We start from the raw sequence: 55,843 nt of genomic DNA, 5'->3' as shown, positions 1-55,843 counted from the left end.
TTTCAAATATTCGGGCGAGCCTTGGAAGTAAGGTTCGTCCGTCAACACGGACAAGCAGGCCGCGCCGGCTTTTTCATAGGCGGCGGCAATTTCGGCAGGATGAAAATCAGGGCGGATCAGGCCTTTGCTCGGGCTGGCTTTTTTGACTTCGGCAATAATGGCGGGCAGGTTTTGCGCGTGTTTTGCACGGATCGAGCCGATAAAGCTGCGAACCGGCGCGGCTGCCTGCGCTTGGGCTTTGATGTCTTCCAAGGAAACGGCGGCTTTTTGGGCGGCCACTTCTTCTGCTTTGGTGGCAAGGATTTTGTTGAGAATATCGGTCATGGCGTTTTTCTACTGGGCTGATTTTCGGGTTTGAATCGTGCAACATGCCGTTGCCGATTAGGTTTCAGACGGCCTGAATGCCGTTATTTTAATGGTTTGAAAAAAGGCGGGCAAGAATGCCCGCCTTTGTGCTTGCTTCAATTAGTGGTGGATGCCCAAAACGGACGCGTTGTGGCTGATGATTTCGTCCGCCAAAGTCGGATTGTCGTTCAGCTTGATACCGTAGCCGGGCACCAATTCTTTCAGACGGCCTGACCATGATTCGGCATGATCTGGGAAGCATTGGTTGATCAGCTTAATCATCAAAGGTACGGCGGTTGATGCACCTGGGGACGCGCCCAACAATGCGGCCAGCGAGCCGTCGGCATGGGCGACGATTTCGGTACCGAATTGGAGTACGCCGCCTTTTTTCGGGTCTTTTTTGATGATTTGTACGCGTTGACCGGCGGTAATCAGTTCCCAATCGTCAGGATTGGCTTCCGGATAATACTCTAAGAGCGAAGTGAAGCGTTCTTCTTTGGTTTTACGCAATTCGCCCAAGAGGTATTTGGTCAGCGGCATATTAGCCCAACCGGCGCGGAGCATGGGGTAGAGGTTGTCCATGTGGATGGACATCGGCAAATCCATGAGCGAGCCTTGTTTGAGGAAGTTGGGACGGAAGCCTGCATACGGGCCGAACATCAAATGGCGTTGGCCGTCCACGTTGCGGGTATCCAAATGCGGAACGGACATAGGGGGCGCGCCGACGGAGGCTTGGCCGTACACTTTGGCGTTGTGTTGCGCGGCCGTTTCGGGATTGCTGTTGCGGAAGAAGAGGCCGGAAACCGGAAAGCCGCCGTAGCCTTTGCCTTCGGGGATACCGGATTTTTGCAGCAGGGTCAGTGCGCCGCCGCCTGCGCCGAGGAAGACGAAACGGGTGCGGAGTGTCAACGGGTCGTCATCGTCTTTGGTGCTGCTGGTTTTCAGCACCCATGCGCCGTCCGATTCGCGGTTGAGGTCATCGACATGGCGGTTAAATTTGATTTTTACGCCTTTGTCGCTCAAGTATTTGACCATCTGGCGGGTCAGGCTGCCGAAATCGACGTCTGTGCCTTCGGCGGAGTAGTTGGCGGCGATAGATTGGTTTTCATCGCGGCCGTTGATGACCAGCGGCGCCCATTCGGCGATTTTGGCGCGGTCGGTAGAAAACTCCATTTTTTCGAAGAGTTTTTGGTTTTTGAACACGTCGAAACGTTTTTGCAGATAATCGCAATGATCGGCGTTCATCACCAGCGACATGTGGGGGACGGAATTGATGAAAGAGCGGTCGGCCAGTTTGCCTTCTTCAACCAAAGATGCCCAAAACTGGCGGCTGATATGGAATTGTTCGGCAATATTGAGGGCGCGGGTCGGATCGATCGTGCCGTCGGCAGTCAGGGGCGCATAGTTCAATTCACACAGCGCAGAGTGTCCCGTACCGGCATTGTTCCATGCATTTGATGATTCCAACGCTACATCTTCCAAGCGTTCGATCAGGGTGATTTCCCAAGATGGTTCGAGTTCTTTGAGCAATACGCCCAAAGTGGCGCTCATAATGCCGCCGCCTACTAATACGACATCGGTTGCTTCAGCCATGGTTTTACTCCTACTAAAGTCAGGCATGGTTTGCCTTGTGGTTATCTATCATTATAAACAACTGATTTCATAGGAATTATTTTGTATTTTTGTTGTGTGTGAAACTTTTGTTGCCTGCTGAGTTTCCGAGCGTAAATGGCGGAAGGCAGTTTCGGTTTGGGTTCCAGATTTCAGGTCTTTATAATATGTTATTGAGAATTTAGTAGATTTTACGGAGAAATGCAAAGATTTTCTGTTCGGTTCATATAAAAATAAGAGATTAGGCCGTCTGAAAACGTTTTTTTAACCTTTATCCGCCAACGTTTGCCAAGAAAAAAGAATTTTTCATTTCTTTTTTAATTGACCGTTTTTGTCAGCAATTTCAGCGCTAACAAACGTGAATCAACCGCCAATCTGCTATCATTTCGACTTATCCCACAACAAGGCAAACCGCCATGTATCTGACACAAGAAAAGCCCTACCGCCCCCTATTGGTCGCACTGATATTCCTCACCCTGCCGCTGGCGATGATATTGCACAATATCGTGCAAATCGCCTTTTCAGACGGCCAAGGGCTGCTAGTCACGGTCAAAGACGGCGCGTGGGCATGGCAAAGCGGCTGGCAGGATTCCGTTACATGGTTTGTCTGCGGCATGTTTGCCTTCCTCAACCTGCCGATTGCCGGTGGACTGACCAAGCTGGCGTATAAAAAAATGATGCGCAGGCATTCGCGTTATGCCATCTTCCTTGCCGGTGTCGCAGCGTGTACCTCGGCGGCGGCAGGTTTGATTTTTGAAGCTATCTTAGGCAATGCCGCATTGGCCGGTATGCGCGGACAAGGCGTGTTCTACTACACCCTCTCCGTATGGACCATCGCCATGCTGACCCTGCCCAAACAGCTCACGCGCGCACCGGAACAGCCCATCGTCTTTCACAAGATGAAACGTTGATTCAACAAGCACAAACATTTTCAGACGGCATGCTTTCCGTTACCATTACATCCAACGCGTTTTAACCAATAAGGAATAACAAATGAATCAGGCGCAACAGCTCCGCGACGGCATACAGGCACTGGGTTTGGACATCGACGAAGCCAAACAAGCCAAACTGCTAGACTATGCCGCCCTGCTGCAAAAGTGGAACAAAACCTACAACCTGACCGCCCTGCGCGATCCTGCCCAAACCGTCAGCCATCATCTGCTCGACAGCCTGACCCTCCTGCCCTATATCGAACACGCGCAAACCATGCTCGACGTCGGCTCCGGCGGCGGACAGCCCGGCATACCCACCGCCATCTGCCGTCCCGACCTCGACATCACCCTCCTCGATGCCAACACCAAAAAAACCGCCTTTCTGCAACAAGCCGTCATCGAACTCGGCCTAAAAAACGCCCGCGTCATCAGCGGCCGCGTAGAAGCCGCCGCCGACTGCCGCGCCGACGTCATCACCAGCCGCGCCTTTGCCGAACTCGCCGACTTCGTCAACTGGACCGGGCACCTCCTCAAAGACGGCGGCTATTGGGCGGCCATGAAAGGCGTATATCCACAAGAAGAAATCGACAAACTGCCCGAAAGCGTCGCCGTCGAAAAAGTCGAAGCATTGTACGTCCCCCAACTCAATGCCGAACGCCATATCGTCATCATCCGCAAAAAGGCCGTCTGAAAACAACCCAAGCATACCGAATAACGGTACAATCCAGCCATCCACACTTAACACGACAGCAAAGCACATGAGCGCACAAATCCTCGCCGTCGCCAACCAAAAAGGCGGAGTCGGCAAAACCACCACCACCGTCAACTTAGCCGCCTCCCTAGCCTCCAAAGGCCGCCGCGTCCTCGTCGTCGACCTCGACCCCCAAGGCAACGCCACCACAGGCAGCGGCATCAACAAAGCCACCATCGAAAACGGCGTTTACCAAGTTGTCCTCGGCGAAACCGACATCCCCAACGCCGTCGTCCGCAGCAAAGAAGGCGGCTACGACGTATTGGGCGCCAACCGCACACTGGCCGGCGCAGAAGTCGAACTCGTCCAAGAAATCGCACGCGAAATCCGCCTCAAAAACGCCCTGCAGCTCGTTGCCGACAACTACGACTATGTCCTCATCGACTGCCCCCCTTCCCTAACCCTGCTCACCCTCAACGGCCTGGTCGCCGCCAACGGCGTCATCGTCCCCATGCTTTGCGAATACTACGCCCTCGAAGGCATTTCCGACTTAGTGGCCACCGTCCGCAAAATCCGCCAAGCCATCAACCCCGACCTCGACGTAACCGGCATCGTCCGCACCATGTACGACAGCCGCAGCCGCCTCGTCGTCGAAGTCAGCGAACAGCTCAAACAACACTTCGGCAACCTACTCTTCGACACCGTCATCCCCCGCAACATCCGCCTCGCCGAAGCCCCCAGCCACGGCCTCCCCGCCCTCGCCTACGACGCCCACGCCAAAGGCACACAGGCTTATCTCGACTTGGCCGATGAACTGATTGCACGGTTGGAAAAATAAACAGAAATATGAATATAAAAAGGCCGTCTGAAAGGTGGATAGTACTTTCAGACGGCCTTTGGTTTGATTGGAAAGAACATTTTAAAAAGACCGCGTGCGTGCGTACCGCACACACCCTACAGACGGGTTTTGTGGGATTGCAAGTAGGGTGTGTGCCCAAAGGCACGCACGCGGTTGCAGGCTACGGCTTGCTGCGCCGCCCAACCCGGCACCAAACGCCCTGACGCATTGACCACGCGGTGGCAGGGGTAATCGCCGTAGTCCGCCGCATGGTGCAGTACGCTGCCGACCAAGCGGGCGTTTTTTTATAATGATGTATTTTCAAATTTAGTGCGGGAAATCCCCCAAAAATCTAGCAATAGAAATAACATACTTTTTACATCTATATTTGATGAATGATGAACAAATATCTTACTCATGGCTAATTGCTCAAAAGTTCTTGCTAAATGAAATAAATTTTTACTAACATCTATTCTAGAAAAATAATCAGATAATATTCCAAACTTGTCATCATTGAAACCTGTTTCAAGATGCTCTCTAATTTGATTAGCAATCCCTGCTCCATTTGGAATGCTATCCACCAATTTAATAGACGTTTGAATTATCTTATTTATTCCAGCACTTCCATATGATCCATATCTAAACCCCTCATCTAAATATTTCAATTTTTCAGATCTTTCAGAAAAGGAAACATCTAACATTTTATAATCTATGCCAATTGAGATAAATGAACAAATTAAATATAAACATCTAAGAGAAATCTCTGCATATTGAATATTTGTAATCGATTGTTCCGCAAAAAATCTAGCGGTTTCTAACCAATGATTAATATGATCAAAACTCATACCAAGAGGTATTAATTTTTTTGCAGTACGAATTTTTCCCTTCCAATCCCCATCTAACCTTTGTAATGAATAACTATTGATTAAATTATAAAATTCTTCATCTGTTAATCTATTATTCTTATATTCTGATTCGTATTTATCAATCCTTCTTAAAAAATCTTTATTCAGCACGACAACATTTTGCTCTTTCCCATACTTAACAATCGAAAGACGATTTTCTGTTGTTGCAACAATAGCTTTATCAACACCTAATGCCTGTTGTAAACCTTTTGTCCAAAAAATTCTCTCCAATGCTTGTGGTGTTTTCTTATTTTTTATATCTACAATAATTTTTTCTCTAGAGAAAGCAGAAGTTCGCCCGTATAAAAACAGATCAATATCTGTAATATCAAATCCATCATATTGATATGGAACACCTCTAACAACAAAATATCCTGACTTTAAGAAATAATATCTTAGCAATTCTTCTGCTTTCATGCCCTTAGTAGCCATTACAAGTTTCCTGTTCTCAAACTTAGCAAAATATCGTTAGTAGCTTTGGGAGTATTCTCAATTTGTTTCTTTCTCATTAATACACGATTTGTTTCAGGTGCATCAAATCGTTTAATAGTATTTTGAGTAATAGCCTCGTCTTTTTGAGATAATTTTAGAGAATATTCATTAGCAGACCCCGTAGTCAGAACTTCTAACGCCAGCTCCCCTACCTCCCTTTTTAACAGTCGCATTTTATAAACTTCTTGATTATAATTATTCTTTGTAGGTATTACTTTAATAACTCCTTTAAATTCTAATAATCTATAGTCATTGCCTATCGCCTTAACTGGACCAACTTCTTTCCCTTCAATTAACTTTCTTAATAACGCATCCACTTGAGTAATTTTTCCTCTAGAATAATTACTTTCTCTCATTCCATAAGTCAATGCACTAATAAATGTCTTTGCTAAATCAAATACATCATCAATCATAGGACTAACAAATTTATTAAACGCTGATGGTTTTGTTACAAAGCCAATACGTCCTTTTTCATTTGAAATAAAACTAACATCAATCAAGCCTACAGAAACAATTTTCTCGCATAAATAATCTCCTAAAATTTGCTTCATATCATTAAAAGATATACAGCCAAATTGATCTAATTTCTCATTTAGTTCTTTGAATTTTGTTGCTTCTTCTGAGGTTAAACTTTGTAGTACGGCGGATATTTTTGAAATCTCATTTCTTCTGAATAAATTACCGTTAAAAAATAATGTGTTATCGCCAATTATTTCGGTATCAACAAAACCTATTTGCTTGGAATCAATTAATAAACATTCAACATCATTGGTACTAATCTTATATTCATCAGATAATTTTTCAAAAACATCATTTTCTGTCTTTGGTGAGATAGAAGCTTCCTCTGCAAGTTCCAGGGCAGCTATTTGAATGCTAGAAGGTTGGTTATTATGAAAAATTTCTGAAGTGTGCTGTAAGATACTATGGCTTGATAAGCCTAGAATTCTAAGTTCAGTATTACTGCTATCAATAAGCTGTTGCTTTTTTAAAATCTCAATAATTGGTTCAAACTCTAATTTAGAAATCGAAGCAAGATTAGCTAAAAGTCTTGCGTTTTTAATAGAAATAGTTTGCTCCTCTGTCGCTGAAATAGCAGATAATAACATCCCAGCCTTTCCAGCAGTTTTTATATCTTCATATTCTGGTAGTTCGTTGGAAATTGCATTTAGCTTATGTGTATGATGAATTAGCCATGCACCAGTTTGTTTTTCATCCATATTTTTAATTACTCCTTTAATATTTTTCAAAATATTTTGATAAACGTTTAGTTGATACCGGATACGGTGTTTTCAACTCCTGAGCGAACAATGATACGCGCAGTTCTTCAATCTGCCAACGAAACGCAGCAAGGTCGTCTGAAACGGTTAATCTTTGTTTTACCAGCGCATTCACTTTCTCTGCCCACATATTTTCCAGCTCTTGAATATCGGCTTCGCGGGCTGCGTCGCGGGCGGGGTTGCCGCTGTATTTTTCGAGGCGCAGGGTCATGGCTTTGAGATAGATGGGGAGGCGCGGCCATTGTGCCCACGGGGTGCGGGTGGCGAAGCCGGCGGCGAGCAGGGTTTGCAGGTGTTGTTGCAGGAGGTGGGTGAGCGGGTGTTTGCCGAGTTTGCTGTTGAGTTCGGCGTAGGCGGCGGCGGTTTCCTGCAAGTAGCGGCTGAGGGCTTCTTTGACGGCGGGCAGGCGGCTGCGGGCGCGTTTGATTTGTTCTTTGAAAGCTTTTTCGTTGCGCGGCAGCTCGTCTTCGCCGATAAAGGCGCGGTCACAGACGGCTTGGATGAGGTCGTCGCGCAGGGTGTCGGCGTTGATGTGTTTGAGCAGCATGGCGGCTTGGGTGAAGCCTTGGATGCCTTTATTCAGGTCTTTAACTTGTTCTTTTAGTTGTAGTTTCATGAGTTCGATCACGCCTAATCGGTGGGCTTGTTCGGCAGCGGCAGACGTGTCGAACAGGCGCAGGGCGATGCGGCCGTCTTTTTCTTTTTGCAGGCCGAGGTAGCCGGTAAGCTGTTGTTTGCCACGGGCGAATTTGATGGATTCGGGCAGGGTGCCGATGTCCCATGTGGTAACGTTGTCGCGCTCGAATTCTTGGGTGTTGTCGCGAAAGGTAACGGCGGCGGCTTGGCCGAGCTGTTGTTGCAATTCGTGCAGTTTGCGGCCGCCGGCAAGCTCTTGTCCGCCATCGTCGATAATGCGCAGATTCAGATAGCAGTGTTCGGGCAATTCTTGCGCCGCCCATGCGTCTTGGTCGATTTGCTCGAAAATCCGCATATCGCCGGCGCTTTTGGCGATAAAGTGCGCCAACTGGGGAATGATGGCCGCTTGGCGGTCGGGATTGCTTTCGAGGAATTTGGTGATGAAATCGGGTACGGGCACGCAAATGCGGCGGATTTGCTTCGGCAGGGCTTTAATCAGCAGCTGGATTTTTTCGCGCAACATACCGGGCACCAGCCATTCGAGCGACGGCGCGTGCAGGCGGTTGAGGACGGTCAGCGGCACAGTCATGGTCACGCCGTCGAGCGGATGGTGCGGCTCGAAGCGGTAGGAAAGTTTGAACTTGCCGTCTGCGGTTTGCCAGAATTTGGGGAACTGCTCTTCGGTAATGTGCGCGGCGGCGTGTTGCATCAGATCGTCGCGGCTGAGGAACAGCAGGCGCGGATTGTCGCGCTCGGCGGTTTTGAGCCAGGCTTCAAAGGTACGGATATCGGCAAGAGGCAAAGGTTTCAGACGGCCTTTTTGAGATGCTGGCTGCTTTTTAGGTTTAGGGTCGTCTGAAACATTTTGTCGGGTATGTGAACTCGGTTCACGCTCGCGGTTGTTCTCATCTTTGGAATCTGCGTGCGCGGCTTGCGCCACGCGTCCTGCGTTGCGCCGGTTTGCTTGTCCGTTTTGATCGGCTGTCTTGTCCGACTGGGTTTGTCCGCCCTCTTCGCTTCCCCAAATGCCGCCTTTCGCGTCTTTCCACACCAACTCGGGCAGGCGTTCGTTATAAAACGCAAACAGGGCTTCGTCATCGACCAATACGTCTTGCTTGCGCGATTTGTGTTCGAGTTCGGTAATTTCTTTAATCAGCTTTTTATTGTGGGCAAAAAAGGCCGTCTGAAGATTGCTTTCCTGCGCCACCAATGCGCCGCGGATAAAGATTTCGCGCGCTTCTTCGGGCGCAACTTTGCCGTAAGACACGAGGCGGCGCGGCAATGCGGTCAGGCCGTAAAGCGTAACGCGTTCGCTGGCGACGACTTCGCCGCGTTTTTGCTCCCAGTGCGGCTCGAAATAATGGTAGCGGACGAGGTGCGGCGCTTCCTGCTCTATCCATTCGGGCTGGATAACGGCGACGTCACGCGCGTAAAGGCGCGTGGTTTCAACCAATTCTGCCGCCATCACCCATTTGGGCTTGGCTTTGAACAGGGCTGATGCCGGGAAAAGGTGGAAGCGGCTGCCGCGCGCGCCGGTGTAGTCGTTGCCATCGGGCGATTTCATGCCGACGTTGGCGATAAGGCCGGTCAGCAGGGCGCGGTGGATTTGTTCGTAGCCGGCTTCTTTGGCGGCACGGATTTGGGCGCGGTGTTGTTTCTTGTCCAGTTGTTTTTGTTTGAGCTTTGCCGCCAAATCTTGGTCGCCTTGGCTTTCAGACGGCCTTAATTGCTCTTGGGAAGGAGGTTGTCGAAACGCGGCTTCTTTGGTGGTCAAACCCATTTCAATCGCGGTTTGGGCAAGCTGGTGGTGTAGCTCGCGCCATTCGCGCATACGCAGGTGCGACAGGAAATATTGACGACACCACTGCACCAGCTGCTTGTTGGACAAACCTTTGTCGCGCTCGCGCTGGAAGCTGTCCCAAATATTCAGATAGGCAAGAAAGTCGGATTGCTTGTCGGTAAAGCGTTCATGCGCCTTAGCCGCGGCATCGCGCGCCTCCAGCGGCCGCTCGCGCGGGTCTTGAATCGACAGCGCGGACGCAATCACCAGTATTTCCGCCATGCAGTCGTGTTTCTTCGCCGCCAACAAAATGCGCGCGATTTTCGGGTCGATGGGCAGGCGTGCCATTTGTTCGCCGAGCTTGGTCAGGCGGTAGCGCGTGTTGGCACCGATATGGCCCGAACTGTTTTGCAGGCCGTCTGAAACATTGGCTGGGTTGGATCGGGCATCCATGCCTGATCCGCGTACTTGGTTTTTCATATTTTGCATAGTCTTGTCGGTCGGGCATCTTCCCCGACATCATCTAAATTTGTCTTTATTGGTTTTCACGCCGCTTATTGCGGATAAACATACTCCGCCTTGCCGTCGCGAATGTTCAAGCTGCCTGCATCGCCTGTAATCAGGTTGCCCGTTACCGAGCCTTCACTACAACCTGAAACCGGCATATCGTAGCCCAGCGTGTGAATCAGGAACGTTGAAAGCTGCTGATGGAAGGCAATCTCGCAAGGTGCAAAAGCCTGGTTGGCAGCCTGTTGCACGGCCTTATCCGGGCTGTACAACACCAGCGGCACGAGATAGCTGTCGGGCTGCACCGTGCCTTGATTGTAGGTATCTTGGCGCACATACTGACCATGATCGGAGGTATAGCAAACAGCCAGTTGCCGTCAGGCTGCTTTTGCAGCTGCTCGAATACGGTTTGAATCATTTGGTCGGTTTTGTGGATGGTGTTGTCGTACTTATCCACAATATTGGCCTCGCCGAATACTTTATCTTGAGGCTGCAACAATGCGCCGTATGGGACGTGCGAACCGCGTTGGTGCAACACAATAAAATGCTTGCCCTGCTGCAAATTGATTTTGTCAAACAACGGCAGCAGCTTCTCATCAGGCATATTGTCGCCGTTGCCATAGCCAAGCTGCGTCGGCTGAATCAGATGGTCTATCCATTTCTTACCGATTAAGTTCAAAATCGCCATCTCGTTTTCAGCCTGCGCACTGTAAAAATACGTTTCATAGCCCTGCTCTTTGGCGAGGCGGAACATATTGGTATCGCCGCTGCTGATTTGCTCATAGCCGTTGGCATGCGGTATCGCATTAAAAAAGCTGGGCAGGGACACAGCCGTCATCAAAGCGGCAGAATAGCTTTGTTTCACAATCGGCTTAAAGTCGGCTTGCGAAAGCTGGGTCAAAAACGGCGAAGTCTCACGCCCGTAGCCAAACAGTTTCAAATGCGCCGCGCTTTCGCTTTCGCCCATAATCAGGACGATATTTTGAACACTGCCCTGCCCGATTTTGCTTGGCGCAGACTGTTTGAACACAGGAATCTTGCTTAAATCAAACAACTGATACGGCAACACGCGTCCGATAAAATAGCCAAAGCTGAAATAATTGGCTTTGATGCGGCTGTATGTTGGTTTGGGCGAAATACCGTGTTCCTGCGTCGTACTGAATGAACGTCCAAAAATCAGCAACATCGCCGCAATAAACAAAATATCGGCAGCAAAATGCGTCTTACGGCGGAACTTGGCAAGGCTGCAAAACAGCACGACTTCCAACACGCCCCACAACACAGGCAGCCACAACTTATCCAACATCGACGCGCCCGCGCTGCCAACTTCGGTAACCTCTTTCAGCATCAGCCAATAATTAATGCCCGTTATCCAACTTTGATAAACCGCGTAATGCACATTGTTGGCAATGATGCTGAGCGCAAAAAACAACGCAATCAGCAACCGTGAAGCCTTATAACGCGCAAACAGATACAGCGCAGCAATCACAAATGTCAGCGCAAACGTTTCTGCAATTTTTGCCGCCGGCAGAGTTTCAATTCCGAATACAAAGCGATAGGCAATTTCGCTGGCAGTAAGTAAAGACGAATACAGAACAAGCGTGAGGAAAGATTTTTTCATCATTAATATTTCACAATAAAAAATTTACCGATTGAGTTTTAAAACCCAATATTCCCTTTTCAATAGTTTTTAGTTTCTCAATGATTTAGGCCGTCTGAAAATGAAACATAATCTACCATTTTCTTTTACTTTTCAGATGGCCTCCACCGCACCCAACTCCAGTAATACCTGAAAACCGTCATTGATATACCGCGAATCGGGCATTTCTAAAAATGGGAATGCCGCTACATCGCCCAAGTTCAGCGATGCCATGCGTAGGATGACGGCGGCTAGGTTGCTGCGGACGATTTCGGGGGCGGTAAATTCGGGGCGGCTGTTGAAATCTTCTTCTGAAAACAGTCGGATACACACGCCTGCGGAGACGCGTCCGCAGCGACCGGAGCGTTGGCAGGCGGCAGCTTGGGAGATTTTTTCGACATGAAGCTGCTCCACTTTCGCCCGTGCGGAATAGCGTTTGACGCGCGCGAGGCCGGTGTCGATGACGTATTTAATGCCCGGTACGGTGAGCGAGGTTTCGGCGACGTTGGTTGCCAGCACGATGCGGCGTTTTGCGCCTGATGGGTGGAAGATTTTGTGCTGCTCGGCGTGCGACAGGCGTGCGAATAGGGGCAGGATTTCGTCGTTGCGGCGCAGCGTGGATTTGCGCAGGGCTTCGGCGGCTTCGCGGATTTCGCGCTCGCCCGGCAGGAACACCAAAATATCGCCTTCGCCATAGCGTACCAATTCGTCGGCTGCATCGACAATTGCGTCGGTCAGCTCGACTTCTGCGTCGTCTTCGTCTTTGCTGGTCAGCGGTCGGTAGAGGATTTCGACGGGATACGTCCGTCCGCTCACTTCTAAAACAGGGGCACCGTTGAAGTGTTGGGAGAAGCGTTCTGCATCTATCGTTGCCGAGGTGATGATGACTTTCAAATCAGGGCGGCGCGGCAGCAGCTGTTTCAAATAGCCCAAGAGGAAGTCGATGTTCAGGCTGCGTTCGTGCGCTTCGTCGATGATAATCGTGTCGTATGCGGCGAGATAATGGTCGGTCTGGGTTTCTGCCAGCAGGATGCCGTCGGTCATCAACTTGACGCAGGCATCGCGCGAGGTGTGGTCGGTAAAGCGCACCTTATAGCCCACCGCGCTGCCGATTTCCGATTTCAGCTCTTCGGCAATCCGCTCTGCCACCGAGCGCGCGGCCAAACGGCGCGGCTGGGTATGCCCGATCAGCCCCGCCGCCCCGCGCCCGAGTTCCAAACAAATCTTGGGCAGCTGCGTGGTTTTGCCCGAACCGGTTTCGCCACAAATAATCGTTACCTGATTCTCGGCAATGGCTTTTTTGATTTCGTCAAGTTTTTCGTGAACGGGCAGCGTGTTGTCGAATTCGGGCTTGGGCAGTTTGGACAGGCGTTGCAGATAGAGGTCGTGCGATTTTTTGTATTTTTCTTCAACCTTGGCCAAGCCGCCGTATTTTTTTGGGTTTTTAAAGGCGGATTGCAGGAAATGGCGGTCTTTGGAGAGGGTTTGGGCGAAATCGGGATGCGGCATGATGGTGCAATGAATTAAATAATGTGAAAAGAATGGAATTATAGCAAAAGGCCGTCTGAAACTTGCTTGCTTTCAAGTTTCAGACGGCCTTTGTATGGATAAACCGTTTTAGTCGGCAGCGTGCCAAGGTTTTTGCATACCGGCGTGGAAACTCGGTTTTTCTCCGCCCCACAAGGTGTCGATGTCGTAGAAGTCGCGCACGGCAGGGAGCATGACGTGGACAACGAGGTCGCCTGCGTCGACGAGCGTCCATTCGCCGCTGTCGCCTTCGGTGCTGAGGATTTCGAAACCAGCTTCTTTCAAATCGACGGCAACGTTGTTGGCCAGTGCTTTAACTTGGCGTGTGCTGTCGCCGCTGGCAATAATCATGCGGGCGAACAGGGAGGTTTTGTCTTGGGTTTCCAAAACGGAGATGTCTTTGGCTTTGATGTCTTCGAGGGCGTTTACGGCCACTTCGACCATTTTTTGCAGGTCTTGCAATTCTTGTTCGTTCATTATTTTCCTAGTTGAAATGTTTTCAGACGGCATTATAGCTTATCTGCCTGAATAAACGCTATTTTTCATAGAGTTTGTGTTGGCGGATGTATTGGGCGACGGGTTGCGGCAGGCCGTCTGAATGGTGCGTTTTGGCAAGATTGGCACGGATTTGGGTGGAGCTGGTGTTGTGCAGTGGCGCGTTGAGGATACGGACGCTGCCGTTTTGCAGGGCTTCGCCGAGCCATGCGTGCAATTCGCGCGGGGTTTTGTTGAGGTTGTCGCCTTGTCGCATGGCGATGGCGATATGGGTCTGGCGCACGAGGGTTTGCCATTTTTTCCATGTGTGCAGCTGCATCAGGCTGTCGCTGCCCATCAGCCACCACAGTTGCGCGCTGGGAAACTGCTGGCGGAAGATTTGGACGGTGTCAAACGTATAAGTTGCGCCGTCGCGGACGATATCACAGTCGCTGGCGGCGAATTTCGGCTCGTCGGCGATGGCGAGTTCAACCATATTGAGGCGCTCTTGTGCCGGCGTGCGCGTGCTGTCTTTGTGGTACGGGTCGCCTGCCGGCAGGAAGACGACGAGATCCAAACCGATTTCGTCGGCGAAGGCGCGGGCGATGTGGAGGTGGCCGTTGTGAATGGGGTCAAACGTGCCGCCGAATAATCCGATGTTTTTCATTTCGTGGTGATGTCTGCGTTAGATGTTTTGGCCGTCTGAAGCAGGCAGACTGCCGTCAACAATCAGGTTGAGCTTGCCTGTGGTCGGGTGAATGACTAGGCCATGGATGGCGATGTTGTCGGGCATCAGCGGATGTTTGCGAATCAGCTCGACGGTATGGCGCACGCTGTCTTCGACATCGTCAAAACCGGTCAGCCAGCCGTCCAAATCGATACCGGCATTGCGCAGGGTTTCGATGCGGTCGTCGGGGATATTGCTGTCGTGTACGCGTTGGAGGAACTCTTCGGCGTGCAATCCGCGCATACCGCAATCGTGGTGGGCAATGACCATGATTTCTTTGACTTTAAGTTCAAATACGGCCACCAACAAACTGCGCATCACCGAACCCCAAGGGTGGGTCACCAGCGCGCCGGCGTTTTTGATGAGCTTGGCATCGCCGTTTTTCAAACCCAACGCGTTGGGCAGCAATTCGATAATGCGCGCGTCCATACAGGAGAGGATGGCCAGCTCGCGGCCGGGGTATTTGTTGGTAAAGTATTTTTCGTATTCGCCCGTTTCGACGAAATGTTGGTTATAGGCGAGGATTTCGCTCAATTCGCTCATGATGTGCTCGTTTCGGATGGTTTACTCTATTATAGCGGTTTTCGGGTAGTGCGGTTGTTTTGCAAATTCGCCATAAACGGCTAAAATCGACGTATCTTTAGTTCTTTTGGAGGATGCGCCATGTCTCAGTCTTTCCGTTTTGAACAGGTATTCGCGTCCGATGTCCACGACGCATTGTGGGATTGGGCGCAAACCAGCTATGGCGCATCCGACGATTGGTGCATTCTGTATCTCAACGGCCTGCCTTTAGGCCGTCTGAACCCATTATGGCGCGAACGCCTCGGGCAAGATTGGACAGGCAGGCAGTCAACCCTTTCAGACGGCCTGAATTTGGAAACAGACAGCTGGGCTCAGATGGGCGACAGTTTACAAACGCTGGCGCAACAATGGCGCGAGTGCGGTTGGCTCAAAGGTTGGCGCGGTGAAAAGTTCGACATCTGCGACCAGTCGGGCAAGCCTTTATGCGCACTCGAACGCGCAGCCTTCCGTCCGTTCGGCCTGATGAGTCAGGCAGTGCATTTGAACGGATTGGTCGAAACAGAAGACGGTTTGCGCTTTTGGATAGGCCGCCGCAGTCCGCACAAAGCCGTCGATCCAAACAAACTCGACAATCTGACCGGCGGCGGCATCAGCAGCGGCGAGAGGCCGTCTGAAGCCGTCTGCCGCGAGGGCGAAGAAGAAGCAGGCATTCCCGCTTCATTAACACCTCATATCCGACCGACTGCCCAAATATATAGTTTGCGCCCCGTTAACCGCGGTGTCCACAACGAAATCCTGTATATCTTCGACATCGTCCTGCCCGAAGGCTTCCAACCCGCCAACCAAGACGGCGAAGTCGCCGGTTTTGAACTGATGGACATCCCCACCCTGCTTGATGCCATGTTGGGCGGACACATGATGCACGATGCCCAGTTGGTCACAATCGAAGCCTGCCGTCGATACGGCCTGATCGACCCCAAACATCTGCTGTCCGCATGGCTCGACAGCATCCGTTGCCGACCCCATTTTTAAAGGCCGTCTGAAACCATGTTACAACTCAAAAACATCAACAAACGCTTCGGCAGCAAAACCGTTGCCCAAGACATTAATCTAAACGTCGAAGCAGGCGAAATCCTCGCCGTACTCGGCCGCTCCGGCTGCGGCAAATCCACCCTGCTCAAAACCATCGTCGGCCTGGTGCGTCCCGACAGCGGCGAAGTTTGGCTCAACGGCGACAACATCACCGACATGCCGTCTGAAAAACGCAATATCTCACTGATGTTTCAAGACTACGCCCTTTTGCCGCATTTAACCGCCCTCGACAACGTCGGCTTCGGCCTCAAAATGCGCCGTCTGCCCAAAGCCGAAATCGAAGAACAATCCATGCAGGCCTTGCGCGACATCGGTTTGGAACACGAAGCGCAACGCAAACCCGAAAGCCTCTCCGGCGGCGAACAGCAACGCCTCGCCCTCGCACGCGCCCTCATCACGCGCCCGTCGCTGTTGCTCTTGGACGAAGCCTTCTCCAGCCTCGACACCCACCTGCGCCACCACCTGCGCACCCTGACCGCCGAACGCATCCGCAGTCAAAACATCCCCGCCATCCTCGTGACCCACTCCGCCGAGGAAGCCTGCACCATGGCCGACACCATCGCCATCATGCACGAAGGCCGCATCCTCCAACACGGCACACCGGAAACCCTTATCCGCCGCCCCGTCAATGCCCAAGCCGCACTGCTGCTCGGTTTGGCCAACACCGGCGACACTCGCTACATCCCCCAACATGCCATCCGATTCGACCCAAACGGCACAGCCGTCCGCATCAGCGAAACCATCCCCCTCGCCGAAGGCACACGCCTTACCCTCACCCATCCGCAATACGGCGATTTGATTTGGTATCCCCACGCCGACCACGATACAGACAAACCGCAAACCGGACAGGAAATCCGCATCAGCGTGGATGAAAGTCAGATTGTTTGGTTTAATTGAATTTTAAGGATTAAGAAAAAGAAAAAGGCCGTCTGAAATTTAAGTTTCAGACGGCCTTTTGGTAACTTGGGTTGAAAATCTAACACAAAACAGATGATTTAAGGGTTTTGTTGGGTCTTGACCCAACCTATGCTTGCTATTAGAACCCCACTAGACCACTTGATATTGACGTTCAACATAATTTTGTAAACAACTAATGAAACAAAACTTAAAACAGTAAAACAATCCATCACCATAGGCAATCCCTCCATCAACATATTTAAAATGAAAGCCTTAACCTCGCATCAGTCCGTAGACGAGCATTCATCAGTCAATTTTGGAATATCAAGCGTAGTGGAGCCGAGGAATTCCTTTTTACCATTATTCTGTATTTTTTTCAAGATGTTGGTTATGTAACTTAGCGATGAAAAATTGCGAGTTACCATAATATTCAGATTTTTTAGGTTATTAATTAAGAATTCTTCACCAAACTCTTCTACGAGAACTTTTAGTGAAACTGTTTCTATCCGTTGTTTTTTTAAATGCAAAATAGAAGATTTACGAATGAATTCATTTTTCTTTAGTAACTTAACCTCTTCAATTAATTGTTTACTGAAACAATGTTCTTGAGGGTACTGTTCTAGGATTTCATTAGTAATATTTTCTTTATTATGCAAAATAGCATTTGATAATGATGGGGAATTAAGAATTTTGCAATTCTCAAAATAACAACTCTCTAGTTTGCTGTTTTCAAATAAGGAGGATGATATAATACAATTTTTAAAGATACATTCTTTTAAGTTGCATTTTCTGAATAGTGCTCCCCTTAAGTAACAATTATCAAAAGTAGAGCCAAATAGTGAACTAAATTTAAATTTAGCACCTATAAAAGAGGCATTGATAAATTTGGAGTGGGAAAAGTTAGAGTGGTAGCTAGTGGTTTTATTAAAATTTTTATGAATAAATTTTTTATTTCTAGTATCAATATTGTTATAGCTGTATCTTTTTTTATCATTATTCACCAACATAATTTGTTCCTTATTTCTAATTAAAGCAGCCTGAAAATCACCTTACCGTTTTCAGGCTGCCTTTCTCACAACCAAACAATACTACCCTTTCAACTTCGCCAACTGAGTTTGCACTTTCGCCATTTTGTCTTCCAATTCCGTCAAATCGGCTTTGTCTTTTTCCACCAAATGCGCGGGGGCTTTTTCGGTGTAGCCGGGTTTGGAGAGTTTAGCGTTGAGTTTGTCCAAGGCTTTTTGCAGCTTCTCGGCTTCTTTGCTCAAACGGGCGGTTTCGGCAGCTTTGTCGATTTCGACTTTCAGCATCAGGCGCGCGCCGTTGCAGACGGCGACGGGGGCATCTTCTGCTTCGGGCAGGTTGTCCACCAGCTTAGCTTCGGCCAGTCGGGTCAGCGACGGCAGGTATTTGAGCAGGCCTTCGAGTTCTGCGCTGCCTTCGACGAAGAGTGGCGCTTTGACGTTTGGCGCGATACCCATTTCACCGCGCAGTTTGCGCACTTCTTCCACCAAGTCTTTCAATGCGGCCATTTTGTCGAAGGCCGTCTGAACGATTTTTTCTTTATCGGCTTGCGGATAGGCGGCCAACATGATGCTGTCGGCGGTTTTGGCATTCGCCAGAGGCGCAACGACCTGCCACAGCTCTTCGGTAATGAAAGGCATGATTGGGTGCAGCAGGCGCAGGATGGTTTCGAGTACGCGCACGAGGGTGCGGCGTGTGGTGCGCTGGGTTGTCGGGCAGCCGGTTTGGATTTGCACTTTTGCCAGCTCGATGTACCAGTCGCAATATTCGTTCCACACAAATTCGTACAGCGTTTGCGCGGCAAGGTCGAAGCGGTAGGTTTCAAAGGCTTCGGCAACCGCGGCTTCGGCTTGTTGCAGTTTGCCGATAATCCATTGGTCGGCAAAGGTAAACGCCAACGGTTGCATTTCGTCTTGACCGCAGTCTTTGTCTTCGGTGTTCATCAACACGAAGTTGGTGGCGTTCCACAATTTATTGCAGAAGTTGCGGTAGCCTTCGGCGCGTTTGAAGTCGAAGTTGACACTGCGGCCGAGGCTGGCGTAGCTCGCCATGGTGAAGCGCAATGCGTCCGCACCCATGCTCGGAATGCCTTCGGGGAAGAGTTTTTTGGTGGCTTCTTCCACTTTCGGCGCGGTTTCGGGTTTGCGCAGGCCGGTGGTACGTTTTACCAGCAGTTTTTCCAAGTCGATGCCGTCGATCAAATCCACAGGGTCGATGACGTTGCCTTCGGATTTGGACATTTTTTTGCCTTCGTGGTCGCGCACGATGCCGTGGATGTACACGTCTTTAAACGGTACTTTGCCGGTAAAGTGGGTGGTCATCATAATCATGCGCGCCACCCAGAAGAAGATGATTTCGTAGCCGGTGACCAAGACATTGGAAGGCAGGAAGGCTTTGAGTTCGTCGGTTTCAGACGGCCAGCCGAGCGTGGAGAAGGGCACGAGCGCGGAGGAGAACCATGTATCCAATACGTCTTCTTCGCGGATCAAACCGGTTTTGCCGGCTTGTTTTTCGGCTTCTTCCTGATTGCGGGCAACGTACACATTGCCTTCGTTGTCATACCACGCAGGGATTTGATGGCCCCACCACAGTTGGCGCGAGATACACCAGTCTTGGATGTTGTTCATCCATTGGTTGTAGGTGTTGACCCAGTTTTCGGGGATAAAGCGCACTGCGCCGCTGTCGACAGCTTTTTTGGCTTTGTCGGCAAGGCTTAAGCCTTTGAATTCGCTGTCAGGCTCGCCGCCGTTTGGCGTGGCGGACATGGCGACAAACCATTGGCTGGTCAGCATTGGTTCAATCACTGAGCCGGTGCGATCGCCTTTCGGCGTCATCAGCGTGTGCGGTTTGATTTCGACCAAGAAGCCTTGTTCTTGCAAATCGGCAACCATTTGTTTGCGCGCGGCAAAGCGGTCCAAGCCTGCGTATTTTTCAGGCAGGGCAAAGCCTGGTTGCGCTTCGCCTTTGAAGTTGAACACTTCGGCGTTTGCCAACACTTTAGCTTCCAGGTCGAACACATTAATCAGGCGCGTATCGTGGCGTTTGCCGACTTCGTAGTCATTGAAGTCGTGTGCAGGCGTGATTTTCACGCAACCTGTGCCGAAGTCTTTTTCAACGTATTCGTCGGCAATCACGGGGATGGTGCGGCCGGTCAGCGGCAGGATTAATTCCTTGCCGATTAAGTGGGTGTAACGTTCGTCTTCAGGATTGACGGCAACGGCAACGTCGCCCAGCAGCGTTTCGGGGCGGGTGGTCGCCACGATAACGGCTTCGGCGGGATTGTCTGCCAGCGGATAGCGGATGTGCCACATAGAGCCTTGTTCTTCCACGCTTTCCACTTCCAAATCAGACACTGCCGTACCCAAAACCGGATCCCAGTTCACCAAGCGTTTGCCGCGGTAAATCAAGCCCTGTTCAAACAGGCGCACGAACACTTCGGTCACGGTTTCGGCGCGCACGTCGTCCATTGTGAAATACTCGCGCGTCCAGTCTGCGGAACAGCCCACGCGGCGCATCTGCTGCGTAATCGTGCCGCCGGAAACTTCTTTCCATTCCCACACTTTTTCCAAGAATTTTTCACGACCCAAGTCATGACGGGACACGTTTTGCGCGGCAAGCTGACGCTCGACCACGATTTGCGTGGCGATGCCCGCGTGGTCGGTACCCGGAATCCAGGCGGTGTTGCAGCCTTTCATGCGGTAGTAGCGGGTCAGGCCGTCCATGATGGTTTGGTTGAAGGCATGACCCATGTGCAGCGTGCCGGTTACATTGGGCGGCGGCAATTGGATGGAGAAAGACGGTTTCGTCAAATCCATATCAGGCTGGAAATAGCCCTGCTCTTCCCAGTTTTGATAATGTTTGGATTCGATTTCGGCTGGATTGTATTTGTCTAACATGATGGAACTTTGTGAAATTAAGGTTATTTTTGATGTGCGGATTATAACGCAAAAAGGCCGTCTGAATCATTTCAGACGGCCTTTGGCATACGGGTTTTAAAAATGGAACAATACCAGGCTGACGGCAATCACCGCCATGCCCGTTGTCAGGCCGTAAACGGTTTCATGGCCGTCTGAATAGCGTTTGGCAGCCGGCAATAGCTCGTCCAATGCCAAAAACACCATCACGCCGGCTATCACGCCGAATACCGAACCAAACACGGCAGGCGATAAAAACGGCTGCAAAACCAAATAGCCCAAAGCCGCCCCCAAAGGCTCGGCCAAGCCTGATAGCAGACACGCCCATACCGTTTTCTTACGGCTTCGGGTGGCAAAATAAACCGGCGCGGCAATGGAAATGCCCTCCGGAATATTATGGATGGCAATCGCCAAGGCCAAAGGCATCCCGACCGCCGGATTTTCCAAGGTGGCAAAAAACGTCGCCAAGCCTTCGGGAAAATTGTGCGCCGTAATCGCAAACGCCGCCATCATGCCGACTCGCGCGATATGGCGGCGTTTGCTTTCTTGAAACGACGGGTCTTGCGCATCTAAAGTTTCATGCGGGTTCGGCACCAGGCGGTCAATCAGCGCGATGCCGCCCATCCCGGCCAAAAATGCCATGGTCGCCGCCGCAAACGCGTGGTCTTTATCATAAATTTCAGCGAACGCCTCGCTGGATTTGCTGAAAATCTCCGTCAGGGAAACATACACCATCGCACCGCCGGCAAATGCCAAACCAAACGACAACACGCGCGGATTGGGCGTTTTGGAAAACATCACTAAACCGCTGCCTAATACGGTAAACAAACCGGCAGCCAACGTGATGGAAAAGGCAACGGCCAAATTGGACATCGAAAAATCGGGCATGAGAAAACCTGCACTAAAAGCTGGGACAGGTTCAGACTAACACTTTTTAATGAATATGATAATAGTTATTATTTATTTTATTGATTGGACGCAATACTCATAAAGCTAAGGGCCGTCTGAAAAATATTTTTCAGACGGCCCTTAAGTTTGAAATATCACCAAACCTTATCGCTTTCCAGCTTAAGCCTGATAGCGCGACAGGCTCAAGTCGTCGCTGCGGATTTCGGTGTCTTTGCCGCTCACGATATCGGCGGTCAATTTTGCCGAACCCAGCGACATGGTCCAGCCTAAAGTACCGTGGCCGGTATTTAGGAACAGGTTTTCAAAGCGGGTGCGGCCGATTAACGGCGTGCTGTCGGGCGTCATCGGTCTGAGTCCGCTCCAGAACAATGCCTGATTCAAGTCGCCGCCTTCGGGGAACAAATCGTTGACGACCAAAGCCAAGGTTTCGCGGCGTTTTTCGGGCAGTTTGATTTCGTAGCCCGACAATTCCGCCATACCGCCGACGCGGATTCTGTTGTCGAATCGTGTGATGGCGACTTTGTAGCTTTCGTCCAAAACGGTGGAAACCGGCGCGCCGTCGGAATTTGTGACCGGCAGGGTCAAGGAATAGCCTTTGACGGGATAAATCGGCAGATTGAGGTCCAACTGCGCCAAAACCGTCCTGCTGAAGCAGCCGAGCGCGCAGACGAAGGCATCTGCTTCAAACCGTTCTGTTTCGGTTTCGATTGCGCTGATGCGTAATCCGTTATGGTCGATGCGGCTGATGGTTTGGTTGAAGTGGAACTGTACGCCCTTCTCCAGACACAATTTGTATAGGTTTTCGGTGAAGAGGTGACAGTCGCCGGTCGCATCCGCCGGCAGGTGCAGGCCGCCGGCAATTTTGGCGGTAACGTGCGCCAGCGCAGGCTCGAATTCTGCGCATTCTTCGGGTTTCAGACGGCGGTACGGCACGCCGTAGCGTTCCAAAACGGCAATGTCTTGTTCTGCCGCTTCAACTTCTTTGGCTTGACGGAAAATCTGCAACGTCCCTTTTTTGCGCCCTTCAAAATTCATGCCGGTTTGCGCTTCAAAACGGCGGAACATTTCACGGCTGTATTCGGAAATTCTGACCATGCGCTCTTTATTGATTTGATAGCGCGCTGCCGTGCAGTTTTGCAGCATTTGCCACAGCCATTCGATTTGATACAGGCTGCCGTCAGGGCGAAACAGCAAAGGCGGATGGCTTTTAAACAGCCATTTCAGCGCTTTGGTCGGGATGCCGGGTGCCGCCCAGGGCGTGGTATAGCCGTAAGAGAGCTGGCCTGCATTGGCAAAACTGGTTTCCATCGCCACGCCCTCGGCGCGGTCGATGACCGTTACTTCATGCCCTGCCTCTGCCAGATACCACGCGGAAGATACGCCGGCAACACCAGCACCTAAAACAAGCACTTTCATTTTTCTCCTCCTCTGACTTTTTTCAAAACAAACTTAATATCCATCGGGCCGTCTGAATGTTCAGGTTCAGACGGCCTTGGACATTAATGCGGCAATTCGCCGTTTTTGATTTTTTGTTTGAAGTCACGCGTTTCATTGACGATGACTTTCGCCATCAACAAAAGCGCAATCAGGTTGGGCAATGCCATCAAGCCGTTGAATGTATCCGAAGCCAGCCACACCAAATCAAGGCTCAACACGGTTCCCAGCATAACTGAAGAAACATAACCAACGCGGTACAAACCGGCAAACTTCTCGCCGAAGACGTAAACCGCGCATTTCTCGCCGTAATAACACCAGCCGAGAATGGTTGAGTAGGCAAAGAAAATCAGGCCGATGGTGACAATCCAGCCGCCGATACCGGGCAGCATTTTTTGGAAAGTGACGGTTGTCAGCGCCGCGCCGCTCAATTCAGGTTTGACAAACTCGCCACCTGCGCCGAGCAGACCCATGACCAACACGATACCGGTAATCGAGCAGACAACGATGGTGTCCAAAAAAGTACCGGTCATGGAAACCAAAGCCTGACGAACGGGGTGGTCGGTTTTCGCGGCGGCGGCGGCAATCGGCGCAGAACCCATACCTGCCTCATTGGAGAACACGCCGCGCGCCACGCCGTAGCGGATGACCGTACCGATGGCACCGCCGGCCACAGCTTGCGCGCTGAACGCATCGGAGAAAATCAGTTTGACGGCAGGCATCAGTGCGTCAGAATTCACGACAATAATGGAAATACCGCCCACTACATAAAACACTGCCATGGCAGGTACGATAAAGGACGCGGCTTTGGCAATGCCCTTAATGCCGCCCAAAAGCACGATGGCCGTTAATACGGTCAATATCACGCCGGTATAGGCAGGTTCGACGCCGAAGCTGGTTTGTACTGCCTGCGCGACTGAGTTGGACTGCACCGAGCTGCCGATACCGAAGGAAGCGAATGTGCCGAACAGGGCAAATGCGACGGCCATCCATTTCCAGTTTTTGCCCAAGCCTTTTTCAATGTAATACATCGGGCCGCCGGACATTTCGCCTTTGGAATTGGTGACGCGGTATTTCACCGCCAACACGCCCTCGCCGTATTTGGTGGCCATACCGAAAATGGCGGTCATCCACATCCAAAATACTGCGCCCGGGCCGCCGGTTACCACCGCAGTCGCCACACCGGCGATGTTACCCGTACCGATGGTGGCGGACAGCGCGGTCATCAACGCCGCGAAATGGGAAATATCGCCTTCGTGGTCTTCGCCGTCTTCATGCTTCTTTGACGGCATAAACGCCTGTTTCAGCGCATAACCCAACATGGTGAACTGCAAGCCTTTCAGCAAAACGGTCAGCAAAATGCCCGTACCGACCAGCAGCATCAACATAATAGGTCCCCAGACCCAGCCGCTGATGGTTTCGAAAAAGGCTTTGAGATTGTCTAAAAACAATTGCATGGCTTTCTCCTTTGTCTGTTTTATTTTTTATGCACTACTTTTTGTAGTGTCATGTAATTTCAGCACAGAATATTCAATAAGACAATATCTTTCTTTTTAAAAAGATTTTTGAGGTTTTACCCTAAAAAGATATCTATTTAGACCGATCAGATTGTTTACAATCCGCTAAAAATAAAGGCTGCGGCCGAGATAAAATGCCAAATGAAAGTTAATCAACCATCAATTAAGACTGCAACAATTAAAATGACACAATCGACAAATGGCACATTATTGAAAAATACAAACATGCAAATCTTGTTTTAAAAAGCTTCAGGCCGTCTGAAAGATGGTTTTCAGACGGCCTGAGGCTTGTTAATTATATTGATAAAATCAGGTTGATGAATGTTGCCCAAGCAACTGCGCCAGCACTCGGGCAAAGCGTTCCGTTGCGCCTTCGCTGGTGTGCAAATACAGGGCTGGCTCGATGAGTTCCAACTCATTGAGCAGGAAGGTGTCACCGACCAATGTACCATCCACTCGGGCGTAAACCGGCATTTGCGGCAAAGCGGCCAGTACATCTTGTGCGGCACTGATGGCAAACTCGGGTGGCTCAATACCGAACACCGACACACCATAGGCCGAGTTGGCGCGCCATTCGCCTTGCGGCGGCTGACGGCGCACGGCATGGCTGAATGCGCCGTTGAAAAACACCAGCGATGTTTCGCCTGCTGTTTCGATTTCGCGGATATATGGTTGAACAATCATACCTTGCGGATAATCCGCCATGTTCACGTCCAATGCCTCCGCACAAACTTTAACCACGCCTTTGCCGCTCTGCCCAAATGCCGGCTTGATGACCGCTTCCGTCCAGCCCTGTTGGTTCAGGATGTCGGCCAATTCGGCTTTTTGCGGCGGAACGAACACACTGGGAATCACTTGCGCTCCGCGCGCCGCCAAATCGCATAAATAAGTCTTTTCCATATTCCAAGCCATCAATTCGGGCGGATTGATAAAACGCTGCCCTGCCTGCCCGGCATGTTCCAGCCATTGGCGGAAGGCTTCGGGTTCGGCGGCATAATCCCATGCGCACAAAGGCAGTAAAAACGTCGCAGACGGATGGTTTTGCCACGCATCAAATACGGTTTTCACGCCCATGCTTTCCAAGCATGCCGCCAATGTTTTCAGGTTGTCCGATGGTTCGGGATAAGTTTGGCAGGTAATGAGTGCCAAAACGGTTTGCTCGGTCATGGTTGCCGCCTCATTGCTAAAACCAAAATTATATAGCGAAATCAAACCAAAAGATTTTTCAGACGGCCTGATACATGAGGCCGATTCTGATAAAATGGTTTCCCCTTTTTCGTCGGAACATGCTCATGAAATCTGCTCACGTCCTTGTCTGGTTCCGCCGCAACCTCCGCCTGCATGACAATGCCGCGCTTAATGCCGCCGTTGCAAGCGGTTTGCCCATCACCTGCGTCTGGGTCAGCCAAAGACCGTCTGAAAACCACAATCCGCGTCAAAGCCTGTTCCATTATCAAGCCGCACAAGAACTGCATACCCGTCTGGCGGCACACCATATTCCCTTATATGTCGTCGCTTCCGACGAAGACCTCCTCCCCTTGGCTGCTGCGCTTAATGCCCATACCGTCATCACAGACGAAGCCTACACCGAAGCCGAAATCCGCCAAGACAACCACCTCTGGCACAATTTCGACCAAGCAGGCATTGCCCTGCAACACGCCAACGACCGCGGCATTTTGGCCAAATCCCCCCTCATGGATGCCAACGGCCTGCCCTACACCGATTTTGCCGCCTATAAACAAGCATGGTTGCAGGCTTATTCAGGACAAAGGCCGTCTGAAACCAAATTGCCTGTTCAAATCGGACAAAACGTTCCACTGTTTCCAGCCCATACCGGCGCAGTATTGCCTGCCTATCAGCAGAGCGGCGAAACCGCAGCCTTAACGCAATGGCACGCGTTCAAACAGAATTTGGTTCACTACCCGATTACCCAAAATTTTCCGGCACGAAAAAACACCAGCCTCCTCAATGCCTACCTGTCCGCAGGCTGCATTTCCCCGCGCCTGCTGGCTGCCGAAAGCTTGGCAAACCGACATTTCGAGTGGCTGGACAAGCTCATTTTCCGCGACTACTGCTACCAGCTCGCCTACCACCGCCGCCTGCCCGAAACAACCGATGCCGCCCCGGTACGCGAATACTGGCGACACGGCCAAACCGGCGTGCCCATCATCGACGCCTCCATCCGCGGCCTCGAAGCCACCGGCCACTTACACCCCGTTCTCCAGCAGCTGTGCGCCCACTATTTCTGCCATGCCCTCAACTTCGACCCCAACCAAGGCATCGCGTGGACAGCCTCCGTCCAAACTGGCACCGACCCTGCGCTCAACCAAGCCAACTGGCACCTTGCCGCCCAAGACACGGCCACCGTCCGCTATGCCCACCGTTCGCACCAAATCGACCCCGACGGCAGCTACATCCGCAGTTACCTCCCCGAATTGGCGCACCTGCCGTCCACCCTCATCCACACGCCGTGGGCCGCCGCCGACGACATCGACACACACGGCTATCCCTTTCCCAAGGCCGTCTGAAACCTACGTTCACACCAAAAAACCACACTAAATACAGCTAAAAAACGTTCAAACAAAATATTTTGGTTTCAGACGGCCAAACAGATTGAATAGCCAAGATTTACACGGTAAACTTACGTCATTAAAAAATTTTATTATTTCATTACAATGAAACCCGCATTCGACATAAAAACGTCACGTTTGGACGTCTTATCCATCCATCTGCACACCGCAGATCTAACCGAATTGGAAGAATTCCTGCGCCAACTGGCAGGCCAATCCCAAGACGAATTCGTTCCCTTCATTTTAGACGTACAAGATTTCGACCATCCCGAATCCATCGATTTGGGCGGCATGATTTCCCTGTTTGCCCGTTACGGCATGCAAATTTTAGGGCTGCACCACACCAGCGACACATGGGCAGCGGCGGCGGCGCGTTACCACTTGGTATTCAAACAAGGCAACTCCACCCAAGCAGCCGACACACAGGCAGCGCCTACCCCGCGCCAAGCACCGCAGCCGCAAGACGTACAAGCCACCGTTATCAATAATCCGACCGTATTGGTCAGCACGCCCGTACGTACCGGCCAGCAGGTTTACGCTGAAAACGGCGACCTCATCGTTACCGGCATCGTCAGCCAAGGTGCGGAGCTTATCGCCGACGGCAACATCCATATTTACGCCCCCATGCGCGGCAGAGCGTTGGCCGGTGCAAAAGGCAACACCAACGCGCGCATCTTTATTCATTCCATGCAGGCCGAATTAGTCTCCGTTGCCGGCATCTACCGCAACTTCGAGCAAGACCTGCCCGAGCATCTGCACAAAAAACCCGTACAAGTATCATTGCAAGACAACCGACTGGTTATCAGCGCAATCGACGCCGAATAAACATCAGTACTTAAAAAGGAAATATCGTGTCCAAAATCATCGTAGTAACTTCAGGTAAAGGCGGCGTAGGCAAGACCACTACCAGCGCCAGCATCGCAACCGGCCTGGCCCTGCGCGGCCACAAAACCGCCGTAATCGACTTCGACGTCGGTTTGCGCAACCTCGACCTGATTATGGGTTGCGAACGCCGCGTCGTGTATGACCTCATCAACGTCATCCAAGGCGAAGCCACACTCAACCAAGCCCTGATTAAAGACAAAAACTGCGAAAACCTCTACATCCTGCCCGCTTCGCAAACCCGCGATAAAGACGCACTGACCCGCGAAGGCGTGGACAACGTGATGAAAGAGCTGGCCAGCGAAAAAATGGGCTTCGAATTCATTATCTGCGATTCCCCTGCCGGTATCGAACAAGGTGCACTGATGGCACTCTACTTTGCCGACGAAGCCATCATTACCACCAATCCGGAAGTATCCAGCGTCCGCGACTCCGACCGTATCTTGGGCATTTTGCAAAGCAAATCCCGCAAAGCCGAACAAGGCGGTACTGTTAAAGAGCACTTGCTGATTACCCGCTACTCCCCTGAGCGCGTGGCTAAAGGCGAAATGCTGTCTGTACAAGACATCTGCGATATCTTGCGTATTCCGTTGATCGGTGTGATTCCTGAATCACAAAACGTCCTGCAAGCTTCCAACGCCGGCGAACCTGTCATCCACCAAGACAATGCCGCAGCAGCAGAAGCCTACAAGGACGTTATCGCCCGCCTCTTGGGTGAAAACCGCGAAATGCGTTTCCTCGAAGCTGAGAAGAAAAGCTTCTTAAAACGACTGTTCGGAGGTTAATACATGTCACTGCTCGATATGCTGTTCGGCAGAAAGCCGAAAACCGCCACAGTCGCGCGCGACCGCCTGCAAATCATCATCGCGCAAGAACGCGCACAAGAAGGCCAAGCTCCGGACTATCTGCCGACCCTGCGTAAAGAGTTGTTGGAGGTCCTGTCCAAATACGTCAACGTATCATTGGACGACATCCGCATCTCCCAAGAGAAACAAGACGGCTTGGACGTTCTTGAGCTGAACATCACCCTGCCGGAACAAAAAAAGGCTTAACACATGACCTTGACCGAATTGCGTTACATCGTAGCCGTCGCACAAGAACGTCACTTCGGACGTGCCGCACGACGCTGCTTTGTCAGCCAGCCCACCCTCTCCATCGCCATCAAAAAGCTGGAGGAAGAGCTGTCGGTATCCCTGTTCGACCGTAGCAGCAACGACATCATCACAACCGAAGCGGGCGAGCGCATTGTCGCCCAAGCCCGACGGGTTTTGGAAGAAGCCGAACTCATCAAGCACCTTGCCAATGAAGAGCAAAACGAATTGGAAGGTGCGTTCAAACTCGGCCTGATTTTCACCGTTGCCCCCTACCTTCTGCCCAAGCTCATTACCGCGCTGCGTGAAACCGCGCCGAAAATGCCGCTGATGCTGGAAGAGAACTATACCCACATCCTGACCGAGTCGCTCAAACGCGGCGATGTCGATGCAATCGTCGTTGCCGAACCGTTCCAAGAGCCGGGCATCGTAACCGAGCCTCTGTATGACGAACCTTTCTTCGTCATCGTTCCCAAAGGACATCACTTTGAAGAACTCGATGCCGTTACGCCTCAGCTTTTGGGCGAAGAACAAGTGTTGCTGCTGTCCGAAGGCAACTGTATGCGCGACCAAGTATTGGCAAGCTGTTCCGAATTGGCTTCCAAACAGAAAATCCAAGGTTTGACCAATACCCTGCAAGGTAGCTCCATCAACACCATCCGCCACATGGTTGCCAGCGGTTTGGCTATCAGCGTCATGCCGGCTACCGCCTTGACCGAAAACGACCATATGCTTTTCAGCATTATCCCGTTTGAAGGCACTGCACCACACCGCCGTGTCGTTTTGGCCTATCGCCGCAACTTTGTCCGACCGAAAGCACTGACTGCCTTGCGCACGGCTATTTTGCAATCGCAACTGACCGGTGTAACGTTCGTCAACGAATAAACCGTAAAACAAAAGGCCGTCTGAATATTCAGACGGCCTTTTTTATTTTTAACCGAATAAAGGATTAGTAGCGGGTATGAACCTGGCTGCCGATAACGCCACCCAAAGCCGCGCCACCCAAGGTAGAGCCGGTATCGCCACCAATCAAGTTACCTGCCACGCCACCCAATACCGCACCAGCAGCAGTGTTGCGTTGGGTTTGAGTCATATTGGCACATGCACCCAAAGAGGCAGCCAGCATGATCAAGGTCACAGTTTTTGCAAAAGTTTTCTTCATGGTTTGATTCTCCATCAGGGGTTAAGCTGTATATGGAACAGTATGGCACAACCTTTCATTAATATATTTTCTGATAAGTAAAGACAGATTAAACTAAGATAACGCTCTTAATGAACGGTTAAATGCAAAAACAAACGGCAATTCCAAAAGAATATTTATAAATTTTAATATATTTGGCATAAAATTGCGCATACATCAACCACATTCGGTAGTGATACAATGACGACTTGTCTGAATTACCGGAAACACCCGTCATGAGTATCTACGCACTGGCACACATCATCCACGTTTATTGCGCGATTGCCTTTGTCGGCGGCGTATTTTTCGAAATGCTGGTCCTCTCCGTTTTACACACCGGCCGCGTTTCGCGCGAATCGCGCCGCGAAGTCGAACGTGCCATGTCCTATCGTGCCGTCCGCGTGATGCCGCCTGTCGTCATTACCCTGTTCATCAGCGGCATCGTGATGGTGTACAACCGCTACCTGCCGATACTGCACCACCCATTCGACAGCTCCTTCGGCATCATGCTGAGCATCAAAATCCTGTTGGCAGTAAGCGTTTTGGTACATTTTGCCATCGCCGTCGTCAAAATGGCACGGCACACCCTTACCGTCGGCTGGTCGAAATACATACACGCCGTCGTATTCAGCCATATGCTGTTTATCGTCTTTTTTGCCAAAGCAATGTTCTACCTGTCTTGGTAAACCTTACCCATACCCCACACACAAGGATTGTTTATGACCCAATACCCGTCCGTCGGCTCGCCGATGTTTTACGGCATCTTCTTTATTGCCGTCTTAATTATGATCGCCATCGATATGGTGTCGCTGAAAAAAAACGGCGCCCACAAAGTCAGCATTAAAGAAGCCCTCGCCTGGAGCGGCATTTGGGTGGCCGTATCCTGCGCGTTTGCCGGCTGGCTCTATTTCGAACTGGCGGGCAACCCGGCTTACGGGGTCGTTGTCGCCAAAGAAAAAGTCCTCGAATTCTTCACCGGCTATGTGCTCGAAAAATCCCTTGCCGTCGACAACATCTTCGTTTTCCTGATGATTTTCGGCTATTTCAAAGTCGAACCCAAATTCCAACACCGCGTCCTGCTCTATGGCGTATTCGGCGCCATCGTCCTGCGCGCCATCATGATTTTCATCGGCGCGGCACTGGTACAGCAATTCGAATGGATTCTCTACCTTTTCGGCGCATTCCTGCTCTATACCGGCATCCACATGATGAAACCCGAATCGGAAGAAGAGGAAGACCTTTCCCAAAACAAAATCCTGACCCTGCTCAAAAAAGTCATCCCGACCAGCCAACAGTTTGACGGTGAAAAGTTCTTTACCATCGAAAACGGCAAACGCATCGCTACGCCGCTTTTGCTGGTATTGATTATGATCGAATTGAGCGACGTCATCTTCGCCGTGGACAGCATCCCCGCTATTTTTGCCGTAACCACCGACCCGTTCATCGTCCTCACTTCCAACATTTTTGCCATCTTGGGCCTGCGTGCCATGTACTTTTTACTGGCGGATTTTGCCGAACGCTTTATCTTCCTCAAATACGGCTTGGCTTTCGTATTGAGCTTTATCGGTATCAAGATGCTGATTATGCACTGGGTACATATCCCGATTTCCATTTCCCTGTCCGTCGTCTTTGGCGCACTGGGCGCATCCATCCTGACTTCTTTGGTGTACACGCGTCAGCAAGAAAAAAAATAATCCGCCGATACAAAAAGGCCGTCTGAAAAACATTTTTCAGACGGCCTTTTCAAATATCGGACACCGGCTTATTTAGCAGCATCTTTCAATTTGTCGGCAGCTTCTTGAGTTGCATCGGCAGCTTTACCCAAAGCATCTTTAGCCGCATCTTTGGCAGCGTCTTTAGCTTCGCCCACAGCAGCTTTTGCATCGTCCAAAGCTTTGTCGCTGGCTTCTTTAGCACCGTCGATGGCTTTACCGGTAGTTTCTTTAGCATCGGAAATTGCTTTCTCCGCAGTTTCCTTCGCATCGGCACCGGCTTCTTTAGCGTCAGAAACAGCTTGCGCAGCAGCGCCTTTAGCTTCGGAAGCAGCAGCATCGGCAGCAGAAGCCGCGTGTTCGGCAGCAGCGTTTACATCAGAAGCAACGGCAGAAGCCGCTTCTTGAGTTTCCTGTTTCGCCTCTTGAGAACAAGCAGCCAAACCAGCCACCATCATCGCAGCAATCAATAATTTTTTCATGTTGTATATCCTTTGGTCTAAAAAATATCCATCAGAACTGACAGATTAGAAAATCATAACATAATTAATACTCGGAAACGGGAGAATTAACGCCAAATAACAACCGATTTACGTTTTTTGAAAAAAATTTCAAAAAACAGTTGACGGAAAGAAACAAGCTCCCTATAATGCACAGCTTATCGGGTCGTTAGCTCAGTCGGTAGAGCAGCGGACTTTTAATCCGTTGGTCGAGCGTTCGAATCGCTCACGACCCACCAAATATAAAAACCTGCTTTGAAAAAAGCAGGTTTTTTTACATCCCTATCAAACCCTTCTCCATACGATAGCTCCCTTATCTTCAAAATCAAGCCATATGCAGGCTTTGTCCCAATGCCGCGTATGAACGCTACCCAACGCATCACACCTGCACCAACCTACCTTTAATCAACCAAGCCCGACTCCCCCTTCCATCAACTTTTTCTAAAAACTTCCAAATACCTACCGTCAACCCACTCTAAATACTCTTGTATGCCAGACAATTTAGGCATAGACTGAAACTACATTCAACTACAACAATAGGAGAAAGTTTGATGAAACAACTGTCTATGTATATCAACGGCCGTTTTGAAACCGATTTTAACGGCACATGGCGCGACGTATTGAATCCGGCAACAGAAGAAGTCATCGCGCGCGAGCCTAAAGGCGGAAAAGCCGATGTTGACCGTGCCGTTGCCGCCGCCAGAGAGGCGCAATCCGCATGGGAGCGTTTGCCTGCCGTTGAACGCGGCGCATACTTGCGCAAAATCGCCCAAGGCATACGCGAACGCGCCGACGAGCTGACCGACACCATTGTCGCCGAAGGTGGCAAAACCAAAGACTTGGCACGCATAGAAGTCATGTTCACTGCCGACTATCTCGATTATCAAGCCGAATGGGCGCGCCGTTATGAAGGCGAAATCATCCAAAGCGACCGCCCGCGCGAAAATATTTTATTGTTCAAACGTCCTTTAGGCGTGATCGCCGGCATTTTGCCGTGGAACTTCCCATTCTTCCTGATCGCCCGCAAAATGGGCCCGGCTTTGGTAACAGGCAATACCATCGTCGTCAAACCGAGCAGCGTAACCCCGATTAACTGTCACATTTTTGCTGAAATCGTTCACGCTTCAGGCTTACCGGCCGGCGTATTCAACGTCGTCAACGGCCCAGGCGCAGAAATCGGCAACGCCTTGGCATCGCATCCGCAAGTCGATATGGTCAGCCTGACCGGTTCTGTCGATGCAGGCCGCCAAGTGATGGAAGCTGCCGCCGCCAACATTACCAAAGTCTCACTGGAACTGGGTGGCAAAGCCCCTGCCATCGTTTTGAAAGACGCGGATTTAGACTTGGCAGTGAAATCCATCTTGGCTTCTCGCGTCGGCAACACCGGCCAAATCTGCAACTGCGCCGAACGCGTGTATGTCCACAACAGCCTGAAAGACGCATTTATTGAAAAAATGACCGCCGCCATGAAAGGCGTGCGCTACGGCAATCCAGCTAAGGCCGAACCTGGCGCACTGGAAATGGGCCCATTGATTGAAGAGCGCGCCGTCAAAGCCGTTGCCGAGAAAGTCGAACGTGCAGTTCAACAAGGCGCAACTTTGGTTTGCGGCGGCAAACGTGCCGACGGCAAAGGCTACTTCTTCGAACCTACCCTGCTGACCAATACCGACAACAGCATGGACATCATGAAGGAAGAAACCTTCGGCCCCGTCCTGCCTGTTGCCACTTTCGACACGCTCGATCAAGTCATTGCTTTGGCAAACGACAGCGAATTCGGCCTGACCAGCTCCGTCTATACCACCAATCTGAATGAAGCGTTTTATGTAACCCGCCGTCTGCGTTTCGGCGAAACCTACATCAACCGCGAAAACTTTGAAGCCATGCAGGGCTTCCATGCCGGTTGGAAAAAATCAGGTATCGGCGGCGCCGACGGCAAACACGGCTTGGAAGAATATCTGCAAACCCAAGTTGTTTATTTAGAAACCGATATCTAACTGCCGATACTGCCCTTCATAAAACAAAAGGCCGTCTGAAACCGATTTTTCAGGTTTCAGACGGCCTTTCTGGCTTTATAGAAAAAAATACCGACATCGCGTAAAATAGAGCCAATTTTTCACTTTATTCAGGCCGTCTGAACACTCCGGCAGCCTGACTTATTTTTCCGGAAAACACCATGAGCGAACAAAACAATCCTCAAATCGAGCCGCAGTTGGACGAAAACCAAATCATCGCCCTGCGCCGCGAGAAACTGCACAACATCCGCAAAGAACGCAACGCCTACCCTAACGATTTCAAACGCGACAGCTTCGCCGCCGACCTGCATACCCAATACGGTGAAATCAGCAAAGAAGAACTCGACCCGCAAGGCATTCCCGTCAAAGTAGCCGGCCGCATGATGCTCAAACGTCAAATGGGCAAAGCCAGCTTCGCCACCATTCAAGACGTTACCGGTCAAATCCAGCTTTATCTGAACAACAAAGGTGTGAGCCAAGAAGTTTTGGACGACTTCAACCACTGGGACTTGGGCGACATCGTCGGCGCGGAAGGTACTTTGTTCAAAACCAACCACGGCGAATTGACCGTGCGCGTGTCCAACATCCGCCTGCTATCCAAATCCCTGCGCCCTCTGCCGGACAAACACAAAGGTTTGAGCGATCAGGAAACCAAATACCGTCAACGCTACGTCGATTTGATTGCCAACGAAGAATCACGCAATACCTTCATCAAACGCAGCCAAATCATCCAATCCGTGCGCAATTTCATGGTCAACGAGCATTATTTGGAAGTTGAAACCCCAATGATGCACCCGATTCCGGGCGGTGCGACGGCAAAACCGTTCGTTACCCACCACAATGCCTTGGACATTCCGCTCTATCTGCGCATCGCTCCCGAGCTGTATCTGAAACGCTTGGTTGTCGGCGGCTTGGAACGCGTGTTTGAAATCAACCGCAGCTTCCGTAACGAGGGCATGTCCGTACGCCACAACCCTGAATTCACCATGATCGAATTCTACGAAGCCTTCTCCGACTACGAACGCATGATGCAAATGGCGGAAGACATCATCCGCAACGCTTCCCGCGCGGTAAACGGCACGGCAAAAATCAGCTACAACGGCAAAGAAGTCGATTTGGAAAGCCCGTTTGAACGCCTGACCATTCTCGAAGCCATCAAGAAATACAATCCGCACTACACCGACGAGCAGTTGAACGATGAAGAATGGCTGAAAAAAGAAATCGTCAAACACGGCGAAAGCCTGCCTCCGTCTCCGGGCATCGGCAGCCTGCAACTTGCCCTGTTTGAAGGTTGTGCAGAAAGCAAACTGTGGAACCCGACTTTCATCATCGACTACCCTGTCGAAGTATCGCCATTGGCACGCGCATCCGACAGCAAACCGGGTTTGACCGAACGCTTCGAGCTTTTCGTTGTCGGCCGCGAACTGGCAAACGGCTACTCCGAGTTGAACGATCCGGAAGATCAAGCCGAACGCTTCAAGGCACAAGTGGCGCAAAAAGACGCTGGCGACGACGAAGCCATGCACTACGATGCCGACTACATCCGTGCCATGGAATTCGGCCTGCCGCCGACCGGCGGCTGCGGCATCGGCATCGACCGCTTGGTAATGTTGCTGACCGATTCGCAAACCATCCGCGACGTGATTCTGTTCCCGCAAATGCGTCCCGAATAACACATTGAAATAAAATCAAGGCCGTCTGAAAACAAGATTCTGTTTTCAGACGGCCTTTTTGTTCAAATATGTAAAACGGAAAAATTAAAATCGACAATTCCTTTACATTATAATAATAAAATTCCATGATAATCAAAAGCATAATATAAAAAAGAATATGTAAACGTTTTTCAGTTTGTTGACAGTCTGCTAGAATACATCCAATTACAGGACAGCCCACACACACAGGCTGTCTGAAAATGCAAAAACTCTGAAAGGTTTGTATGGATCAATTTTTCGAACAGCTTCACGGCTGGGTAAACGCCATCAACGACCCAATGTGGTCGGGGTTGGTATATATGCTTTTAGGCGCAGGCCTCTTTTTCACCGTTACCACCGGTTTTGTACAATTCCGCCTCTTCGGCCGCAGTATCAAAGAAATGCTGGGCGGCCGCAAACAAGGTGATGATCCGCACGGAATCACACCGTTCCAAGCATTCGTTACCGGCTTGGCCAGCCGCGTAGGCGTGGGCAACATCGCCGGCGTGGCGATTGCCATCAAACTCGGCGGGCCGGGCGCGGTATTCTGGATGTGGGTAACCGCCTTAATCGGCATGAGTTCGGCGTTTGTCGAATCTTCACTGGCCCAACTCTTTAAAGTCCGGGACTACGACAACCACCACTTCCGCGGCGGTCCTGCCTACTACATAACTCAAGGCCTGGGACAAAAATGGCTGGGCGTTTTGTTCGCCCTGAGCCTGATTTTCTGTTTCGGCTTTGTATTTGAAGCCGTACAGACCAATACCATCGCCGATACCACCAAAGCGGCATGGGGCTGGGATCAACACTATGTCGGTGTCGCCCTGGTCATTCTGACTGCCCCTATTATCTTCGGCGGTATCCGTCGCGTATCTAAAGCCGCGGAAATTATCGTTCCGCTGATGGCGGTTTTATATCTCGTCATAGCACTCTTCATCATTGCTACCAATATTTCCCTGATTCCTGATGTGTTCGATCAGATTTTCTCCAACGCGTTCAACTTCGATTCGGCTGCAGGCGGTTTCCTCGGCGGTCTGATTTCGACCACCATGATGCAGGGTATCAAACGCGGCCTGTATTCCAATGAGGCGGGTATGGGGTCTGCGCCGAACGCCGCAGCCGCAGCCGAAGTGAAACACCCCGTCTCCCAAGGTATGATTCAAATGCTGGGCGTTTTCGTCGATACCATCATCGTCTGCTCATGCACCGCCTTTATTGTCTTGACCTATCAACAGCCTTACGGTGACCTGAGCGGTGCGGCGCTGACCCAAGCGGCAATCGTCAGTCAGGTAGGCGAATGGGGCGCGGGCTTCCTTGCCGCCATCCTGTTTATGTTTGCCTTTTCAACCGTTATCGGCAACTATGCCTATGCTGAGTCCAACGTCCAATTCATCAAGAGCCATTGGCTGATTACCGCCGTTTTCCGTATGCTGGTTTTGGCATGGGTCTACTTCGGCGCAGTTGCCAACGTACCCTTGGTATGGGATATGGCAGACATGGCTATGGGCATCATGGCATGGATTAACCTCGTCGCCATCCTGCTCCTGTCCCCACTTGCCTTCCTGCTGTTGAAAGACTACACAGCCAAGCTGAAAATGGGTAAAGACCCAGAGTTCAAACTCTCTGAACACCCAGGCTTGAAACGCAAAATCAAATCCGATATCTGGTAAAACCAAAGGCCGTCTGAAATTTCAGACGGCCTTTTTAATCCCTGCCATCTAGATAAAACGATGCCCCTTAAAGCAGAAGCCTTAAGGGGCAGAGCGTTGCGGCACATCTTTTCAGACGTCCTTATTGTAGCAACGTTTCTCATTTCGCAGTGCAACAATATGGACAGATTCTAATTCCAAATCGGCACCCAGTCAAGCATTTCATTTGCATGGTAATACTTACCTAGGATATATTTATACTTACCAAACATCATATTACGGAGAAACTGATGGCTGCATTCAAACCCAATCCAATCAACTACATCCTCGGTCTCGATATCGGCATCGCATCCGTCGGCTGGGCGATGGTAGAAATTGACGAAGAAGAAAACCCCATCCGCCTGATTGATTTGGGCGTGCGCGTATTTGAGCGTGCAGAAGTTCCGAAAACAGGTGACTCTCTCGCAGCGGCAAGACGCTTGGCACGCAGTGTTCGCCGCCTGACCCGCCGTCGCGCCCACCGTCTGCTTCGGGCCCGCCGCCTATTGAAACGCGAAGGCGTATTACAAGCTGCCGATTTTGATGAAAACGGCTTGATTAAATCCTTACCGAATACACCATGGCAACTTCGCGCAGCCGCATTAGACCGCAAACTGACGCCTTTGGAGTGGTCGGCAGTCTTATTGCATTTAATCAAACATCGCGGCTATTTGTCGCAAAGAAAAAACGAGGGCGAAACTGCCGATAAGGAGCTTGGCGCTTTGCTTAAAGGCGTAGCCGACAATGCCCATACCTTACAGATAGGCGATTTCCGCACACCGGCCGAATTGGCTTTAAATAAATTTGAGAAAGAAAGCGGCCATATCCGCAACCAGCGCGGCGATTACTCGCATACGTTCAGCCGCAAAGATTTGCAGGCAGAGCTGAATTTACTGTTTGAAAAACAAAAAGAATTTGGCAATTCGCATATTTCAGACGGCCTTAAAGAAGGTATTGAAACCCTGCTGATGGCGCAACGCCCTGCGCTGTCCGGCGATGCTGTTCAAAAAATGTTGGGACATTGCACCTTTGAGCCGGCAGAGCCGAAAGCCGCTAAAAACACCTACACAGCCGAACGTTTCATCTGGCTGACCAAGCTGAACAACCTGCGTATTTTAGAGCAAGGCAGCGAGCGGCCATTGACCGATACCGAACGCGCCACGCTTATGGACGAGCCATACAGAAAATCCAAACTGACTTACGCACAAGCCCGTAAGCTGCTGGGTTTAGAAGATACCGCCTTTTTCAAAGGCTTACGCTATGGTAAAGACAATGCCGAAGCCTCGACATTGATGGAAATGAAGGCCTACCATACCATCAGCCGTGCGCTGGAAAAAGAAGAATTGAAAGACAAAAAATCCCCATTAAACCTTTCTCCCGAATTACAAGACGAAATCGGCACGGCATTCTCCCTGTTCAAAACCGATGAAGACATTACAGGCCGTCTGAAAGACCGTGTTCAGCCCGAAATCTTAGAAGCGCTGTTGAAACACATCAACTTCGACAAGTTCGTCCAAATTTCCTTGAAAGCATTGCGCCGAATTGTGCTTCTAATGGAACAAGGCAAACGTTACGATGAAGCCTGCACCGAAATCTACGGAGACCATTACGGCAAGAAAAATACGGAAGAAGAGATTTATCTGCCACCGATTCCCGCCGATGAAATCCGTAACCCAGTCGTCTTACGCGCCTTATCTCAAGCCAGAAAAGTCATTAACTCCGTTGTACGCCGTTATGGCTCCCCTGCACGTATCCATATTGAAACGGCAAGAGAGGTAGGTAAATCGTTTAAAGACCGCAAAGAAATCGAAAAACGCCAAGAAGAAAACCGTAAAGACCGGGAAAAAGCCGCCGCTAAATTCCGAGAGTATTTCCCCAATTTTGTCGGCGAACCCAAATCCAAAGATATTCTGAAACTGCGCCTATACGAGCAACAACACGGCAAATGCCTGTATTCGGGCAAAGAAATCAACTTAGGCCGTCTGAACGAAAAAGGCTATGTCGAAATCGACCATGCCCTGCCGTTCTCGCGCACATGGGACGACAGTTTCAACAATAAAGTGCTGGTATTGGGCAGCGAAAACCAAAACAAAGGTAATCAAACCCCTTACGAATACTTCAACGGCAAAGACAACAGCCGCGAATGGCAGGAATTTAAAGCGCGTGTTGAAACCAGCCGTTTTCCTCGCAGTAAAAAACAACGGATTCTGCTGCAAAAATTCGACGAAGACGGCATATATCGAATCGGTGTCAAAACCGCCCTTTCATTCCCAAAATACCAAATCGACGAACTCGGCAAAGAAATCAGACCATGCCGTCTGAAAAAACGCCCACCTGTCCGTTAAATTAATCTATCCCTGTTTCAGACGGCCTGAAGCAGGGATTTTTTATAAAAAATAAGGGGAAAAACATGACTTGGCGCAGCCTGCTCATTCAAAACGGCGGTAAATTATCCTTACAACGCCGGCAACTGCTGATTCAACAAAACGGCGAGTCCCATACCGTACCATTAGAAGACATCGCCGTTATCATCATCGAAAACCGCGAAACCCTAATTACCGCCCCGCTCTTATCAGCCTTAGCCGATCATAGTGCAACCCTGCTGACATGTGATGAGCAATTCCTACCCTACGGACAATGGCTGCCTTATGCCCAATATCACCGCCAACTTAAAATCCTCAAGCTGCAACTGAATATAAGCGAACCCTTAAAAAAGCAACTCTGGCAACATATCGTCCGCCAAAAAATCCTAAATCAAGCATTTGTCGCAGACGAAACAGGCAATGATCTTGCAACCAAACGGCTGCGCACTTTGGCAGTCGAAGTCCGTTCAGGCGATACAGGAAACCGTGAAGCCCAAGCTGCCGCCCTCTACTTCCAAGCCCTCTTTGGGGAAAAGTTTACCCGTACGTCAATGCCGCATTGAACTACACCTACGCCGTACTCCGTGCAGCAGTAGCACGCGCCCTGACCTTATATGGTTGGTTGCCTGCATTAGGCTTGTTTCATAGGAGCGAACTAAATCCATTCAACCTCGCCGATGACTTTCTCGAACCCTTACGCCCATTGGCCGACCTGGTCGTTATACATTTGCATAAACAAGGCCGTCTGAAAACTGAACTGACACCCAACCTCAAACAAAACCTTATCAAGATCCTTCACTATCAAATCTGCATCGAACGGCAACATTTCAGCACCTTGGCTGCCATCGACAAAATGATTTCTTCATTTCAAGCCAGCGTAACTAACAAAAACGCTAAACAGCTGAAACTGCCCGAAATCTTGCCATTGAAAGAATACCAATATGAGTGAGGCTAAATTTATGAGGATTATCGTCTTCTTCGACCTACCTGTTACCACGGCGGCCAAGCGCAAAGCCGCCAATCAATTCCGCCAGTTCCTTTAAAAGATGGATACCAAATGCTCCAACTTTCCGTATACAGCCGTATTGTCAAAGGTCGAGATTCGTTGCAAAAACACCACAATAGGCTATGTGCAAACCTACCGCAAGAAGGCTCAATCCGCTGTTTGGAAGTAACAGAAAAGCAATATACCACCATGAAACTGCTGTTGGGAGAGCTGAAAATCCAAGAAAAAAGGGTAAATTCCGACCAACTATTATTATTTTAAGGCTGCTTTTTTAGACAAAATAAAACGGGAAACCCTTATAGAATAAGGGTTTCCCGTTGAAGTATTGTAGCACTGCGAAATGAGAAAGGGTCTATCCAAATAAAAAAGCACCACCTAAACAGGTAGTGCTTTCATATTAATTTGCTTATTCAGCAGAATCAGCTGCTTTATCAACCAATTCAACCAATGCCAAAGGAGCATTGTCGCCTTTACGGAAACCGTATTTCAGTACACGAATATAGCCGCCGTTACGAGCAGCAAAGCGTGGACCCAATTCGTCAAACAATTTAACTACAACATCACGATCGCGAGTGCGGTCAAAAGCCAAACGACGGTTTGCCAAAGAAGGTTTTTTACCCAAGGTAATCAAGGGCTCAACTACGCGGCGCAATTCTTTTGCTTTAGGCAAAGTTGTCACGATGGTTTCGTGAGTCAACAAGGAATTCGCCATATTGCGCAGCATCGCAGCACGGTGGCTGCTAGTACGGTTTAATTTGCGGTTGCCATTACGATGACGCATGTCATTATCCTTTAATCTTCAAACTTACGGCTTTTCTAAGCCTACAGGCGGCCAAGCTTCTAATTTGGAACCTAATGTCAGACCTTTAGAGGCCAACACTTCTTTGATCTCATTCAAAGATTTACGACCCAAATTAGGGGTCTTGAGAAGCTCGGTTTCAGTACGTTGAATCAAATCGCCAATATAGTAAATATCTTCAGCTTTCAGACAATTAGCTGAACGTACGGTTAATTCCAAATCATCTACAGGACGCAGCAAGATAGGATCGATAGGAGGTGCTTTTTCTTCAACCTCTTCAACCGGAGTACCTTGCAGATCTGCAAAAATAGACATTTGGTCAATTAAGATACGTGCGGCACTACGTACAGCTTCTTCTGGATCAATAGAACCATTGGTTTCAATATCCAAAACCAATTTATCCAAATCCGTGCGTTGCTCTACGCGTGCAGGTTCAACTTCAAAGCTAACACGACTGATGGGCGAAAAGCTCGCATCCAACTGAATCGCACCAATCTGTTTGTTCTCATCACGCAATACGCGACGGCCTGAAACAGACTGATAACCACGACCTTGCTCTACTTTAATTTCCATGTCGATTTGGCCATTGTCAGCCAAGTGGCAAATAACATGTTCAGGATTGATGATTTCCACATCGTGTGGCAAATCAATATCACCGGCTACAACTGCACCGGCACCTGTTTTCTTCAAAGTCAACTGAACTTGGTTACGACCGTGAAGCTTGAATACGATACCTTTAATGTTCAAGAGAACGTCAACAACATCCTCCTGAACACCATCAATAGTAGAGTATTCGTGCAATACGCCAGAAATAACTACTTCAGTTGGGGCAAAGCCATTCATGGATGACAGTAAGATACGACGCAAAGCATTACCTAAAGTATGACCAAAACCACGCTCAAATGGCTGCATAGACACCTTAGCTCGAGTAGAAGACAAGGTATCTACATCGATTTGACGAGGTTTCAAAAATTCGGTTGTGCTATTTTGCATTTAACTGTCCCTCATTGAGCTAGCATTATTTAGAGTAGAACTCTACCACCAGCTGTTCATTAATATCGCCAGACAATTCTGAGCGATCCGGCATATTTTTGAATACACCTTCCAATTTGTCGGCATCAACAGATACCCAGCTTGGCAAGCCAATTTGAGTAGCCAAGCTCAATGCCTCTTGGATACGTACTTGTTTCTTAGCTTTTTCACGAACAGCTAAAACATCGCCTGCTTTAACTTGGAAAGAAGGGATATTAACAACCTGACCGTTTACAACGATAGCTTTATGAGAAACCAATTGACGTGCTTCAGCGCGGGTAGAGCCAAAACCCATACGATAAACGACATTATCCAAACGGGACTCCAGCAATTGCAACAGCAATTCACCGGTAGAACCTTTACGACGATCAGCTTCCGCAAAGTAACGACGGAATTGGCGTTCTAACACACCATAAATACGACGGATTTTTTGTTTTTCACGCAATTGCAAACCGTAGTCTGACAAACGTGGTTTTTTCGCACCGTGCTGACCAGGTGCAGAATCCATTTTACATTTTGAATCCAAAGAGCGACGTGCACTCTTCAAAAACAGATCCGTACCTTCGCGACGTGCTAATTTACATTTAGGGCCAATATAACGTGCCATGTTTTAAATCACTCCAATATTAAATACGACGTTTTTTAGGCGGACGGCAACCGTTATGAGGCAACGGGGTAACGTCAGTAATGCTGGTAATCTTGAAACCAAGAGCGTTTAAAGCACGTACAGAAGATTCGCGACCAGGGCCAGGGCCTTTAATGCGGACTTCTAAATTTTTAACGCCATACTCTTGGGCAACTTTACCAGCTGCTTCTGCTGCAACTTGTGCTGCAAATGGTGTACTTTTACGAGAACCTTTAAAACCAGCGCCGCCAGAGGTAGCCCAAGACAATGCATTGCCTTGACGGTCAGTGATTGTAATGATGGTATTGTTGAAAGATGCATGAACGTGCACAATACCTTCGCTTACGGTTTTACGTACTTTTTTACGTACACGCGAAGCTGTGTTTGCTTTAGCCATTAATCAAATTCCTTAAAATTTATTTCTTACCGGCAATCGCTTTGCGCGGACCTTTACGGGTACGAGCATTTGTGCGAGTGCGTTGACCACGACAAGGCAAGCCACGACGATGACGGAAGCCGCGATAGCAACCCATATCCATCAGTCGTTTAATGCTCATCGTTACTTCACGACGCAAATCGCCTTCAACTTCATATTTAGCAACTTGCTCACGCAAAGCGTCTAATTGAGCCTCGTCCAAATCTTTTGCTTTAGTAGTAGGAGCAATATTTGCTGCCTCACAAATCAATTTAGCACGAGTCGCACCAATACCATAAATAGCCTGAAGGCCAATTACGATATGGGCATTATTAGGGATATTTACCCCTGCAATACGAGCCATATTTTTTCCTTTTTAGGGCAAAGTATGTCACTATACCACAAAATCAATAGTTAAGAAAACTAGCTTCTTAACCTTGACGTTGTTTGTGACGTGGGTCAGTACAAATTACGCGAACTACACGATTACGACGAATAATCTTGCAATTGCGACAAATTTTCTTTACAGAAGGTTGTACACGCATTTTATTTCCTTTTATCGTTTATCTTGCTCGGAAAACAATCCGAGCACGGGTTAAATCATAAGGAGTTAATTCAACTGTTACCTTATCACCTGGAGAAATACGGATATAGTGCATTCGCATTTTTCCAGAGATATGACCAAGTACTACATGATCATTTTCCAGTTTTACTTTAAACGTTGCATTGGGCAAAGTCTCAAGGATTTCACCCTGCATCTGTATGGTATCTTCTTTAGCCATAAGCCTACTTACGTGATAAAGATTTCATATCTGGACGACTCATCAAATCTTCATACTGACTGCTCATTACGTAGGAATTGATTTGCGTCCTAAAATCCATTGTAACGACAACCAAGATAAGCAAAGATGTTCCGCCTAAATAGAAAGGTACATTCAATGCTGTCGTTAAAAATTCAGGTATCAGACAGATTGTAGTGATATACAAAGCACCAAATAATGTTAGTCTCAGTACAACTTTTTCCAAATATCTAGAAGTTTGCTCACCTGGGCGAATACCAGGTACAAATGCACCACTTTTCTTCAAATTCTCAGCCATTTCTTTAGGGCTAAATACTAAAGCAGTATAGAAATAGCAGAAGAAGATAATAGTTGTTGCAAACAATCCAATATACAAAGGCTGTCCGTGTTGCAGCATTGCAGCAACCTTATGAAGAACAGAATTCGTACTATTTGAACCAAACCAACCTAAAAGTGTAGATGGAAATAAAATAATACTGGAAGCAAAAATAGGAGGAATAACACCTGCCATATTTAGCTTGAACGGCATATGAATGCTTTGTCCCGGCATTATTCCAGAGCCAAACTGTCTTTTAGCATAATGCACAGGAACTTTACGCTGAGCACTCTCAAAATAAACTACAGCATAGATCAACAGCAAAATACCAATCACAATTGATACCGCCATCAACATACTCATAGAGCCTTGTTCAGTCAAAGTTAATAACCGAACAATACCGGATGGGATACCCGATACAATGCCTGCTGTAATAATTAAAGAAATACCATTACCAATACCACGCTCGGTAATTTGCTCCCCTAACCACATCAGAAACATAGTACCTGTAACCAAACAGACCACTGTAGAAATATGAAACTCAAGCGAACTCGTTACAACAACACCTTGTTGATAAACAAATGTTGCAACACCAAAGCTTTGCAATACAGCCAATAATACCGTCCCATACCTAGTATATTTCGTAATTATTTTCCTACCAGCCTCACCTTCCTTCTTTAAAGCTTTTAAAGAAGGAACAATTTCAGAAGCAAGCTGAACAATAATCGACGATGAAATATAAGGCATGATACCAATTGCAAATATACTAAAGCGCTCCAACGAACCACCCGAGAACATATTTAACATTCCGAATATGCCGTTTGCAGCGCCTTCGTATAACTTAGCTAATGCAACAGCATCTACGCCCGGTACCGGTATATGAGCACCAATACGGAAAACGACTAAAGCACCTAAAAGGAACACCAGACGTTTTTTCAGATCACCAAATTTGGATAATCCTGATAAAGATTGTTGATTAGCCACTGTAGTGCAAGCCTTATTCTTCTACTTTACCACCGGCAGCTTCAATAGCAGCTTTAGCACCTTTAGTAGCTTTTACACCTTTCAAGGTAACTGCTTTTGAGATTTCACCAGAAGCAATAACTTTTACATTAGAAGCAGTTGCAGGAATCAGACCAGCTTGTTTAAGAACCAAGACATCAATCTCGTTCACAGCAATCAGATTCAATTCACTCAAACGAACTTCAGCATTAGCGGCCGCAGTCAAAGATTTGAAACCACGTTTCGGCAGACGACGTTGCAAAGGCATTTGACCGCCTTCAAAACCTACCTTGTGGAAGCCACCAGAACGGCTTTTTTGACCTTTATGACCACGACCACCTGTCTTACCCAAGCCGCTACCAATACCACGGCCTACACGACGACTAGCGTGAGTAGCACCCTCAGCAGGTTGAATAGTATTCAAAAACATATTAAGACTCCACTTTCAACAAGTAGCTGATTTTATTGATCATGCCACGGTTTTCAGGGGTATCCAAAACCTCTACAGTATGTTCACGACGGCGCAAACCTAAACCGCGAGCACATGCACGATGAGATTCAATTGTACCGATCAGGCTCTTAACCAATGTAACTTTAATCTTTTTTTGCTCAGTCATGGTTAGCTCCCAAAATATCTTCTACTGTCAAGCCACGTTTAGCAGCAATATCAGCAGGGGTATACAATTTAGACAAACCGTCTAATGTAGCGCGTACAATATTGTAAGGATTAGTAGAACCATGTACTTTAGCTGAAATGTTATGAATACCCATAGCATCAAATACTAAACGCATTGGACCACCAGCTTTCACACCGCTACCTTCTTTAGCAGGTTGCATAAATACCTTAGTAGCACCATGACGACCAATAACTTCATGATGAATAGTACCGTTTTTCAAAGGTACTTTAATCATAGAGCGTCGAGCTTGATCCATTGCTTTTTGAACAGCAACTGGTACTTCTTTTGATTTACCTTTGCCCATACCGATGCGACCATCACCATCACCAACAACAGTCAGTGCAGAGAAAGCCATGATACGGCCACCTTTAACTACTTTAGTCACGCGATTAACTGCGACCATCTTTTCAATCAGGCCGTCACCGCGTTCTTCAATTTCATGTTTTGCCATCTGAAAGTCTCCAAATATTAGAAGCTTAAACCATTTTCACGTGCAGCTTCAGCCAAAGCTTTCACACGACCGTGATATTGGAAACCTGAACGGTCAAAAGCAACTTTTTCAACACCCACTGCTTTAGCTTTTTCAGCAATACGCTTACCAACTACAGCTGCTGCTTCAACGTTACTACCTGATTTCAGGCTACTACGTACTTCAGCTTCCAATGTAGAGGCTTGAGCCAATACTTTATCACCTTCAGCACTAATTACTTGAGCATAAATATGATTATTGCTGCGGAACACACATAATCTTACCATTTTCAAGTCCGCAATACGCGCACGGGTTTTGCGTGCACGACGGAGTCGGGTTGTATGTTTATCCATTAGTGAACCTCAATTATTTTTTCTTGGCTTCTTTCATCACTACTACTTCACCCACATAACGAACACCTTTACCTTTATAAGGCTCAGGAGAACGGAATGCACGAATTTCAGCAGCGACTTGGCCAACCACTTGTTTATCTGCACCAGTCAAAACGATTTCTGTTTGGCTAGGAGTTTGAACAGAAACACCTTCAGGCATTTCGTATACGATTGGATGAGAGAAACCCAAAGACAAGTTCAAAACTTTGCCCTGAGCTTGGGCACGATAACCCACACCAATCAATTGAAGTTTTTTCTCAAAACCTTCAGAAACACCCTTAACCATGTTATTAACCAATGCACGAGCAGTACCAGACATAGCATTAGCCTGTTTACTGTCATTTTTTGCAGCAAAAGTCAATTTACCATCGTTCAGTTCAATAGCAACATCGGAATGCAAAGGAAAAGACAATTCGCCGTTTTTACCTTTGATAACCAATGCATCTGTTCCGAATTTTACTTCTACACCAGCAGGAACAGTCACTGGGTTTTTTGCGACGCGTGACATTTACTTTTCTCCACTAGGCTACGATGCACAACAACTCACCACCAACACCCTCAGAACGGGCTTTGCGATCAGTCATTACACCTTTAGAAGTACTAACAATAGCGACACCCAGGCCATTCATTACGCTAGGGATCTCACTTGATGCTTTGTAAATACGCAAACCTGGACGTGAAACACGTTTAATTTGCTCAATCACAGGACGACCTGCATAGTATTTCAATTGAATTTCCAATACCGGTTTTGCATCAGCAGAAACCGCAAAATCCTCGATATAACCTTCTTCTTTCAGAACTTTTGCAATTGCACATTTCAGTTTAGAAGAAGGCATGGCAACTGCTGCTTTATTAGCACGTTGCGCATTGCGAATACGAGTCAACATATCGGAAATAGGATCATGCATACTCATTATTTATACTCCTATTACCAGCTAGCTTTAACAACACCAGGGATCTCGCCACGCATAGCGATTTCACGGATTTTAATACGGCCCAAACCAAATTTACGGAAAGTGCCACGAGGACGACCTGTTAAAGCACAACGACGACGTTGACGTACAGGTGCTGCATTACGAGGAATGGATTGAAATTTCAAACGTGCCTCAAAACGTTCTTCTTCAGTCGCATTAGCATCATTAATAACAGCGAAAATTGCCTCACGTTTAGCTGCAAACTTTTTCGCCAATGCTTGACGTTTCAGCTCACGATTAATAAGTGCTTTCTTAGCCATGATTATCCTTTAAACGGAAACTTGAACAGTGACAACAAAGCTTTCGCTTCTTCATCAGTTTTTGCAGTAGTTGTAATAGTAATATTCAAACCACGCAAAGCATCGATTTTATCGTATTCAATTTCCGGGAAAATAATTTGCTCACGAACGCCCATATTGTAATTGCCACGACCATCAAATGATTTACCGCTTACACCGCGGAAGTCACGTACGCGAGGCAATGCAATAGTAATCAAACGATCTAAGAATTCAAACATTTGATCACGACGCAATGTTACTTTGCAACCAACTGGATAGTTATCACGGATTTTAAAACCTGCGATAGATTTACGAGCAACAGTAACAACTGGTTTTTGACCAGCAATTTTCTCTAAATCAGAAACAGCATGCTCCATTACTTTTTTATCAGCAACAGCTTCACCTACACCCATATTTAAGGTGATTTTTTCAATACGTGGAACTTCCATTACTGATTTGTAACCAAATTGTTTAACCAATTCAGGAACAACTGTATCTTTATAAAACTCTCTCAAACGAGCCATGTTATCTCCTTATGCTCCAATGATAGAGCCATTTGATTTGAAGAAACGAACGCGTTTAACTTTGCCTTCATTTTCAATCAGCTTAATACCAACACGGTCTGCTTTATTAGTTTCCGGATTCAGGATTGCAATATTAGAAATATCTAAAGGCATTTCTTTAGCAATAATGCCACCCTCAATACCACGCATTGGATTAGGTTTTTGATGGCGTTTTACAACATTAACACCCTCAACAACAACTTTATCACCCAATACTCGAACTACTTGACCTTGCTTACCTTTATCTTTACCGGTAATCACTACAACCTGATCGCCTTTAATGATTTTATTCATCGCGCTATTCCTTATAATACTTCAGGCGCCAATGAAACGATTTTCATAAATCGCTCAGTACGCAATTCACGGGTTACCGGACCAAAAATACGGGTACCCAGAGGTTCAAGTTTATTATTCAACAACACAGCAGCATTGTTATCGAATTTAATTAACGCACCATCAGGACGACGCACACCTTTAGCAGTACGAACAACTACCGCATTGTATACATCACCTTTTTTGACACGACCACGCGGGGCTGCATCTTTAACTGCAACTTTAATAATGTCGCCAACAGAAGCGTAGCGACGCTTAGATCCGCCTAATACTTTGATGCACATTACGCGACGCGCACCAGAGTTATCAGCCACATCTAAGATGGTCTGCATTTGAATCATATTAGTACCTTTAAATTAACCAACTTAATTTACCACTTTCATATAACTCGCACCTTTCTTTAAGCTGCTTATTAAATGAAACCATCACGGTTCTAGTAAACCAGTCTTGGATCCCGAAGGGAGAGAAACTTCCATAAGAAGCTGGAAGATAAGAAACGAAGTTTACACGCAAATTAACTTTGCTGCAAGACTTCGTTTCTTATTAAGCTGCATTACTGTGTTTTAAATCAAACAGTACGGGCTTTCTCAACCAATTCCTTTACAACCCAAGACTTGGTTTTTGACAAAGGACGAGATTCCTCGATTACCACTACATCACCAATGCCATATTGATTGTTTTCATCATGGGCATGGATTTTAGTTGATAAACGAATAATTTTACCGTACAGAGGGTGTTTAACCTTACGTTCAACCAATACTGTAACAGTTTTGTCCATTTTGTCGCTTACCACTTTGCCTTGCAAAGTACGAACATTTTTAGCTTCGCTCATTACTTAGCACCTTTTTCAGTTAAAATGGTTTTAATACGAGCAATATCGCGACGTACACGTTTCAACTCGCTAGATTTACCCAACTGACCGGTTGCATTTTGCATGCGTAAGCCAAACTGAGCTTTCAACAAGTCCAACAAATCAGAGTTTAATTGCTCAATAGATTTGTCTTTCAATTCATTTGCTTTCATTATTGACCCACCTGTCTTACTACAAAGGTTGTAGGAATAGGCAATTTGGCAGCGGCCAATTCAAATGCTTCACGAGCCAAAGACTCAGGAACACCGTCCATTTCGTACAATACTTTGCCTGGTTTAACTTCAGCAATGTAATATTCCACATTACCTTTACCGCCACCCATACGAACTTGGATAGGTTTTTCAGTAATTGGTTTATCAGGGAATACACGAATCCAAATACGACCGCCACGTTTAATATGACGAGTCATAGTACGACGAGCAGCTTCGATTTGGCGGGCAGTCAAACGACCACGACCTACGGCTTTCAAACCGAACTCACCGAAACTTACTTTGTTACCGCGAGTAGCAATACCGGTATTACGACCTTTTTGTTGCTTGCGATATTTCAGTCTAGTTGGCTGCAGCATTACGTCCACCTGCCTTTCTTTGTTTCTTCTCATGCTCAGGTTTAGAAGATTTAATATTACCTTCTGTATAAACCCAAACTTTCAGACCCAGTACACCATAAGTAGTGTGCGCTTCGCTAGTTGCATAATCTACGTTCGCACGCAAAGTATGCAAAGGCACACGACCTTCACGGTACCATTCGCTACGAGCGATATCAGCACCATTCAGACGACCTGAAGTCATGATCTTGATGCCTTTAGCACCAGAACGCATTGCATTTTGCATTGCACGTTTCATAGCGCGACGGAATTGAACACGTTTTTCAAGCTGCTGGGCAATACCATCAGCAATGATTTGTGCATCCAATTCAGGACGACGAATCTCTTCAATATTTACATGAACAGGCACACCCATCAGAGTTTGCAAGTCACGCTTCAAGATTTCAATATCCTCACCTTTTTTACCAATAACCACACCTGGACGAGCAGAGTGAATAGTAATACGTGCAGATTTAGCAGGACGCTCGATCACTACGCGACCAACTGAAGCATTAGCCAGTTTTTTACGCAAGTAGTTACGAACATCAATATCTTGTTTCAAAACAGTAGAAAAGTCGGTGCTTTTAGCAAACCATTTTGAAGACCAGTCTTTAGTTACCGCCAGGCGAAAGCCTGTAGGGTTAATCTTTTGTCCCATAGCTTTTCCTTAGTTGCCCACTGTCACGTTAATATGACAAGTTTGTTTCTCGATGCGGTTACCGCGACCTTTGGCACGAGCTTGAAAACGTTTCAAGCTTGGACCTTTGTCAACAAAGATAGTTACCACTTTCAGTTCGTCAATGTCTGCACCATTGTTGTGTTCGGCATTGGCGATTGCTGATTCCAATACTTTTTTAATCAGCTCAGCACCTTTTTTAGGGCTGAATGCCAAGATATTCAAAGCTTGGGCAACGTCTTTACCACGAATCAAATCAGCTACCAAACGAGCTTTTTGAGCTGAAATACGGGCGTTTTTATGTTGTGCACTTACTCTCATGATTCACCTTATTTCTTTTTAGCCTTTTTATCGGCCAAGTGGCCTTTAAAGGTACGGGTCAATGAGAACTCACCTAATTTATGACCAACCATGTTGTCACTGATAAACACAGGCACGTGAGTGCGACCGTTGTGTACAGCGATAGTCAGACCAATGAAATCAGGCAAAATGGTAGAACGACGTGACCAAGTTTTAATTGGGCGTTTGTCGTTGCTTGCACGAGCAGCATCTACTTTTTTCAGCAAATGCAGGTCTACATATGGGCCTTTTTTTAATGAACGAGCCATACTAATTAACCTTTATTTGAGTAACGACGACGAACAATCATGTTATCCGTGCGTTTGTTATTACGAGTGCGGTAGCCCTTAGCAGGAGTACCCCATGGGCTAACCGGTTCGCGAGCTTCACCAGTACGGCCTTCACCACCACCATGCGGGTGATCAACAGGGTTCATTACAACACCACGAACGGTCGGACGAATACCACGCCAGCGGTTAGCACCAGCTTTACCGATTTTTTTGAGGCTTTGTTCTTCGTTACCAACTTCACCGATAGTTGCACGGCAATTTACGCTAATTTTGCGTACTTCACCAGAACGCAAACGAACTTGAGCGTAAGCACCTTCTTTTGCAAGCAATACCGCAGAAGCACCAGCAGAACGCGCAATTTGCGCACCTTTACCTGGTTTCATTTCGATACAGTGAATAGTTGTACCAACAGGAATATTGCGGATCGGCAAAGTGTTACCTACTTTGATAGCAGCCTCAGCACCGGAAACCAATACTGCACCGGCTTGAATACCACGAGGAGCAATGATGTAGCGACGCTCACCATCTGCATAGCACAACAGTGCGATAAATGCAGTACGGTTAGGGTCATATTCGATACGCTCTACTTTTGCAGGGATACCGTCTTTGTTACGTTTAAAATCTACAACGCGGTAATGATGTTTATGGCCACCACCTTTATGACGGGTAGTGATATGACCATTGTTGTTACGACCGGCAGTAGAATTTTTCTTTTCTAGCAGAGGTGCATAAGGTGCACCTTTGTGCAAACCTTCTGTTACCACGCGAACCATGCCGCGACGGCCTGCAGAGGTCGGCTTCATTTTAACGATTGCCATTTTGTTTATTCCTTATCTGCAGCTGCAGCAGCGGCTTCCAAATCCAACTCTTGACCGGCAGCCAAGCTTACATAAGCCTTTTTAACATCGCTGCGACGACCTAAAGTGCGACCAAAACGTTTAACTTTACCTTTAATGGTAACAGTAGTAACGTCTGCAACTTGAACGCCGAACAGCAGCTCAACAGCCGCTTTAATTTCAGGTTTTGTTGCATTTGCCAAAACTTTAAACGTCATTTGGTTACGTTTTTCAGCCAATACGTTGCTTTTTTCAGAAACGATAGGTGCCAAGATTACTTGAGTCAAACGTTGTTGATTCATACCCATTGCTCCTCTAATTGTGCAACTGCATCTTTAGTGATAACGACTTTTTTGTAACGCAGCAAGCTGTAAGGATCAACTTGTTGAGCTTCCAAAACCAATACGTTAGGCAAGTTGCGTGAAGCCAAGTAAACATTCTCGTCGAGCTGTTTAGTTACAAACAGAACTTGCTCCAAACCCAAATTTTTCACTTGTTCAGCAAAAACTTTGGTTTTAGGAGTTTCAGCAGTCAATGCTTCGATTGCAAACAAACGTTCATCACGAGCCAATTGGGACAAAATAGTCGCCATACCGGCACGGTACATTTTACGGTTCACTTTTTGAGTGAAGTTTTCGTCAGGTTTGTTTGGGAATGCACGACCACCTTTACGCCACAGCGGAGAAGAAGTCATACCGGAACGAGCACGATCGGTACCTTTTTGGCGCCATGGTTTTTTAGTAGAGTGGTTTACTTCGGCACGAGTCTTTTGAGCACGATTACCAGAACGGGCATTTGCCAAGTAAGCAGTAACCAGTTGGTGAACCAGAGCTTCATTGTATTCACGAGCAAACAAAGCATCAGAAACAGCCAAGCTGCCAGATACTTGTCCTTTAGCGTCAATTACTTTCAATTCCATTACGCACCTACTTTCACGCTAGGACGAACCACGACGTCGCTGTTAACCGAACCCGGAACAGCACCTTTAACCAACAAGAGTTGGCGTTCAGCATCAACACGCACAACTTCCAATTTTTGAACAGTTGCTTTAGTGTTACCGTATTGACCTGCCATACGTTTACCAGGGAACACGCGACCAGGGTCTTGTGCCATACCGATAGAACCAGGAACACGGTGAGAACGGGAGTTACCGTGGGAAGTACGTTGAGCACCGAAGTTATGACGTTTGATCGTACCAGAGAAACCTTTACCTTTAGAGGTACCGGTTACATCTACCAATTGACCAACTTCAAACATAGAAACGGTAATTTCATCACCGACTTTTAATTCAGCCAGCTTTTCTTCAGTCAAAGCAAACTCAACCAAACCGCGACCAGCTTCAACACTCGCTTTAGCAAAGTGACCGGCTTCAGTTTTGTTGACACGATTAGCTTTTTTCTGACCAAAGGTAACTTGTACAGCAGTGTAGCCGTCAGTATCTTTGGATTTCACTTGTGTAACGCGGTTGGCAGACATATCCAAAACAGTTACCGGAACAGAAACACCCTGTTCGTCGAACACGCGAGTCATACCAACTTTGCGTCCAACCAGACCTAAAGTCATGATTATTTTCCTTTTAAGTAAAGGGGCGGGCTACGATTGGCCTGCCTTTCAGACAAAGTTAAACTTGATACGGATGTACCAAGTCCACCATTATAATTGACAAATCAAAGAAATATCAACAAAAATTTCAATTTAACTTCTTAAAACCATCATTTTTTTCGGATGAAGCGTTGCCAAATGTCTGACAATTTTCAGACGGCCTAAGAATTCTATAAAAAAACCGAACAGCCAAGCTGTTCGGTTTTTCAGTTCTTATTGAACTTTAATTTCTACATCCACACCCGCTGGAAGATCCAGTTTCATCAGTGCATCAGTAGTTTTGTCAGTCCAGTCCACGATGTCCATCAGACGCAAGTGGGTACGGATTTCCAATTGTTCACGAGAAGTTTTATTCACGTGAGGAGAACGCAAGATGTTGAAACGTTCGATTTTAGTTGGCAAAGGAATCGGACCTTTAACAACAGCGCCAGTACGTTTGGCAGTTTCAACGATTTCTTGCGCAGAACGGTCAATCAGACTGTAATCATAAGCTTTCAGGCGGATACGGATTTTTTGGTTTGCCATTTATCAATATCCCTCAATTAAGCAATTACAGAAGAAACCACACCCGCACCTACGGTAC

62 protein-coding genes, 1 tRNA gene and 4 pseudogenes (1 of these 67 cut by a window edge) are annotated in these 55,843 nt (G+C 48.3%); 19 read left to right on the top strand and 48 right to left on the bottom strand.

Annotated elements, in window-relative coordinates; all coding sequences use genetic code 11:
* Positions 1–324, bottom strand: the start of a protein-coding gene (gene trpC / locus HMPREF2871_RS03600) for an indole-3-glycerol phosphate synthase TrpC (protein ID WP_070461250.1). 459 nt of this gene lie to the left of the window's left edge; the window shows 324 of its 783 coding nt (coding positions 1–324); the start codon lies at positions 322–324; the stop codon falls past the left edge of the window.
* Positions 325–465: 141 nt separating this feature from the next.
* Positions 466–1,938: a malate:quinone oxidoreductase gene (locus HMPREF2871_RS03595; RefSeq protein ID WP_049343725.1), complete on the bottom strand. Its 1,473-nt coding sequence runs from the start codon at positions 1,936–1,938 to the stop codon at positions 466–468.
* Positions 1,939–2,372: 434 nt separating this feature from the next.
* On the opposite strand from HMPREF2871_RS03595, the gene HMPREF2871_RS03590 reads away from it, so the two are divergent.
* From HMPREF2871_RS03590 to HMPREF2871_RS03580, 3 genes are all read left to right on the top strand, one after another.
* On the top strand, positions 2,373–2,867 hold the full coding sequence (locus tag HMPREF2871_RS03590; RefSeq protein ID WP_049343723.1) for a hypothetical protein: 495 nt from the start codon (positions 2,373–2,375) through the stop codon (positions 2,865–2,867).
* An 82-nt stretch (positions 2,868–2,949) separates the two neighbouring features.
* The gene (gene rsmG, locus HMPREF2871_RS03585) at positions 2,950–3,579 is read left to right on the top strand and encodes a 16S rRNA (guanine(527)-N(7))-methyltransferase RsmG (protein WP_049343721.1); all 630 of its coding nucleotides are present in this window, start codon (positions 2,950–2,952) and stop codon (positions 3,577–3,579) included.
* 67 nt (positions 3,580–3,646) lie between these two features.
* Complete coding sequence (locus tag HMPREF2871_RS03580) at positions 3,647–4,417, top strand: ParA family protein (RefSeq protein WP_003681348.1); 771 nt, start codon at positions 3,647–3,649, stop codon at positions 4,415–4,417.
* A gap of 116 nt (positions 4,418–4,533) precedes the next feature.
* Here the strand turns inward: HMPREF2871_RS03580 and HMPREF2871_RS12065 are convergent, their stop codons facing one another.
* The 9 genes and pseudogenes from HMPREF2871_RS12065 to HMPREF2871_RS03535 all read right to left on the bottom strand — a co-directional run bounded on the left by HMPREF2871_RS12065 (position 4,534) and on the right by HMPREF2871_RS03535 (position 14,924).
* Positions 4,534–4,710 carry an MGMT family protein gene (locus HMPREF2871_RS12065; RefSeq protein WP_239665340.1) on the bottom strand — a complete coding sequence of 59 codons (177 nt, stop codon included), beginning with the start codon at positions 4,708–4,710 and terminating at the stop codon, positions 4,534–4,536.
* A gap of 12 nt (positions 4,711–4,722) precedes the next feature.
* The gene (locus HMPREF2871_RS03570; RefSeq protein WP_049343719.1) at positions 4,723–5,754 is read right to left on the bottom strand and encodes a hypothetical protein; all 1,032 of its coding nucleotides are present in this window, start codon (positions 5,752–5,754) and stop codon (positions 4,723–4,725) included.
* Positions 5,754–7,031: a hypothetical protein gene (locus HMPREF2871_RS03565; RefSeq protein ID WP_049343718.1), complete on the bottom strand. Its 1,278-nt coding sequence runs from the start codon at positions 7,029–7,031 to the stop codon at positions 5,754–5,756. Before HMPREF2871_RS03565 ends, HMPREF2871_RS03570 begins: the two co-directional genes overlap by 1 nt.
* 16 nt (positions 7,032–7,047) lie before the next feature.
* Positions 7,048–9,996: a DUF3418 domain-containing protein gene (locus tag HMPREF2871_RS03560; protein ID WP_065424124.1), complete on the bottom strand. Its 2,949-nt coding sequence runs from the start codon at positions 9,994–9,996 to the stop codon at positions 7,048–7,050.
* Between the two features lie 65 nt (positions 9,997–10,061).
* Positions 10,062–11,638 (bottom strand): annotated as a pseudogene (gene lpt3 / locus HMPREF2871_RS03555) (lipooligosaccharide phosphoethanolamine transferase).
* Between the two features lie 129 nt (positions 11,639–11,767).
* Complete coding sequence (gene hrpA, locus HMPREF2871_RS03550) at positions 11,768–13,162, bottom strand: ATP-dependent RNA helicase HrpA (protein ID WP_079453967.1); 1,395 nt, start codon at positions 13,160–13,162, stop codon at positions 11,768–11,770.
* 108 nt (positions 13,163–13,270) lie between these two features.
* Positions 13,271–13,657: a ribosome silencing factor gene (gene rsfS / locus HMPREF2871_RS03545; protein WP_002246503.1), complete on the bottom strand. Its 387-nt coding sequence runs from the start codon at positions 13,655–13,657 to the stop codon at positions 13,271–13,273.
* Positions 13,658–13,715: 58 nt separating this feature from the next.
* Entirely contained in the window at positions 13,716–14,321 is a 606-nt protein-coding gene (nadD, locus tag HMPREF2871_RS03540; RefSeq protein WP_049343716.1) for a nicotinate-nucleotide adenylyltransferase, read from the bottom strand.
* An 18-nt stretch (positions 14,322–14,339) separates the two neighbouring features.
* Positions 14,340–14,924 (bottom strand): beta-class carbonic anhydrase, encoded by a 585-nt coding sequence (locus tag HMPREF2871_RS03535; protein WP_049336840.1) that lies wholly within the window; start codon positions 14,922–14,924, stop codon positions 14,340–14,342.
* A 120-nt stretch (positions 14,925–15,044) separates the two neighbouring features.
* Between HMPREF2871_RS03535 and HMPREF2871_RS03530 the strand changes: the two genes are divergently transcribed.
* Together HMPREF2871_RS03530 and HMPREF2871_RS03525 are read left to right on the top strand one after the other, a co-directional pair.
* A complete protein-coding gene (locus HMPREF2871_RS03530) occupies positions 15,045–15,935 on the top strand; it encodes an NUDIX hydrolase (RefSeq protein ID WP_049343715.1) in 891 nt (296 codons plus the stop codon).
* A 15-nt stretch (positions 15,936–15,950) separates the two neighbouring features.
* Positions 15,951–16,892 (top strand): ABC transporter ATP-binding protein, encoded by a 942-nt coding sequence (locus HMPREF2871_RS03525; protein ID WP_049343713.1) that lies wholly within the window; start codon positions 15,951–15,953, stop codon positions 16,890–16,892.
* 284 nt (positions 16,893–17,176) lie between these two features.
* On the opposite strand, the gene HMPREF2871_RS03520 is transcribed toward HMPREF2871_RS03525, so the two are convergent.
* From HMPREF2871_RS03520 to HMPREF2871_RS03495, 6 genes are all read right to left on the bottom strand, one after another.
* Positions 17,177–17,899 carry a pentapeptide repeat-containing protein gene (locus HMPREF2871_RS03520; protein WP_049343711.1) on the bottom strand — a complete coding sequence of 241 codons (723 nt, stop codon included), beginning with the start codon at positions 17,897–17,899 and terminating at the stop codon, positions 17,177–17,179.
* An 81-nt stretch (positions 17,900–17,980) separates the two neighbouring features.
* On the bottom strand, positions 17,981–20,812 hold the full coding sequence (locus tag HMPREF2871_RS03515; RefSeq protein WP_049343710.1) for a valine--tRNA ligase: 2,832 nt from the start codon (positions 20,810–20,812) through the stop codon (positions 17,981–17,983).
* 96 nt (positions 20,813–20,908) lie between these two features.
* Complete coding sequence (gene zupT / locus HMPREF2871_RS03510; RefSeq protein ID WP_002224778.1) at positions 20,909–21,718, bottom strand: zinc transporter ZupT; 810 nt, start codon at positions 21,716–21,718, stop codon at positions 20,909–20,911.
* Between the two features lie 180 nt (positions 21,719–21,898).
* Entirely contained in the window at positions 21,899–23,155 is a 1,257-nt protein-coding gene (locus HMPREF2871_RS03505; RefSeq protein WP_049343708.1) for a D-amino acid dehydrogenase, read from the bottom strand.
* A gap of 83 nt (positions 23,156–23,238) precedes the next feature.
* On the bottom strand, positions 23,239–24,630 hold the full coding sequence (locus tag HMPREF2871_RS03500; protein ID WP_049336834.1) for an alanine/glycine:cation symporter family protein: 1,392 nt from the start codon (positions 24,628–24,630) through the stop codon (positions 23,239–23,241).
* Positions 24,631–24,999: 369 nt separating this feature from the next.
* Positions 25,000–25,857: an ATP-grasp domain-containing protein gene (locus HMPREF2871_RS03495; protein ID WP_004520216.1), complete on the bottom strand. Its 858-nt coding sequence runs from the start codon at positions 25,855–25,857 to the stop codon at positions 25,000–25,002.
* Between the two features lie 125 nt (positions 25,858–25,982).
* Here HMPREF2871_RS03495 and HMPREF2871_RS03490 point away from each other — a divergent pair, with 125 nt between their 5' ends.
* From HMPREF2871_RS03490 to HMPREF2871_RS03470, 5 genes are all read left to right on the top strand, one after another.
* The gene (locus tag HMPREF2871_RS03490) at positions 25,983–27,218 is read left to right on the top strand and encodes an FAD-binding domain-containing protein (RefSeq protein ID WP_065422610.1); all 1,236 of its coding nucleotides are present in this window, start codon (positions 25,983–25,985) and stop codon (positions 27,216–27,218) included.
* A 147-nt stretch (positions 27,219–27,365) separates the two neighbouring features.
* Positions 27,366–28,085, top strand: a complete 720-nt coding sequence (gene minC, locus HMPREF2871_RS03485; protein WP_004520214.1) for a septum site-determining protein MinC — start codon at positions 27,366–27,368, stop codon at positions 28,083–28,085.
* A gap of 26 nt (positions 28,086–28,111) precedes the next feature.
* Complete coding sequence (gene minD / locus HMPREF2871_RS03480; RefSeq protein WP_004520213.1) at positions 28,112–28,927, top strand: septum site-determining protein MinD; 816 nt, start codon at positions 28,112–28,114, stop codon at positions 28,925–28,927.
* Between the two features lie 3 nt (positions 28,928–28,930).
* Entirely contained in the window at positions 28,931–29,194 is a 264-nt protein-coding gene (gene minE, locus HMPREF2871_RS03475; protein WP_003680625.1) for a cell division topological specificity factor MinE, read from the top strand.
* Between the two features lie 3 nt (positions 29,195–29,197).
* Entirely contained in the window at positions 29,198–30,118 is a 921-nt protein-coding gene (locus HMPREF2871_RS03470; RefSeq protein WP_049330768.1) for a hydrogen peroxide-inducible genes activator, read from the top strand.
* Positions 30,119–30,182: 64 nt separating this feature from the next.
* On the opposite strand, the gene HMPREF2871_RS03465 is transcribed toward HMPREF2871_RS03470, so the two are convergent.
* On the bottom strand, positions 30,183–30,395 hold the full coding sequence (locus tag HMPREF2871_RS03465) for a glycine zipper 2TM domain-containing protein (RefSeq protein WP_003684747.1): 213 nt from the start codon (positions 30,393–30,395) through the stop codon (positions 30,183–30,185).
* Positions 30,396–30,649: 254 nt separating this feature from the next.
* Here HMPREF2871_RS03465 and HMPREF2871_RS03460 point away from each other — a divergent pair, with 254 nt between their 5' ends.
* Both HMPREF2871_RS03460 and HMPREF2871_RS03455 read left to right on the top strand, forming a co-directional pair.
* The gene (locus HMPREF2871_RS03460; protein ID WP_036493576.1) at positions 30,650–31,099 is read left to right on the top strand and encodes a CopD family copper resistance protein; all 450 of its coding nucleotides are present in this window, start codon (positions 30,650–30,652) and stop codon (positions 31,097–31,099) included.
* Between the two features lie 33 nt (positions 31,100–31,132).
* A complete protein-coding gene (locus HMPREF2871_RS03455) occupies positions 31,133–32,107 on the top strand; it encodes a TerC family protein (RefSeq protein ID WP_036493573.1) in 975 nt (324 codons plus the stop codon).
* A gap of 68 nt (positions 32,108–32,175) precedes the next feature.
* Here the strand turns inward: HMPREF2871_RS03455 and HMPREF2871_RS03450 are convergent, their stop codons facing one another.
* Entirely contained in the window at positions 32,176–32,607 is a 432-nt protein-coding gene (locus HMPREF2871_RS03450; protein WP_036493571.1) for an Ag473 family lipoprotein, read from the bottom strand.
* A 181-nt stretch (positions 32,608–32,788) separates the two neighbouring features.
* Here HMPREF2871_RS03450 and HMPREF2871_RS03445 point away from each other — a divergent pair.
* From HMPREF2871_RS03445 to cas2, 7 genes and pseudogenes are all read left to right on the top strand, one after another.
* Positions 32,789–32,864, top strand: a tRNA-Lys gene (locus HMPREF2871_RS03445).
* Positions 32,865–33,176: 312 nt separating this feature from the next.
* On the top strand, positions 33,177–34,619 hold the full coding sequence (gene aldA, locus HMPREF2871_RS03440; RefSeq protein ID WP_049343707.1) for an aldehyde dehydrogenase: 1,443 nt from the start codon (positions 33,177–33,179) through the stop codon (positions 34,617–34,619).
* Positions 34,620–34,798: 179 nt separating this feature from the next.
* Positions 34,799–36,310, top strand: a complete 1,512-nt coding sequence (gene lysS / locus HMPREF2871_RS03435; protein ID WP_049336982.1) for a lysine--tRNA ligase — start codon at positions 34,799–34,801, stop codon at positions 36,308–36,310.
* Between the two features lie 263 nt (positions 36,311–36,573).
* Complete coding sequence (locus tag HMPREF2871_RS03430; RefSeq protein ID WP_049343706.1) at positions 36,574–37,998, top strand: alanine/glycine:cation symporter family protein; 1,425 nt, start codon at positions 36,574–36,576, stop codon at positions 37,996–37,998.
* A 269-nt stretch (positions 37,999–38,267) separates the two neighbouring features.
* Positions 38,268–40,250, top strand: a pseudogene (gene cas9 / locus HMPREF2871_RS03425) (type II CRISPR RNA-guided endonuclease Cas9); the annotation flags it as partial.
* A gap of 176 nt (positions 40,251–40,426) precedes the next feature.
* Positions 40,427–41,328: pseudogene (cas1, locus tag HMPREF2871_RS03420) on the top strand (type II CRISPR-associated endonuclease Cas1).
* Positions 41,321–41,646 (top strand): annotated as a pseudogene (gene cas2 / locus HMPREF2871_RS03415) (CRISPR-associated endonuclease Cas2). The pseudogenes cas1 and cas2 overlap by 8 nt, the downstream one beginning before the upstream one ends.
* 145 nt (positions 41,647–41,791) lie before the next feature.
* Here cas2 and rplQ read toward each other — a convergent pair.
* The 29 genes from rplQ to rpsJ form a co-directional block, all read right to left on the bottom strand.
* Positions 41,792–42,166 carry a 50S ribosomal protein L17 gene (gene rplQ, locus HMPREF2871_RS03410; RefSeq protein ID WP_039862272.1) on the bottom strand — a complete coding sequence of 125 codons (375 nt, stop codon included), beginning with the start codon at positions 42,164–42,166 and terminating at the stop codon, positions 41,792–41,794.
* A 24-nt stretch (positions 42,167–42,190) separates the two neighbouring features.
* Positions 42,191–43,177: a DNA-directed RNA polymerase subunit alpha gene (gene rpoA, locus HMPREF2871_RS03405; protein WP_003684706.1), complete on the bottom strand. Its 987-nt coding sequence runs from the start codon at positions 43,175–43,177 to the stop codon at positions 42,191–42,193.
* Positions 43,178–43,202: 25 nt separating this feature from the next.
* Positions 43,203–43,823 (bottom strand): 30S ribosomal protein S4, encoded by a 621-nt coding sequence (gene rpsD / locus HMPREF2871_RS03400; RefSeq protein WP_070629616.1) that lies wholly within the window; start codon positions 43,821–43,823, stop codon positions 43,203–43,205.
* 19 nt (positions 43,824–43,842) lie between these two features.
* Positions 43,843–44,238, bottom strand: a complete 396-nt coding sequence (rpsK, locus tag HMPREF2871_RS03395) for a 30S ribosomal protein S11 (RefSeq protein WP_002216249.1) — start codon at positions 44,236–44,238, stop codon at positions 43,843–43,845.
* A 19-nt stretch (positions 44,239–44,257) separates the two neighbouring features.
* Positions 44,258–44,620: a 30S ribosomal protein S13 gene (rpsM, locus tag HMPREF2871_RS03390; RefSeq protein WP_003749295.1), complete on the bottom strand. Its 363-nt coding sequence runs from the start codon at positions 44,618–44,620 to the stop codon at positions 44,258–44,260.
* 67 nt (positions 44,621–44,687) lie between these two features.
* Positions 44,688–44,801: a 50S ribosomal protein L36 gene (gene rpmJ / locus HMPREF2871_RS11330; protein WP_003697674.1), complete on the bottom strand. Its 114-nt coding sequence runs from the start codon at positions 44,799–44,801 to the stop codon at positions 44,688–44,690.
* An 18-nt stretch (positions 44,802–44,819) separates the two neighbouring features.
* A complete protein-coding gene (gene infA, locus HMPREF2871_RS03385) occupies positions 44,820–45,038 on the bottom strand; it encodes a translation initiation factor IF-1 (protein ID WP_003684714.1) in 219 nt (72 codons plus the stop codon).
* A 4-nt stretch (positions 45,039–45,042) separates the two neighbouring features.
* Positions 45,043–46,356: a preprotein translocase subunit SecY gene (gene secY / locus HMPREF2871_RS03380; RefSeq protein ID WP_004520193.1), complete on the bottom strand. Its 1,314-nt coding sequence runs from the start codon at positions 46,354–46,356 to the stop codon at positions 45,043–45,045.
* Between the two features lie 13 nt (positions 46,357–46,369).
* Positions 46,370–46,804: a 50S ribosomal protein L15 gene (gene rplO / locus HMPREF2871_RS03375; protein ID WP_004520192.1), complete on the bottom strand. Its 435-nt coding sequence runs from the start codon at positions 46,802–46,804 to the stop codon at positions 46,370–46,372.
* Between the two features lies 1 nt (position 46,805).
* Positions 46,806–46,991 (bottom strand): 50S ribosomal protein L30, encoded by a 186-nt coding sequence (gene rpmD, locus HMPREF2871_RS03370; protein WP_003684808.1) that lies wholly within the window; start codon positions 46,989–46,991, stop codon positions 46,806–46,808.
* Entirely contained in the window at positions 46,984–47,502 is a 519-nt protein-coding gene (gene rpsE / locus HMPREF2871_RS03365; RefSeq protein ID WP_003684704.1) for a 30S ribosomal protein S5, read from the bottom strand. The genes rpmD and rpsE overlap by 8 nt, the downstream gene beginning before the upstream one ends.
* Before the next feature lie 17 nt (positions 47,503–47,519).
* Entirely contained in the window at positions 47,520–47,873 is a 354-nt protein-coding gene (rplR, locus tag HMPREF2871_RS03360) for a 50S ribosomal protein L18 (RefSeq protein WP_003749287.1), read from the bottom strand.
* Between the two features lie 13 nt (positions 47,874–47,886).
* The gene (rplF, locus tag HMPREF2871_RS03355) at positions 47,887–48,420 is read right to left on the bottom strand and encodes a 50S ribosomal protein L6 (RefSeq protein WP_004464590.1); all 534 of its coding nucleotides are present in this window, start codon (positions 48,418–48,420) and stop codon (positions 47,887–47,889) included.
* A 13-nt stretch (positions 48,421–48,433) separates the two neighbouring features.
* Entirely contained in the window at positions 48,434–48,826 is a 393-nt protein-coding gene (rpsH, locus tag HMPREF2871_RS03350) for a 30S ribosomal protein S8 (protein WP_003684738.1), read from the bottom strand.
* 14 nt (positions 48,827–48,840) lie between these two features.
* The gene (gene rpsN / locus HMPREF2871_RS03345; protein ID WP_003684736.1) at positions 48,841–49,146 is read right to left on the bottom strand and encodes a 30S ribosomal protein S14; all 306 of its coding nucleotides are present in this window, start codon (positions 49,144–49,146) and stop codon (positions 48,841–48,843) included.
* Positions 49,147–49,148: 2 nt separating this feature from the next.
* Positions 49,149–49,688: a 50S ribosomal protein L5 gene (gene rplE / locus HMPREF2871_RS03340; RefSeq protein WP_003684750.1), complete on the bottom strand. Its 540-nt coding sequence runs from the start codon at positions 49,686–49,688 to the stop codon at positions 49,149–49,151.
* Positions 49,689–49,697: 9 nt separating this feature from the next.
* Complete coding sequence (gene rplX, locus HMPREF2871_RS03335) at positions 49,698–50,021, bottom strand: 50S ribosomal protein L24 (protein WP_004520190.1); 324 nt, start codon at positions 50,019–50,021, stop codon at positions 49,698–49,700.
* An 11-nt stretch (positions 50,022–50,032) separates the two neighbouring features.
* Positions 50,033–50,401 carry a 50S ribosomal protein L14 gene (rplN, locus tag HMPREF2871_RS03330; protein ID WP_002215434.1) on the bottom strand — a complete coding sequence of 123 codons (369 nt, stop codon included), beginning with the start codon at positions 50,399–50,401 and terminating at the stop codon, positions 50,033–50,035.
* 227 nt (positions 50,402–50,628) lie between these two features.
* Positions 50,629–50,892, bottom strand: coding sequence for a 30S ribosomal protein S17 (gene rpsQ / locus HMPREF2871_RS03325; RefSeq protein ID WP_003684766.1), 264 nt, complete (start codon positions 50,890–50,892; stop codon positions 50,629–50,631).
* Complete coding sequence (gene rpmC, locus HMPREF2871_RS03320) at positions 50,892–51,083, bottom strand: 50S ribosomal protein L29 (protein WP_003684705.1); 192 nt, start codon at positions 51,081–51,083, stop codon at positions 50,892–50,894. The genes rpsQ and rpmC overlap by 1 nt, the downstream gene beginning before the upstream one ends.
* The gene (rplP, locus tag HMPREF2871_RS03315) at positions 51,083–51,499 is read right to left on the bottom strand and encodes a 50S ribosomal protein L16 (RefSeq protein WP_003684741.1); all 417 of its coding nucleotides are present in this window, start codon (positions 51,497–51,499) and stop codon (positions 51,083–51,085) included. Before rplP ends, rpmC begins: the two co-directional genes overlap by 1 nt.
* Positions 51,483–52,175, bottom strand: coding sequence for a 30S ribosomal protein S3 (gene rpsC, locus HMPREF2871_RS03310; RefSeq protein ID WP_004520189.1), 693 nt, complete (start codon positions 52,173–52,175; stop codon positions 51,483–51,485). Before rpsC ends, rplP begins: the two co-directional genes overlap by 17 nt.
* Positions 52,176–52,184: 9 nt before the next feature.
* Positions 52,185–52,514 (bottom strand): 50S ribosomal protein L22, encoded by a 330-nt coding sequence (gene rplV / locus HMPREF2871_RS03305; RefSeq protein WP_003749277.1) that lies wholly within the window; start codon positions 52,512–52,514, stop codon positions 52,185–52,187.
* Positions 52,515–52,522: 8 nt separating this feature from the next.
* Complete coding sequence (rpsS, locus tag HMPREF2871_RS03300) at positions 52,523–52,801, bottom strand: 30S ribosomal protein S19 (protein ID WP_002215422.1); 279 nt, start codon at positions 52,799–52,801, stop codon at positions 52,523–52,525.
* Between the two features lie 5 nt (positions 52,802–52,806).
* Positions 52,807–53,640, bottom strand: coding sequence for a 50S ribosomal protein L2 (rplB, locus tag HMPREF2871_RS03295; RefSeq protein ID WP_003684813.1), 834 nt, complete (start codon positions 53,638–53,640; stop codon positions 52,807–52,809).
* A gap of 5 nt (positions 53,641–53,645) precedes the next feature.
* Positions 53,646–53,960, bottom strand: coding sequence for a 50S ribosomal protein L23 (gene rplW, locus HMPREF2871_RS03290; protein ID WP_002243944.1), 315 nt, complete (start codon positions 53,958–53,960; stop codon positions 53,646–53,648).
* Positions 53,957–54,577: a 50S ribosomal protein L4 gene (gene rplD / locus HMPREF2871_RS03285; protein ID WP_070590582.1), complete on the bottom strand. Its 621-nt coding sequence runs from the start codon at positions 54,575–54,577 to the stop codon at positions 53,957–53,959. The genes rplW and rplD overlap by 4 nt, the downstream gene beginning before the upstream one ends.
* Complete coding sequence (gene rplC / locus HMPREF2871_RS03280; protein WP_004520188.1) at positions 54,577–55,221, bottom strand: 50S ribosomal protein L3; 645 nt, start codon at positions 55,219–55,221, stop codon at positions 54,577–54,579. Before rplC ends, rplD begins: the two co-directional genes overlap by 1 nt.
* Before the next feature lie 252 nt (positions 55,222–55,473).
* The gene (rpsJ, locus tag HMPREF2871_RS03275; protein WP_002642322.1) at positions 55,474–55,785 is read right to left on the bottom strand and encodes a 30S ribosomal protein S10; all 312 of its coding nucleotides are present in this window, start codon (positions 55,783–55,785) and stop codon (positions 55,474–55,476) included.
* Positions 55,786–55,843: the final 58 nt, after the last annotated feature.

Origin of the sequence: Neisseria sp. HMSC067G12, assembly GCF_001812725.1 — a bacterium.
Classification (GTDB): Bacteria; Pseudomonadota; Gammaproteobacteria; order Burkholderiales; family Neisseriaceae; genus Neisseria; species Neisseria perflava.
The sequence above is the reverse complement of the archived record's forward strand: the minus strand, read 5'-3'. Positions and strand labels throughout refer to the sequence as shown.

Excerpts from the sequence above, each read along its gene's own strand:
- HMPREF2871_RS03515 (WP_049343710.1), bottom strand. The coding sequence starts at position 20,812 with ATGTTAGACAAATACAATCCAGCCGAAATCGAATCCAAACATTATCAA.
- minE (WP_003680625.1), top strand. The coding sequence starts at position 28,931 with ATGTCACTGCTCGATATGCTGTTCGGCAGAAAGCCGAAAACCGCCACA.
- rpsM (WP_003749295.1), bottom strand. The coding sequence starts at position 44,620 with ATGGCTCGTATTGCAGGGGTAAATATCCCTAATAATGCCCATATCGTA.
- rplE (WP_003684750.1), bottom strand. The coding sequence starts at position 49,688 with ATGGCTCGTTTGAGAGAGTTTTATAAAGATACAGTTGTTCCTGAATTG.
- HMPREF2871_RS03560 (WP_065424124.1), bottom strand. The coding sequence starts at position 9,996 with ATGCAAAATATGAAAAACCAAGTACGCGGATCAGGCATGGATGCCCGA.
- lysS (WP_049336982.1), top strand. The coding sequence starts at position 34,799 with ATGAGCGAACAAAACAATCCTCAAATCGAGCCGCAGTTGGACGAAAAC.
- rplX (WP_004520190.1), bottom strand. The coding sequence starts at position 50,021 with ATGAATAAAATCATTAAAGGCGATCAGGTTGTAGTGATTACCGGTAAA.
- HMPREF2871_RS03505 (WP_049343708.1), bottom strand. The coding sequence starts at position 23,155 with ATGAAAGTGCTTGTTTTAGGTGCTGGTGTTGCCGGCGTATCTTCCGCG.
- rplQ (WP_039862272.1), bottom strand. The coding sequence starts at position 42,166 with ATGCGTCATCGTAATGGCAACCGCAAATTAAACCGTACTAGCAGCCAC.
- nadD (WP_049343716.1), bottom strand. The coding sequence starts at position 14,321 with ATGAAAAACATCGGATTATTCGGCGGCACGTTTGACCCCATTCACAAC.
- rpmJ (WP_003697674.1), bottom strand. The coding sequence starts at position 44,801 with ATGCGTGTACAACCTTCTGTAAAGAAAATTTGTCGCAATTGCAAGATT.
- HMPREF2871_RS03490 (WP_065422610.1), top strand. The coding sequence starts at position 25,983 with ATGAAATCTGCTCACGTCCTTGTCTGGTTCCGCCGCAACCTCCGCCTG.
- HMPREF2871_RS03565 (WP_049343718.1), bottom strand. The coding sequence starts at position 7,031 with ATGGATGAAAAACAAACTGGTGCATGGCTAATTCATCATACACATAAG.
- rpsH (WP_003684738.1), bottom strand. The coding sequence starts at position 48,826 with ATGAGTATGCATGATCCTATTTCCGATATGTTGACTCGTATTCGCAAT.
- rpsQ (WP_003684766.1), bottom strand. The coding sequence starts at position 50,892 with ATGAGCGAAGCTAAAAATGTTCGTACTTTGCAAGGCAAAGTGGTAAGC.
- HMPREF2871_RS03525 (WP_049343713.1), top strand. The coding sequence starts at position 15,951 with ATGTTACAACTCAAAAACATCAACAAACGCTTCGGCAGCAAAACCGTT.
- rplV (WP_003749277.1), bottom strand. The coding sequence starts at position 52,514 with ATGAGAGTAAGTGCACAACATAAAAACGCCCGTATTTCAGCTCAAAAA.
- HMPREF2871_RS03590 (WP_049343723.1), top strand. The coding sequence starts at position 2,373 with ATGTATCTGACACAAGAAAAGCCCTACCGCCCCCTATTGGTCGCACTG.
- HMPREF2871_RS03535 (WP_049336840.1), bottom strand. The coding sequence starts at position 14,924 with ATGAGCGAATTGAGCGAAATCCTCGCCTATAACCAACATTTCGTCGAA.
- HMPREF2871_RS03465 (WP_003684747.1), bottom strand. The coding sequence starts at position 30,395 with ATGAAGAAAACTTTTGCAAAAACTGTGACCTTGATCATGCTGGCTGCC.
- HMPREF2871_RS03570 (WP_049343719.1), bottom strand. The coding sequence starts at position 5,754 with ATGGCTACTAAGGGCATGAAAGCAGAAGAATTGCTAAGATATTATTTC.
- minC (WP_004520214.1), top strand. The coding sequence starts at position 27,366 with ATGAAACCCGCATTCGACATAAAAACGTCACGTTTGGACGTCTTATCC.
- HMPREF2871_RS03530 (WP_049343715.1), top strand. The coding sequence starts at position 15,045 with ATGTCTCAGTCTTTCCGTTTTGAACAGGTATTCGCGTCCGATGTCCAC.
- aldA (WP_049343707.1), top strand. The coding sequence starts at position 33,177 with ATGAAACAACTGTCTATGTATATCAACGGCCGTTTTGAAACCGATTTT.
- rpsD (WP_070629616.1), bottom strand. The coding sequence starts at position 43,823 with ATGGCACGTTATATTGGCCCTAAATGTAAATTAGCACGTCGCGAAGGT.
- HMPREF2871_RS03455 (WP_036493573.1), top strand. The coding sequence starts at position 31,133 with ATGACCCAATACCCGTCCGTCGGCTCGCCGATGTTTTACGGCATCTTC.
- hrpA (WP_079453967.1), bottom strand. The coding sequence starts at position 13,162 with ATGCCGCATCCCGATTTCGCCCAAACCCTCTCCAAAGACCGCCATTTC.
- rplR (WP_003749287.1), bottom strand. The coding sequence starts at position 47,873 with ATGGATAAACATACAACCCGACTCCGTCGTGCACGCAAAACCCGTGCG.
- rplN (WP_002215434.1), bottom strand. The coding sequence starts at position 50,401 with ATGATTCAAATGCAGACCATCTTAGATGTGGCTGATAACTCTGGTGCG.
- rpsJ (WP_002642322.1), bottom strand. The coding sequence starts at position 55,785 with ATGGCAAACCAAAAAATCCGTATCCGCCTGAAAGCTTATGATTACAGT.
- rsmG (WP_049343721.1), top strand. The coding sequence starts at position 2,950 with ATGAATCAGGCGCAACAGCTCCGCGACGGCATACAGGCACTGGGTTTG.
- rpsN (WP_003684736.1), bottom strand. The coding sequence starts at position 49,146 with ATGGCTAAGAAAGCACTTATTAATCGTGAGCTGAAACGTCAAGCATTG.
- rpmC (WP_003684705.1), bottom strand. The coding sequence starts at position 51,083 with ATGAAAGCAAATGAATTGAAAGACAAATCTATTGAGCAATTAAACTCT.
- rpsS (WP_002215422.1), bottom strand. The coding sequence starts at position 52,801 with ATGGCTCGTTCATTAAAAAAAGGCCCATATGTAGACCTGCATTTGCTG.
- HMPREF2871_RS03430 (WP_049343706.1), top strand. The coding sequence starts at position 36,574 with ATGGATCAATTTTTCGAACAGCTTCACGGCTGGGTAAACGCCATCAAC.
- rplB (WP_003684813.1), bottom strand. The coding sequence starts at position 53,640 with ATGGCAATCGTTAAAATGAAGCCGACCTCTGCAGGCCGTCGCGGCATG.
- rplW (WP_002243944.1), bottom strand. The coding sequence starts at position 53,960 with ATGAATCAACAACGTTTGACTCAAGTAATCTTGGCACCTATCGTTTCT.
- rpmD (WP_003684808.1), bottom strand. The coding sequence starts at position 46,991 with ATGACTGAGCAAAAAAAGATTAAAGTTACATTGGTTAAGAGCCTGATC.
- rplF (WP_004464590.1), bottom strand. The coding sequence starts at position 48,420 with ATGTCACGCGTCGCAAAAAACCCAGTGACTGTTCCTGCTGGTGTAGAA.
- rplP (WP_003684741.1), bottom strand. The coding sequence starts at position 51,499 with ATGCTGCAGCCAACTAGACTGAAATATCGCAAGCAACAAAAAGGTCGT.
- rplD (WP_070590582.1), bottom strand. The coding sequence starts at position 54,577 with ATGGAATTGAAAGTAATTGACGCTAAAGGACAAGTATCTGGCAGCTTG.
- rpsK (WP_002216249.1), bottom strand. The coding sequence starts at position 44,238 with ATGGCTAAAGCAAACACAGCTTCGCGTGTACGTAAAAAAGTACGTAAA.
- rpsC (WP_004520189.1), bottom strand. The coding sequence starts at position 52,175 with ATGGGACAAAAGATTAACCCTACAGGCTTTCGCCTGGCGGTAACTAAA.
- HMPREF2871_RS03450 (WP_036493571.1), bottom strand. The coding sequence starts at position 32,607 with ATGAAAAAATTATTGATTGCTGCGATGATGGTGGCTGGTTTGGCTGCT.
- rplO (WP_004520192.1), bottom strand. The coding sequence starts at position 46,804 with ATGTTTTTGAATACTATTCAACCTGCTGAGGGTGCTACTCACGCTAGT.
- HMPREF2871_RS03520 (WP_049343711.1), bottom strand. The coding sequence starts at position 17,899 with ATGTTGGTGAATAATGATAAAAAAAGATACAGCTATAACAATATTGAT.
- rplC (WP_004520188.1), bottom strand. The coding sequence starts at position 55,221 with ATGACTTTAGGTCTGGTTGGACGCAAAGTTGGTATGACTCGCGTGTTC.
- HMPREF2871_RS03595 (WP_049343725.1), bottom strand. The coding sequence starts at position 1,938 with ATGGCTGAAGCAACCGATGTCGTATTAGTAGGCGGCGGCATTATGAGC.
- infA (WP_003684714.1), bottom strand. The coding sequence starts at position 45,038 with ATGGCTAAAGAAGATACCATACAGATGCAGGGTGAAATCCTTGAGACT.
- zupT (WP_002224778.1), bottom strand. The coding sequence starts at position 21,718 with ATGCCCGATTTTTCGATGTCCAATTTGGCCGTTGCCTTTTCCATCACG.
- HMPREF2871_RS03470 (WP_049330768.1), top strand. The coding sequence starts at position 29,198 with ATGACCTTGACCGAATTGCGTTACATCGTAGCCGTCGCACAAGAACGT.
- rsfS (WP_002246503.1), bottom strand. The coding sequence starts at position 13,657 with ATGAACGAACAAGAATTGCAAGACCTGCAAAAAATGGTCGAAGTGGCC.
- rpoA (WP_003684706.1), bottom strand. The coding sequence starts at position 43,177 with ATGCAAAATAGCACAACCGAATTTTTGAAACCTCGTCAAATCGATGTA.
- rpsE (WP_003684704.1), bottom strand. The coding sequence starts at position 47,502 with ATGGCAAAACATGAAATTGAAGAACGCGGTGACGGCCTGATTGAAAAG.
- HMPREF2871_RS03495 (WP_004520216.1), bottom strand. The coding sequence starts at position 25,857 with ATGACCGAGCAAACCGTTTTGGCACTCATTACCTGCCAAACTTATCCC.
- HMPREF2871_RS03460 (WP_036493576.1), top strand. The coding sequence starts at position 30,650 with ATGAGTATCTACGCACTGGCACACATCATCCACGTTTATTGCGCGATT.
- HMPREF2871_RS03580 (WP_003681348.1), top strand. The coding sequence starts at position 3,647 with ATGAGCGCACAAATCCTCGCCGTCGCCAACCAAAAAGGCGGAGTCGGC.
- HMPREF2871_RS03500 (WP_049336834.1), bottom strand. The coding sequence starts at position 24,630 with ATGCAATTGTTTTTAGACAATCTCAAAGCCTTTTTCGAAACCATCAGC.